The organism is Micromonospora sp. NPDC049107, assembly GCF_040648595.1.
GTDB lineage: Bacteria > Actinomycetota > Actinomycetes > Mycobacteriales > Micromonosporaceae > Micromonospora.
The window spans coordinates 57672-115342 of the sequence record NZ_JBEZEC010000014.1 but is presented as its reverse complement, the minus strand read 5'-3'; the positions used below and the strand labels follow the sequence as shown (position 1 = coordinate 115342).

The window sequence follows — 57671 nt, the reverse complement described above, 5'->3', positions numbered from 1 at the left end:
CGGCTGGCCGAGCGGTACGGGGTGGACGCCCAGGTCATGCCCTCCGACGACGGGATCGTGGTACGCCTCCCGGACACCGCCGACGAGCCACCCGGCGCCGACGTGGTCGTCTTCGAACCCGACGAGATCGCCCAGCTCGTGCAGGAGTCGGTCGGCACCTCGGCGCTCTTCGCCGCCCGCTTCCGGGAGTGCGCCGCCCGGTCGCTGCTGCTGCCCCGCCGCGACCCGCGCCGCCGCCAGCCGCTCTGGCAGCAGCGGCAACGCGCCGCGCAACTGCTCGACGTCGCCCGCGAGTACGCCGACTTCCCGGTCACCCTGGAGGCCGCCCGGGAGTGCCTACAGGACGTCTTCGACCAACCGGCGCTGGCCGAGCTGATGCGCGACCTCGCGGCTCGCAAGGTCCGCCTCGTCGAGGTGGAGACCAGCGCGCCGTCGCCGTTCGCCCGGTCGCTGCTCTTCGGCTACGTGGGCGCGTTCCTCTACGAGGGCGACGCCCCGCTCGCCGAGCGCCGGGCCGCCGCCCTGGCCCTGGACTCCACGCTCCTCGGTGAGCTGCTCGGCCGGGTCGACCTGCGCGAGCTGCTGGATCCGGAGCTGCTCGCCGAGACCGACCGGCAACTGCGCTGGCTGACCGAGCAGCGCCGCCCGCGCGACGCGGAGGACGTGGTCGAGCTGCTGCGGGTGCTGGGCGACCTCAGCGACGTCGAGTTGACCGAGCGGGGCGTGCCGGAGGGCTGGCTGAGCGAGCTGGAGGCCGCCCGCCGGGTGCTGCGGGTACGGATCGCCGGCGAGCAGCGCTGGGTCGGCATCGAGGACGCCGCCCGACTGCGCGACGCGCTCGGCGTGGCGCTGCCCGTCGGGGTGGCCGAGGCGTACCTCGCGCCGGTGGCCGACCCGCTGGGCGACCTGGTGGCCCGGTACGCCCGCACCCACGGCCCGTTCGCCGCCGCGACCTGCGCGGCTCGCTTCGGGCTCGGCGTCTTCGTGGTCGAGCAGACGCTGCGCAGCCTGGCCGCCACCGGCCGCGTCGTCTCCGGCGAGTTCACGCCCGACACGGCCGGCGCGCAGTGGTGCGACGCCGAGGTGTTGCGGATGCTGCGCCGCCGCTCGCTCGCGGCGCTGCGCCGGGAGATCGAGCCGGTGCCACCGCGGGCCCTCGCCACGTTCCTGCCCCGCTGGCAGCAGGTCGGCTCGTCCGCCCGGGGTGTGGAGGCGCTCGCCGCCACGGTGGAGCAGTTGCAGGGCGCTGCCGTGCCCGCGTCCGCGCTGGAACGGCTGGTGTTGCCCGGCCGGGTCGCCGACTACTCCCCCGCCCAGCTCGACGAGCTGTGTGCCAGCGGGGAGGTGCTCTGGGCCGGTTCCGGGGCGATCTCCGGAGGCGACGGCTGGGTCACCCTGGCGTACGCGGACGCCGCGCCGCTGCTGCTTCCGCCGCCTGATGAGGCGTTGACGCGTACCCCGCTGCACGACGCGGTGCTCGACGCCCTCGGCGACGGGCAGGCGCTGTTCTTCCGCGCGCTCGCCGACCGGGTCGGCGCCACCGACGATGCCGCGCTGACCGGTGTCATCTGGGATCTGGTCTGGGCCGGGCACCTCACCAACGACACCCTCGCCCCGCTGCGGGCGGTGCTCGGCGCGGGTGGAGCGCACCGGTCGCGCCCGTCCGCGCCGCGCACCCGCTACCGGCGGCCCGGCCGGGTGGCGCTGCCCACCCGCAGCGGCCCACCGACCGTCGCCGGCCGCTGGTCGCGGCTTCCGGATCGGGATCTCGACCCGACCAGGCGGGCCGCCGCCCTCGCCGACGTCCTGCTGGAACGGCACGGGGTCGTCACCCGGGGCGCGGTCATGGCCGAGCAGGTCGTCGGTGGGTTCTCGGCGGTCTACCCGGTGCTGTCGGCGCTGGAGGAGCGTGGCGCGGCTCGCCGGGGTTACTTCGTCGAAGGTCTCGGCGCGGCACAGTTCGCGGTTCCCGGCGCGGTGGACCGGCTACGCGCCCTGGCGGAGCCCGCCGACGGCGCCCGGGGTCGGGGCGGGCCGGCCACCGTCCTGGCGGCCACCGATCCGGCCAACCCGTACGGTGCGGCACTCCCCTGGCCGGACCGCGTCGTCGACTCCGGCGACGGGGCCACCGCCGCGACCGGGCACCGGGCGGGCCGTAAGGCCGGTGCCCTGGTGGTGCAGGTCGGCGGCGACCTCGTGCTGTACGTGGAACGCGGTGGCCGAACCCTGCTCTCCTTCACCGACGACACCGAGACGCTCGCGGCGGCCGGTAAGGCGCTGGCCGACGCCGTCCACTCCGGAGCGTTGGGCGCGATGTCGGTCGAACGGGCCGACGGCGAGGCGGTGCACTCATCGCCACTGCGTGACGCGCTGACCGCCGCCGGCTTCCGGGCCACCCCGCGCGGCCTACGCCTACGCGGCTGACCCGACCCGCGCGGCCTACGTCTGCCGGTCGCCCAACCCGTGGAAGCGTCCGCCTGCGCGCCTGGCCGACCGCGCGTCCGGCCTCCGAAGGTGTCGCGGGCTGTCCTCCGTGACGACCACTGGTGGGGCCGATCCGCCCTCGCGCGGTATCCACACGCGATCTGGTAGCTCTCCCGTGCCAGGCACCGTCGACCACCTCTGCGACGTTGATGCCTGTGAGTCATCTTGATGACTCACAGGCATCACAGCCAAAGGTTGTGCCCCGGCCGCCACCTGATGGACAACGCGGCCGCGAGGCAGCGGGAGCAGCGGGAGCAGCGGGAGCAGCCTCAGCGGAGGCCGTTGAGAACCTTCTCGTAGCGCACGCGGTCGGCTGCCGGGGTCTTCGCCTCGAGGTAGTTGAGCACCACTGCCCCACGCCGGTACGACTGGCCGCCCCACGTCCCGGCGATGTCGCCGGCGCTGGTCTCGTCGGGGAACACGAAGACGGTGACGCCGTCCGTGGTGACGATCTCGGAGCAGCCCAGCCCGAGACCGTCCGGACCACAGTCAACCGAGCGGTCCTTCGGGTGGGTGACCCGCAGACCGGCGGCCTGGAACGCGTCGATGACCTGCCGGGCGCTGGGAGCGCCCGCCGGGCGCTGGGGCAGTACCACCGGCGGCGGACTGGCCGGCCGGCGTTCGACCGGTCCCTGCGGTGGCGCCGACGGCACGGTGGACGGCGCGACGGACCGTGGTGGCGGCGGTGCAGCGCCGTCGGTGCGGGACGGGCCCGCCGAGGTGCTCGGCACGCTCGGCAGATCCGTGGCCTGGACGGTCGAGGACGTAACACCGGGGACGGCACTCGACGGCGCGGGATCGTCACCACGGCCGCAGCCGGCGACGACGGCAGCGGCGACCAGCAGGACCCCGACGGCGGGCAGGCTCCGAAGTGTCACAGGCGAAGTCTGCCCAACCACGCTGGGTGGCGGGAGGGGCCGGTCGGCCAGCACGCTGTCCGCTATCTGCCAGCAGGGTCAGCCGGGTTGCCAGTCGCCCGCACCGATACGGCCCGATCCGACCACCACCCGCGGGACGCGCGGGGGGCGTTGGGCGCGGGACGCGCGGGGGGCGGGGGCGCTAGCCTGCGGGGGTGTCCGGCACACCGTGGATCTCGTTGACCACCGACTACGGCCTCGACGACGGCTTCGTGGCCGCCTGCCACGGGGTGATCGCCCGGATCGCTCCCGCCGCCCGGGTCATCGACGTGACGCACCTGGTGCCGCCGGCGGACGTCCGGCGAGGTGCCGCCGTGCTGGCGCAGACCGTGCCGTACCTGCCGGTGGGCGTGCACGTGGCCGTGGTCGATCCGGGGGTCGGCACCGCCCGACGGGGCATCGCGCTGGCCACCCCGGGAGGGCTGCTGGTCGGCCCGGACAACGGGTTGCTGCTCGACGCGGCCACCGCGCTCGGCGGGGTCAGCGCCGCCGTGGAGCTGACCGCGCCACGATGGCTGGCGGCCCGGGTGTCCGGCACGTTCCACGGCCGGGACGTCTTCGCCCCGGTGGCGGCACGCCTGGCGCTCGGGGCGTCACTCGCCGAAGCCGGTCCAGCCGTAGACCCGGGCGAACTGGTCCGGCTGCCAGCACCGGTCATGATCCGTGACGCCGACGGCTTCACCGCCGAGGTGCTGACCGTCGACCACTTCGGCAACGTGCAGCTCGCCGCGCCCGGCGAGGTGCTCGGCGCGCTCGCGGCCACCGTCCGGGTCGGCCCGCCCGGGCCGACGCCGTCCCACGCGGCGGTACACGGACGGACGTTCGGCGACGCGCCGCAGCAGGCCCTGGTGGTGTACGTGGACTCGGCCGACCTGGTGGCGGTTGCGGTCAACGGCGGTCGGGCCGTGGACGTCCTCGGCGTACGCCCGGGTGACCTCCTGCGGGTGGCCGGGTGACATTCGACTGTGGAATGCTGCCCCGGTGGGTGAACCGGTGGGTGAACACGTAGTTCCCGTGGGCTGTCCCTGTTGTGCCTCCCGGACCGGCGGCGGGACCTGCCCGGTCTGCTTCTGGACGGACGACGGCCAGAGCGACGCCGACGCGGACGCGGTGCGGGGCGGCGCCAACGGCGACCTGAGCCTGTCGCACGCCCGGCTCAACTACGCCGTCTACGGGGCCAGCCACCCGCGTTACCAGGACATGGTGCGTCCCGCCCGCCCCGACGAGCGCCCCTGACGCGGCGCCCGCCGAAGCGAGGTCGTCTCAGCAGACCGGTACGGTACCGCCGTAGACGGTGGCGACGTACGCGTGGCTGACGTACTGCCCGGTGGCCAGGCGGTTCCACCTGGTGGTGGTGCGGTACGGGCCGGCGACCGACTGGCCGGTGACGTAGCACTGGACCGGCACGTTGGCGAACCGCGCGGCGAGGCCACGGATCGCGTACGAGGTGCCGGGCCCGCTGCGGATGTTGAGCGGGCCGTCGCCCACCACGGCGCGCGGACCGCCGCCGGTCCACAGGTACGCGACGTCCACCCAGGCGTTGGTGGTGAGTTGCAGACCGTCCCAGAAGGTGCCGTCGGCCAGGTCGATGCCGGCCGGGTTGAGCACGGTACGCCCAAACTGGTCCCGCCCACCGTTGTAGCCGGACTGGTAGGCGGCCTGCGCCTCGGGCCGACCCTGCGGCAGGTTCTTCCAGTTCTCGCGTACGGCGGACGGGTTCCAGTAGTCGTCCCGGGTGTTCCAGGGCCCGACGTCCCAGACCGGGGCGTACTCGCAGCGCGCGCCCGTCGTGGTGCAGACCCGCACGGTGTAGTCGCCGCTGTTGAGTGGCGAGAGGCCCCGGCGCGACGGTAGGGCCACGAAGTGGTCGCGCGGCTGTACGGTGCGGCCGTTGGCGGTCAGTTCGCCGACCAGTCCGATCCGGGTGGCGTACACCCGGTAGGTGAGGCCGGGTGTGGCGGCGGAGACGGCGGCGGTCGCGTCGGCGGTGAGCTGGACGGCGCGTACCGTCGCGGTGGCCCCGCCGGCCCGCGCGGTCAGCACCACCCGGGTCTGTACGCGGCTGACCGGGCGGTCGAAGGTCGCGCCGGCGGTCGCGGCCCGCCACTCGGTCCAGCCGTTGAGCCGCCATCCGCGCACCTGCGCCTCCGCGCTCGCGCCGGCGGGGACGTCCGCGTCGATCTCGGCGCGGACCCGGGTGGCCGGGCGGGCGAGGGTGCGTGGGGCGCTGAGGAGCATGCCTTCGGCGAGCGCGCTGTGCGGGCTGCGAGGGCTGCGTCCGCCCGCGCGGGCCTCGCGCAGCCGCAGTCCGGCGGCGGTACGGCGGACGTTGACATCGTCCCGGTCGACGACCGACAGGTCGGCGCTCCACCGTTCCCCGGCCGGTGCGGCGGCGGTCAGGGTGAGCGATCCGGCGGTCGCGGGGACGGTGGTCCGGGCGGCGCTGGTGACGGGCACCAAGGCTGCGATGAGCGCGAGAGCGAGGATGGCGGCGAGCGTGGAGGGTCGGATAAGACAATGAGGTCGTCTCATGGGCATTCTCCTCAGAACCCCCTGACCATCGCATGTCCGGAGATCATGAGGAACCTGGCTACAAATAGCGACACATGCGAATCATGCTCGAAAGAGGGAGGATGGCAGCGTGCCCGAAGGTGACACCGTCTGGAACACCGCCCGCGTGCTGCACCGCGCGCTGGCCGGCGCGCGGCTGTCCGGCTCCGACTTCCGGGTGCCCCGGCTGGCCACCACCGACCTCACCGGCTGGACCGTCCGCGAGTCGGCCAGCCGGGGCAAGCACCTGCTGCTCCGCCTCTCCGCCCCGGACGACGCGCCGTGGACGCTGCACTCCCACCTGCGGATGGACGGCGCCTGGCGGGCGTACGCGCCGGGCGAACGGTGGAGCGGCCGGCCCGCGCACCTGATCCGGGTGGTGCTGCGCAGCCCCGGCGCGGTGGCGGTGGGCTACCACCTGCACGAGCTGACCCTGGTGCCCACCGTCGAGGAGGACGCCCTGGTGGGCCACCTCGGGCCGGACCTGCTCGGCGTGGACTGGGACCCGGCCGAGGCGACCCAGCGCCTCGCCGCACATCCCGAGCAGACCATCGGCGAGGCCCTGCTCGACCAGCGCAACCTGGCCGGGGTGGGCAACCTCTACAAGTGCGAGGTGCTGTTCCTGCGAGGCGTGTCACCGTGGACGTCCGTGCGGGCGGTGCCCGATCTGCCGGGTATGGTCGCCCTCGCGCAGCGGCTGCTGGCCGCCAACCGTGGACGCTGGACGCAGAGCACCACCGGCTCGCTGCACCGGGGGCAGACCAGCTACGTGTACGGCCGCCGCGCCCAGCCGTGCCGCCGCTGCGGCACCGCCATCAGCAAGGAGGAGCTGGGCGAGCGCGTCACCTACTGGTGCCCGGTGTGCCAGCCCGAGCGGCCGGGAAGCCCGCCACCGGGCTGACCGGGCGTTGTGGATCGAGGTCATCCCAGATACGGACGATTGGGTAATTCCTAACCGACCCCTCGACGTCGCATGCTGCGGTTGGGTGCTCACCGCCTGTCAGCAGAGTGCCGAGGGCCGCCACGCCGGGGTGGTGTTCTTCCTCGTGCCCCGACCCCGGGGAGAGTCATGGCGATCTTCCGCAGACTCCGCTCCACCTTCTTCTACCGGACCGCCCCTGACGGCCTCGGTCGGACGGCGTCCGTTCCCACGGCGCGTACCGCCGAGGAGGCCGCGCCCACGGCGAGTCTGGATCCGTCCGCCGAGCCACGCTGCTTCGGAACGGTGCCGAACGTCGCGTACAGTCCCCGCCCGACGCGTGACCCCGATGGCCGGCCGGTGCCGGGCACGGGCCTGCGCAAGTTCGTCGACGCGCTGCCCGTACCCGGCGAGCAGGCGCTGCCGGTGGCGGTGCCCGACACGATCAGCTACCCGGGCTGCGACTACTACGAGATCGGGCTCCAGGAGTACGCGCAACGCCTGCACCGGGATCTGCCGGTCACCCGGCTGCGCGGCTACCGACAGCTCAACCTGGGCACCGACCCGTCGGGCCACAACACGGTGGCGCCACCGGAGCGGCCCTGGCACCTCGGCCCGATGATCCGCGCTCGGCGCGGCCGACCGGTCCGGGTGAAGTTCATCAACCAGCTTCCCACCGGCCGGGCCGGCGAGTTGTTCCTGCCGGTCGACGAGACGGTCGAGGGTGCTGGGCTCGGGCCGCTGGACGGCCCGGCGCCGTACCCGCAGAACCGGGCGGTGCTGCACCTGGCCGGGGCGCAGACCGGGTGGACCAGCGCGGGCAACCCGGGACACTGGATCACCCCGGCCGGGGAGATCACCCCGTACCCGACGGGGACCAGCCTCACGCCCGTGCCGGACATGCCGACGCCCGGCTCCGGCGCCACCACTCTCTACTTCCCCAACGAGCAGAGCGGCCGGCTGCTGTCGTTCCACGACAACACCCTCGGGCTGGCCCGGCTCACCGTCTACGGTGGGCAACTCGCGCCGTACCTGCTCACCGACCCGGTCGAGGACGAACTTGTCGCCGAGGGGGTGCTGCCGGCCGAGCAGGTGCCCCTGGTGATCGAGGACAAGACGTTCGTGCCGGACGACACCCAGCTGGCCGCCGAGGATCCGACCTGGGACCGGGAACGCTGGGGCGCTCGCGGCAGCCTGTGGTACCCCCACGTCTACCAGCCCCGGCAGAACCCGTACCGGTCCGGCGGACGCAACCCCACCGGTCGGTGGGACTACGGCCCCTGGTCGCGCCGTCCGGCGCCGGACGGCGGTCGGGACGACAGCGGACCCACCGTGGACGGTTGGCCGATGGCCGAACGGATCGCGGGCGAGCCGCCGCTGACCGGTCCGGGGCCGGTGCCGAACCCGCACCACGACCCCGTCGGCGGTGACGCCGAACCACCGCTGCGACCCGGGGTGCCGCACCCGTCGGCGGTGCCCGCGGCGTACGGGGATACCCCGCTGGTCAACGGTGTCGCGTACCCGTACCTGCGGGTACGCCCCACGGTGTACCGCCTGCGCATCCTCAACGCCTGCCTGGACCGCAGCCTCAACCTCCAGCTCTACCGGGCCTGCTCGGACGCGTCGATGTGGGCCGACGACGGCAGCCTGGCCGACGCGGACGCCGGCGAGGTGCCGATGGTGCCCGCCGTGCGGTCGGCGGACCGGCCGGCCGGTTGGCCGAGCGACGGGCGTGACGGCGGTGTGCCCGACCCGCGCGCCGCCGGCCCGGAGTTCGTCCAGATCGGCAACGAGGCCGGGCTGCTGCCCGCCCCGGTGGTGCTGCCGAACCGGCCGATCGGCTACCGCTACGACCGGCTCGACCCGACCGTGCTGAACGTCGACGGGCACACGCTCCTGCTCGCCCCGGGTGAGGCAGCCGACGTGCTCGTCGACTTCTCCAGCGTGGAACCGGGCAGCACGCTGATCCTCTACAACGACGCCCCGGCGCCGCTGCCCGGCTTCGATGAGCGCTACGACCAGCACACCGACGCGCCGGACCGCACGGCCGGGGGCGGTCCGCCGCCCACCGAACCGGGGTACGGCCCGAACACCCGTACCCTGCTGCAGTTCCGGGTGACCGGCACGCCCGACGGGCCGTACGACGTGGACCGGCTGCGGGAGCGGCTGCCGGCGGCGTACGCGGCCAGCCAGCGCCCGCCGATCGTGCCGCAGCCGGCGTACGACCCGGCGTTCGGCAGCCGGACCACGGCCGAGACGGTCGTCTCCGCGCACGCCGACACGGTGACGTTCACGCCGCTCGCGGGCACCGGTCCGGTGACGCTGCCGATCGAGGTCAAGGCCGCGCAGCAGGTCTTCGAGCCCGGTCACGGCCGGCTGGCCGGGCGTCTCGGGGTCGGTCATCCGCACATCGGGCCGCTCGCCCCGGCGACCCTGCCGCTCGGGTCGACCGATCCGGTGACCGAGGTGCTGTTCGCGGCCGACCCGGCCATACCGGTGGGCGCCCCGACCGACGGCACGCAGCTCTGGCGGATCAGCGGCAACGTACGGCAGACCGAGCCGCTGCGCTTCGGCGGCTGCGACGTGCAGATCGTCAACCGGGTGGGCTGGGACGGCACGCAGCGCCCCCCGCACCCGGCGGAGCTGGGCTGGAAGCAGATCGTCCGGGTCAACCCCCGCGAGGACGTGGTGGTGGCGCTGCGTCCGGTGGCCCCGGCCCTGCCGTTCAAGCTGGGCGACAGCGTGCGGCTGCTCGACCCCGGACGTCCGGCCGGCGCGCGGACCGGGTCGACGCCGGTCAGCCCGACCGACGGGCGACCGGCCGTGGTCGTCAACCAGATGGTCAACCTGGGTTGGGAGTACCGCTGGCACAGCCAGCTCGCCGGCCATCGCGACCTGGGGATGAGCCGACCGTTGGTGCTGCGGGTGACGCCGCGGGCGCCCACCGGACTCACCGCCACACCCGTGCCCGGCTCGGCCACCGCCCTACCGGCGATCGCCCTGACCTGGACCGGCAACGGCGGTCGCCCGCCCGCGACGAGTCACCTGCTGCAACGGGCCACCGACGGGTCCTTCGGCGGCGACGTCACCACGATCACCGTCGCGGCCACCGCGACCCGCTACATCGACGCGACGGTCACCCCCGGCGTCACGTACCACTACCGGATCCGGGCGGAGAACGAGGTGAGCTACTCGTCCTGGTCGAACAGCGTGCCCGCCTCGGTGCACCTCGCCGCGCCGGGCGGCCTGATCGCGGCGATCCCACCCGCCGCGCCGCTGCGGGTGGCGCTGCGCTGGACGAACCGCTCCTTCGCCACCGGCATCGACGTACAGCGGGCCACCAACCCGACCTTCACCAGCGGGCCGGGCACCACCGCGATCGGGGTCGGCGACAACCACCTGGACACCACGGCCGCGCCGGACACCACGTACTACTACCGGGTCCGCACCACGTACCTGGGCGCCGCCTCGGCGTGGTCGACGGTGGCCGCGGCGAGCACTCCGCCCGCGCCGAGCACCCCCGGCGAGGTGAACGCCACCGCGAGCGCGCCGGGCCCGGACACCGCCACGGTGGTGCTGGTCTGGACGGCGAACACCCCCGTCGGCCCGGGCTCCGGGTTCATCGTGCAGCGGGCGCTGGACCCGACGTTCGCGCACGAGGTGGCGACCTTCACGGTGACCGGTCGCGGCTTCACCAACACGGGTCTGGCCCGGGGCGTGACCTACCACTACCGGATCCGGTCGTTCAACGTGGTGGGCAGCTCGCCGTACAGCGGTCCGATCCCGGTCACGACGCCACCGTGACGGGCGGGCGCGGCGCGTGGGGTGCGGCTCAGCGGGTGGGCGCGCGCAGGCCGGCGCCGCCGGCGCGCAGCTCGGCCAGGGCCGAGGCCACGCCGTGCAGGAGGTCGGTGGCCTCGGTGAGCCGGTCGGCGGCCGGGTGGGTGGGCTCCGGGCGGGCGTCCTCGGCGAGGTAGCCGGCGGCGGCGACCACCAACCGCTCGTATGCCGCCACCCCGCTCTCCAACTGGGCGGTCAACGCGGCGTGCGCGTCGGCCAGCGGCGTCCGGGCGTCGGTCGGCGCGAGCCGCAGGGCCCGTTCGACGCTGGCCACCCGGTTGGCGAGTTCCCGCAGCGACCGGTCGGCGGCAGCGGCCTCCAGCACGGCCGGCTCGGCCAGCCCGGTGAGCCGGGGCGCCATCCCCGCCAGGGTGAGCGAGGCACGGTCCAGTCGCGCCCACTGCTGGCCGGCGGTGGTGCCACGCAGCGCGACCCGGCCGCGCACCCGGCGTACCTCGGCCAGCACGCCCGAGCCGACCGGCAGTCGCTCCACGGCGGCCACCAGCCGGGCCCGGGACCGGGCGGCGGCCTCGGCCGGGTCCAGCGCCGGGGGCGCGGGCCGGGCGGCCAGCGCCCGCAGGTCGATCCAGCGCCAGGCGGCCAACGCCAGCGCGCTGCCCGCGGCGCCGGCCCAGGCCGCATCCGGCAGACCGAGCCCGGCGTACGGCGTCAGCACCGCCGTGGCCCCGCCGAGCCCACCGGCCAGTACGCTCCACCGCCGGGCGGACCGGCGCAGCCGACCCAATTGACGGAAGTAGCGTGTCCGCTCGTCTGCCACCGAAAGACCCCCTCGGACCGGTCGTTCAGCCGGCGGCGGTCGGGTCGCCGGTGCCCCGCTCGCGGGCCATGCTCGCGCGCAGCTCGTCCAGCCGGGCGGCGGCGGCCGGGTCGCTGCCCGGGCCCGCCTGCTCGCCCTGTGGGACCGCCGGGCGCTGCGCCGTGCCGCCGAGCTGCTCCCCCGCCATGCTGGAACGGATCTGCTCCAGCCGGGCCGAGCCCGCCGAGTCGATGGTCGCCTTCTGGATCTCCAGCATCCGACCCTCGACGGAGTTGCCGGCCAGTTCGGCGCGGCCCATGGCGTTGGCGTACCGCCGCTCGATCCGGTCCCGCACCTCGTCCAGGGACGGGGTGTTGGTGGGTGCGGTGAGCGACGACATCGACTCCAACGAGCGGGCCACGGTCTCCTGCATCTTGGCCTGCTCCAGCTGGCTGAGCAGCTTGGTGCGCTCGGCGAGCTTCTGCTGGAGGATCATCGAGTTGTTCTCGACGGCGCGGCGGGCCTGCGCGGCCGCGCCGAGCGCCTGGTCGTGCAGGGTCTTCAGGTCCTCGGTGGCCTGCTCGGCGGAGACCAGCTGGGTGGCCAGGGCCTGCGCGGACTGCTCGAACCGCACCGCTTCGGCCTCGTCGCCCTTGGCGCGGGCCTGGTCGGACAGCACCAGGGCCTGCCGGGCGTTGCCCTGGAGCCGCTCGACCTCGGACATCTGCCGGGACAGCTTCATCTCCAGCTGACGCTGGTTGCCGATGACGGCGGCCGCCTGCTGGACCAGCGCCTGGTGCTGCCGCTGGGCATCCTCGATGGCCTGCTGGATCTGCACCTTCGGGTCGGCGTGCTCGTCGATCTTCGCGCCGAAGAGCGCCATCAGGTAGTTCCAGCCCTTGACGAACGGGTTCGCCATCTCCGCGGTATCCCCTCAGTAGCGTCGCTGCACCGCGGTCGGGCCGGATTGCGCCGACCGACCGCGACCCGGCCGGTCTCCATCGTCCCAGCCGAACGCCAGCGCGGCATCCGTACCGGGCGCACGACGGGCACCGTCGGCTCCTGCGGGCAACCCTACGCGGCCGGGGCCACCTCGCCCATGGGCAACGGACGCACGGTGCTCAGGCGGCGCAGACCACGTCCCGGTCGCGCTCGGTGGGCCGGACCCGGGTGCTGCGCAGCGTCGCCCGCAGCGGGGAATCCTGCCGGACCGACACCGCGACCTTGCCGTCGGAGGTGACCTGGCGGACGCCCCGGTTGGCGGCCTTGCGCACGGCGGCCGGCGCGACGGGCGCGGCCTCGGCCGGCTCGTCCTGCATGCCGACGAGCACCCCGGCGGGCATCTGCTCGGCGAGCGCCACGGTGTCGCTCACCTCGCGGAGAAGTTCGGAAAGGCGGGCGCCGAGCGCGTCACAGATCGCGGCCAGCAGCTCGCTGGACGGCTCCTTGTGCCCCCGCTCGATCTCGGAGAGGTAACCGAGGCTGACGTTGGCGGCTGTGGACACCTCACGCAGTGTGCGCTGCTGTCCCTGCCGGCGCGCCCGCAGTGCGTCACCGATCACCCGGCGTAGCAGGACCATCGCACCTCCCCCTGAGGGATACCTCACGCCCGGCGTCGGGCAGCCGGCCGCGGCGGACCGCGCCGGCTCCGAGCGTCGGAGCCTTCCCGCAACCGTACCCGCTGCGCGCCCCGGCGACATCCCACCCCGCCCGTCGGATCCTGGCGGGACGGCTCACGGACGCCCCGCGCCGGCCGCGCCCAGACCGTCCCGGACGCTTTCGGCGGCCGCTCCCGAGCCGTTCCCAGCGACCCCGGCGGCCGTCTTCTCGCCAGCGGGGGCAGCCACGTCCGTTGTCTCCAGGCCCTCGATGGCGGCCTCGTCGGCGGCGTGGATGTGTTCGGCGAGCAGCCGCAACGCCTCGATCACGGCGGCCGAGCGTACGTGGTCCCGCCCCCCGTCGAGGTCGAGTTCGCGGACCTCGACGCCGGTCGGGCCGGCGACCGCGACGTAGACCAGGCCGACGGGCTTGCCGTCCTGCGGCTCCGGGCCGGCGACCCCGGTGGTGGCGAGCCCCCAGTCCGCCCCGCAGCGCCGCCGACCGCCCTCGGCGAGCGCCGCCGCCACGTCGGGGTCGACGGGTCCGCGCTCGGCCAGCAGGTCGGACGGCACGTCGGCGAGCGTGGCCTTCAGTTCGGTGGCGTAGACGACCAGCCCGCCCCGGTAGATCCGGCTGACCCCGGCGATCTCCACGATCGACGCGGCCAGCAGCCCGCCGGTGAGCGATTCGACGGTGGCGAGGGTCTCGTGCCGCTGCGAAAGGCTGTGCACGACAGCCGCCGCCGCGCTCCCCGTCGCGTTCTCGTCCCGCTGCATGATCCCGTCCTTCCCCACCCGCCAACCCCCAACCCTCCCGGCCGGACCCCGTGGATCATGAAGTTATCGCCTCGACACGCCGGCCCGAACCGCAACAACGTCATGATCACGCGCCGGGGCGACGGGCGCGGGGCGGGTTAGGGGTGGGGGCGGCGGAGGCGGAGGGCCTGGAGGATGTAGTCGAAACCGGTTGCCACCGTGACCAGGACGGCGGCAACCATGATCCAGGGGCCGACGGCGGCGAGGGCGGCCGGCATCGGCCAGAGGTACCAGGCGATGGCCAGGATCTGCAGCGCGGTCTTGATCTTGCCGCCACGGCTGGCCGCGATCACCCCGTGCCGGATCACCCAGAACCGCAGCCCGGTGATGCCCAGCTCGCGGACCAGGATCAGCGCCGTCACCCACCAGGGCAGCCGGTCGTACCAGGAGAGCAGCACCAGAGCCGCGCCGGTGAGCGCCTTGTCGGCGATCGGGTCGGCCACCTTGCCGACCGAGGTGACCAGCCCGAACCGGCGGGCGATCCAACCGTCCACCAGGTCGGTCGCCGAGGCCACCGCGAAGATCAGGCAGGCGGCCATCCGCCAGCCGGCGTGGGTCATCCCCGACACGATCACCGAGGCGGCGAAGACCGGCACCAGCACCAGCCGCAGGGCGGTCAGCGCGTTGGCGGCGTTGAGCACGGGCACCCGCGCGACCACCCGGGCCGGCGTCGACTCCGTCGCCCCGGTCACCGTCTCGCTCCGCTCGGGCCGCCGTGGCGTTCCCGACACCGCACCACCTGGCTCCCCCGCTCCGTCCGGGCCCGCCGTCACCGTGCCGCGCCGGGCGCCGCCGAGATCATCTCATCCGGCACCGCGAGCAGATCCACCCCTTCGGTGCCGGTCACCGTGGCCCGCACCAGGTCACCCGGGCGCAGTGCGCTCAGGTCGACCCCGCCGTCGACCGGCGCGACCAGGGTGGTCGATCCGTCCACCTCCGGCGCCTGGTGCGCGGCCCGGCCCTCCACCACGCCGTCCACGATCGCGTCGACCAGCACCTCGACGGTCGAGCCGAGCCGGTCCTCGGCCCGCTGGGAGCAGAGCTCGTCGGCGAGCGCGCTCAGCCGGTCGTACCGCCGCTTGATGGTCGCGGCGGACACCTTGCCGGGCAGTCCGGCGGCCTCGGTGCCGTCCTCGTCGCTGTAGTCGAACATGCCGATCGCGTCGAGCCGGGCCTCGGTCAGGAACCGGGTCAGCTCGTCGATGTCGGCGCGGGTCTCGCCGGGGAAGCCGACGATGAAGTTGCTCCGCGCGCCCGCCTCCGGAGCCAGCGCCCGGGCGCTGGCCAGCAGCTCCAGGAACCGGTCGGTGGAGCCGAAACGCCGCATCCGGCGCAGCACGGGCTCGCTGGAGTGCTGGAACGACAGGTCGAAGTACGGGGCCACCCCGGGGGTACCGGCGATCGCCTCGACCAGCCCGGGCCGCGTCTCGGCCGGCTGGAGATAGCTCACCCGCACCCGGACGATGCCGGACACCGCGGCGAGCTGCGGCAGCAGCTTCTCCAACGCGCGCGGGTCGCCCAGGTCCTTGCCGTACGAGGTCGAGTTCTCGCTGACCAGCACCAGCTCCCGTACGCCGGTCTTGGCCAGCCACTCCGCCTCGGCGAGCAGCTCGTCCGGGGTTCGCGAGACGAACGCCCCACGGAACGCCGGGATGGCACAGAACGCGCAGCGCCGGTCACAGCCACTGGCGAGCTTCAGCGACGCGACCGGGCCGGTGTCGAGTCGACGGCGCAGCACCTGACGCAGGTGCGCCGGGGTGTGCTCGTCGGTCTCGACGGCGGCACGCGCCACGGTGCCGTGCCCCGGCAGGGACACCCCGCTGTCGCGGCGCTTCACCGGCGTCAGGGGCAGCAGCTCCCGGCGGTCCCGCGGGGTGTGCGCGGTGACCTGTTCACCGGCGACCACGGCGTTGAGCCGGGCGGCGATGTCCGGGTAGTCGTCGAAGCTCAGCACCGCCTGCGCCTCGGGCAGACTGTCGGCCAGCTCCTTGCCGTACCGCTCGGCCATGCAGCCGGCGGCCACCACCTTCGCGCCCGTCCCGGCGGCGGCGAGCAGCGTCTGGATGGAATCCTGCTTGGCCTTCTCCACGAAGCCGCAGGTGTTCACGACCACCACGTCGGCACCCTCGCCGTCGGTGCTCACCTGCCAGCCGTCGGCGTGCAGCCGGGCGGCCAACTCCTCCGAGTCGACCTCGTTACGGGCGCAGCCCAGGGTGAGCAGGGCGACGCGACGGCCCTCGGCGTTGTCGGAAGCGGAAGGAGAGGTGGCAGACACCATCCGAGGGTACCGGGCCGCTCGCGGTAGCCCACGCACGCGGGCACGGCGGCCGGCGGGATCACACCACGTGCGGGCGTCGGTCACCGGGTCACGGCGGTCGCCCGGGTCAGGGCGTCGAGCAGGAAGACCTCGGTACCGGCCAGGCCCGTGCAGCAGAAGACGGAGACCTGGTCCGCCGTGGTCCGGCCGGGAACCGCGCCCGCCAGGATGCCGCCCAGGTCCCGCAGCCGTCCGGCGTACGCGGGCAGCGCCGCGAGCATCGGCGGTTGGTAGTCCGCCGCCTGGGCCGGCGAGTCGGTGACCAGCAGGTCGGCGGCGTCCAGCAGGTCGGTGCCGAACTCGCTGCGGTCGTGCTGCTTGAAGCCGACCGTGTTGACGTGCGTGCCGGGGCTCACGTCGGCGGCGCGCAGCACCGGCGTGGGGCTCGTGGTGGCGAGCACCACGATGTCCCGGCCGGTGACGGCCGCGCCGGGGTCGGCGACCGCGCGGGCCGGCACGCCCAGTTCGGCGCGTACCCGGCTGGCGAAGGCGTCCCGGCGCGCGGTCGAACGGCTGTGCACCACCACCTCGCGCAGCGGGCGCACGGCCGCGGCGGCCCACACCTGGGTCCAGGCCTGCCGCCCGGAGCCGATCACGCCGAGGGTGGTCGCGTCCGGCCGGGCCAGCGCGTCCACCGCGACGCCGCCCAGTCCACCGGTGCGACGGGAGCCCAGCTCCTCGCCGACGGCGACCGCCCGCACCGCCCCGGTGGCGGCGTCGTGCAACACGACCAGTTGCTCGCCCTGAGGGTGGCCGAACGTGTCGTACGAGCGGTAGCCGTACCACTCGCCGACCAGGTGCCCGGCGGTGAGCACCATCCGCCCGCCACCGAGCGGGGCGGCGGCCCGGGGCGGGGCGACCAGGCGCCCCTCGTACGCGGCCACCAGGGCGGCCCGCATGGCGTCGACGGTGGTGGCGGCGTCCAGGGCGGCGGCGACCTCGGGGTCGGCATAGAGCAGGGCCATGCCCGCCATAGTGCAAGTTGAAGCGAAGTAGAGGTCAATGCGTGGTGGCGTGGGTCACCGTCCGGGGCCGCCAGCCGGTGCTAGCGTCGGCCGTGGTGGCCCCGGACGCGGTGGTCACTCCGGACGAGCGGTGGGCGTACCCGGTCAGGCCAAGACGCCCCAGCAGACTGACCCGACTCGTCCTCGTGAGGTGAACGATGGCCTGGCTCGTACTCGTGATCTCCGGGCTGCTGGAGACGGCCTGGGCCGTCGCCCTGGACCGCAGCGCCGGCTTCAGCCGGCTGCTCCCCTCGGTGGTGTTCGTGGTGGCCCTGGCGCTGAGCATGGGCGGCCTGGCGTACGCGCTGCGCGACATCCCGGTCGGCACCGGCTACGCCGTCTGGGTCGGTATCGGCGCGGTGGGCACGGCGCTGGTCGGAATGGTGGCGCTCGGCGAGTCGGTGAGCCTGCCCCGGGTCTTCTGCCTGCTGCTGGTGGTCGCCGGCGTGGTCGGCCTGAAGATCTTCCATTGACGATCACGCGTGGCGGGCGCCCACAGTGGGTAGTGATCGGTTCGTCACGACAGGCTCTCATCCGGAGGACGACATGGCCGACATCCCCACCACCGCCCGCCCGCGCAGCAACGCCGCCCGCATCCTCACCATCGTGGGTTTCGTGTTCGCGGTGCTCGCCCTGCTGCTCAACCCGATCATCTTCGGCGTGCTCGGCATCATCGCCGGCATCGTCGGCGCGGTCCTGGGTGACAAGCCGCTGGGCTGGTACGCCGCCGCGGCCAGCGGCGTGGCCGCGATCATCGGCCTGGTGGTCGTCGCGGCTCTGATCAACAACTGACCCACCCCGACGTCACGGGCCCGCCGGTATCCGGCGGGCCCGTCGGGTGTCCGGGGTCGCGAGTGGTCAGTCGACGTCGCCGCGCAGACCGACCAGGACCTCCTCCAGCTCGTCCGGCTTGACCAGCACGTCGCGCGCCTTCGACCCCTCGGACGGCCCGACGACCCCACGGGTCTCCATGAGATCCATGAGCCGGCCCGCCTTGGCGAAACCGACCCGCAGCTTGCGCTGGAGCATCGAGGTGGAGCCGAACTGCGAGGTGACCACCAGCTCCACCGCCTGCACCAGCAGGTCGAGGTCGTCGCCGATGTCCTCGTCGATCTTCTTCTGATTGTCCTTGGCGGGGGCCAGCACGTCCGGCCGGAACTCCGGCTCACGCTGGTCCTTGCAGAACTTCACCACGTCGGCGATCTCGCGCTCGGTGACCCAGGCGCCCTGGATGCGGACCGGCTTCGACGCGCCCATCGGCAGGAAGAGCCCGTCACCCCGGCCGAGCAGCTTCTCCGCGCCCGGCTGGTCGAGAATGACCCGCGAGTCCGCGAGGGACGAGGTGGCGAACGCCAGCCGGGACGGCACGTTCGCCTTGATCAGACCGGTCACCACGTCGACCGAGGGCCGCTGGGTGGCCAGCACCAGGTGGATACCGGCGGCCCGCGCCAGCTGGGTGATCCGGACGACCGAGTCCTCCACGTCACGCGGCGCGACCATCATCAGGTCGGCCAGCTCGTCCACGATCACCAGCAGGTACGGGTACGGGCGCATCTCCCGCTCGCTGCCCGGCGGCGCCTTGATCTCGCCGTTGCGCACCTTGCGGTTGAAGTCGTCGATGTGCCGGACGCCGTTGGCCGCGAGGTCGTCGTAGCGCATGTCCATCTCGCGGACGACCCAGTCCAGCGAGTCGGCCGCCTTCTTGGCGTTCGTGACGATCGGCGTGACCAGGTGCGGGATGCCCTCGTAGCCGGTCATCTCGACCCGCTTCGGGTCGATCAGCAGCAGCCGCACCTCGTCCGGGGTGGCCCGGGTGAGCACGGAGACCAGCAGGGTGTTGAGGCAGGACGACTTGCCCGCGCCGGTGGCCCCGGCGATCAGGATGTGCGGCATCTTCGCGAGGTTGGCCACCACGTAGCCGCCCTCGATGTCCTTGCCGAGCGCCACCACCATCGGATGGTGGTCGCTCGTCGCCGCCCGCGAACGCAGCACGTCGCCGAGGGCCACGTTCTCCGGGTCGGTGTTCGGGATCTCCACGCCGACCGCGCTCTTGCCCGGGATCGGGCTGAGGATCCGGACGTCCGGCGACTTCACCGCGTAGGCGATGTTGCGGGAGAGCTGGGTGATCCGCTCGACCTTGACGCCGTGCCCCAACTCCACCTCGTAGCGGGTGACCGTCGGACCCCGGGTGAAGCCGGTGACGGCGGCGTCCACGTCGAACTGGTCGAAGACGCCGGTCAGCGCGGCGATCACCTCGTCGTTGGCCTTGCTGCGGGTCTTGGGCGCGGCTCCGCCGCTGAGCATGTTCGCCGGCGGCAGGGTGTAGTCGCCGGCCAGCCCGGTCAACGCGAGCTGCTCGGCGCGGGTGGGCGCGGGCGAGTGCTCGGGCGGCTCGGCCGGCTTGCGGCTGGCCGGCACCTTCGCCGGGGCCTTGCGCGGCAGCACCATGGTCTCCTGGAGGTCCGCGCCCTCGGTGTCCTCGAAGTCGTCCGGGTCGATCGGCGGCGGCATCCGCTTCGACGGACGCCTGCGCGCGGGCCGCGCGACCGGCTCGTCGTCCTCCTCGGTGCTCTCCGGAGACGCGACCAGCCCTCCGGCGAGCAGGCCCAGCCGCTCCGGGATCTTGTTGATCGGCGTCGCCGTGACCACGAGCAGGCCGAAGAGCAGGAGCAGGACCAGCAGGGGTACGGCCACCCAGGCGGTGACCGCCCGTTCCAGCAGCCCGCCCACGCCGGCGCCGACGAGGCCACCGGCGAAGTCACGCTCCACGGTGTCCACCGGGTCCTGGCCGATCTGGAGCAGCGCCGCGGTCGACACCAGCAGCGAACCCCACCCGATCAGCCCTCGACCCCGGTGCTCCGGATCGATCGGCTGACGCATGAGCCGCCACGCCCCGATCATCAGCAGCACCGGCACCACGACGGAGATCGCGCCGAGGAACAGCCGGACCGTGTCGGCCAGGCGGGCGCCCACCGGGCCCGCGCCGGAGAACCACAGCGCCACGGCGCTGAGCAGGGCCAGCCCGAACAGCAGCAGTCCGGCCCCGTCACGGCGGTGCTCCGGGTCCAGGTCGCGGGCGGAGGCGGCCTGCCGGCCGGCAGCCCGCACCGCCCACCCCATCCCGTGCGCCAGCCCCATCCACAGTGCACCGACAGCGCGGCCCACGTAGACGGCGGGGCCCGGACGGGCGGGTGTGGTGCGTCGCCGTACCGGTGCCCGGGTCTTCTTCGCCGGTTGACGGGCACGGCTGTTGGTGCCACCGCGCGGCGACGCGCCGCGTCGCCGGCTCGCCTGAGAGGTACGGCCCGCCATAGAGTCACGGTAACGGTGGGGCCGGGCAGATCGCCGCTTTTCCGGGTCGTGTCCGCGCGTCGCAGCACGGACCCCGCCGCCGGTCGTGATATCCGCCTCAGAAGGGATGCCCGATGGCGTCGCCGGGAATCGAGGACGATCCGCTGGCCGGGCACCCCGGTGCGGTACGCCCGCTGACCGGCGAGCTGATCGCCGCGGTGCTCGCCGCGCGCGGCCGCCCGGTCGGCCGTGCCCCCGACGGTGACCTCGTGGGACGCTTCGACGACAACCTGATCTGGTTCCTGCGCCTCGGCGCCGATGGCGAGCTGCTCCAGGTCCGCACGATGGTCGCGCCGACCTTCGGGATCGAACGGGTGCCCGACCTGTACGCCTTCTGCAACGCGTGGAACCACGACCGGCTCTGGCCGAAGGCGTTCGTGCACGTCGACGACGCCGGCCGGGCCCGGATCCACGGTGAGGTGATCACCGACCTGGAACGTGGCGTCACGCCCCACCAGCTCGACCGACTGCTCGACTGCGGCATCACGACCGGCTGCCAACTCGCCGTGGCGGTCGGTCGCCTGCCCGGCGCGGTGTCGACGTGACCGGCCGGGAGGAGACCACGGGCAGCCGTACCGACCGGGCGCACGCGCCCGCCAGCGGAGACGGCGGCCGGGGTGTCGGGCAGCGTGTCCCGGCATTGGTGTCCGCGCTCGCCGACGCCCGGGACCTGCCCGACGGGTCCGGCCGGCTGGCCGCGCTGGAACGGGTCGCCGAGCGCGCCGACGCCGCCGCGGACGCCCGGTCCGCGCTGGACGCGAGGTTCGCGCTCATCGAGGCGTACCTGCTGCACGGCGAGCGGTGGCGGATCGTCGAGCCGGTACGGCGCTGCCGGGCCGCCGCCGACCGGTGGCCCACGCTGCTCGGCGACCCCGAGACCGTGCTGCTGACGCGCTACCAGCGGTACGCGGTGGAGGCGCTGCTCGGCACCCCCCGGGTGGGGCTGGACCAGACCCGACTACTCCTGACCGATTTGGCCGAGCGGGTGGGGACGGGCGGGCTCGACGGGCCGACCGTCGCCGAACTGCGCTGCCGGATCGCCGACCACCTGGGCGACGAACCCACCGCCCGGCACTTCTACCGGCAGTGGGCGGGTACGCGTGGCGGTCCGGCCGGCGGGTGCCCCGGCTGCGCCCCGGCCCGCCGCGCGGAACTGCTGGCCGGCTGGGGCGAGTGGCGGGAGGCCCGCGCCGAGCTGGAGGCGTACGACACCGACGCCCCGGCCTGCACCGACCAGCCCGAGCGGGCGCTGGTCGCCGGACTGCTGCCACGGTTACGGCTCGGCGCGGCCGAGGAGGCCGCGGCGGCGCACGTGCGGGCGTACCGGCGGCACCGGCGCGAGCGCGCCGCGTTCGGGCATCTCGCGACCCACCTGCGGTTCTGCGCGCTCGGCGGGCATCTGGAGCGCGGGCTGGCCATCCTGACCGAGCAGCTGCCCCGGCTGGACCGGCCCACCGACGACCTCGCCGCCATGGAGTTCGCCGCGGCGGGGGCGCTGGTCTGCGGGCTGGCCGACGAGACGGGGCTGGGCGAGCGACGGGTGCGCCGCCCGGCGTACGGCGAGCGTCCGGCCACCGAACTGGACGTGTCGACGCTCGGCGCGCTGCTGCTCGGCCTCGCCACCGACCTGGCCGGCAGCTTCGACGCCCGCAACGGCACCGGTCACCAGTCCGGCAGGATCGCGGCCTGGCTGGCCGAACGTCCCGCCGCGGCGGCGGTGCCGCTGCCGGGTGGCGGCGACGTCGCCGACGAGGAGGACGACGCCGGTCCCGGGCCGGACGGGGAGTCCGAGCGGGAGCTGATGGCGCTCACCGCCGACCTCATCACCGCGACCCTGGACCGGCGCGGCGACCGGTACCTGATCGACGACGACGGCACGGTGGTCGGCCGGTGGGGCGCCGCGGTGATCCAGTTCCGACGGGCTGGCGAGCGGGGCGAGGTGCTGCACACCCGGGCGATGGCCGACCGGCGGCTGCCGGCCACGCGGCGGTCCGAGGCGTACGCCTTCTGCAACGCGTGGAACCACGACCGGCTGCTGCCCAAGGCGTACGCGCACGACCTCGACAGCGAGATCGTGCTCGCCGGGGACGCGGCCACCGACCTGGCGCACGGGGTCGCGCCGGCGCAGTTGCGGGTGCTGGTGGACGCCGCCATCGCCACCGGCGTCGCGTACGCGGAGGCCGTCGCCGCCCTGCCCTGACCCGCGAGCGGGCCCGAAGGTTGCGGCCCGACGGGTGACTGTGCGACATCCGACAGCGCGCAACCGGACGTGCGCAACGGCTGTGGTACCGCCGTGGTCCGCAACAGAATCCGGGCCGGCCACCGACATCCACGGGGGACGTCGGCGACCGGCCCGGTCACGCGTGCGTCAGACCTCGACGACGGTGGGCACGATCATGGGCCGCCGTCGGTACGCGTCGTTGACCCACCGCCCCACGGTCCGCCGGACGATCTGCTGAAGCTGGTGCGGGTCGGTGATGCCGTCCGAGGCGGCACGGTTGAGCGCCTCGGTGACCAGCGGGATCACCGGGTTGAACGCCTCCGGGTCCTCGGAGAAGCCCTTCGCGGACAACGTCGGACCGGCGACCACCTTGCCGGTGACCGAGTCGACGACGACGGTCGTGGCGATGAACCCGCCGTCACCGAGGATCCGCCGTTCGGTGAGCAGCGACTCGCTGACGTCACCGACGGCGAGGCCGTCGACGTAGACGTACCGGCTCTTCACGTGCCCGACCAGGCTGGCGCGGCCCTCGACCAGGTCGACGACGTCGCCGTCCTCGCAGATCACCACCCGGTCGGGGGCGACCCCGGACTCGATGCCCAGCCGGGCGTGCGCCCGCAGGTGGCGCCACTCGCCGTGCACGGGCATCAGGTTGCTGGGCCGGACCACGTTGAGCAGGTAGAGCAGTTCGCCGGCCGGCGCGTGCCCGGAGACGTGCACCTTCGCGACGTCCTTGTGCACGACCACCGCCCCGGCGCGGGCGAGCCGGTTGATGACCCGGTAGACCGAGGTCTCGTTACCCGGCACCAGCGAGGAGGCCAGCACCACGGTGTCCCCCGGGGCGATGGTGATGTGCCGGTGGTCGCCGCTGGCCATCCGACCGAGCGCGCTCATCGGCTCGCCCTGCGACCCGGTGGACATCAGCACGATCTGGTCCGGAGGCAGCGTCGTCGCCTCCTCGATCCCGATGACCAGGCCGGCCGGGATGTTGAGCAGGCCGAGGTCGCGGGCGATACCCATGTTGCGGACCATGGACCGGCCGATCAGGGCGACCTTGCGACCGTGCTCCAGCGCGGAGTCGAAGACCTGCTGCACCCGGTGGACGTGCGAGGCGAACGAGGCCACGATGATCCGACCCTTCGCCTTCGCGAAGATCGAGTCGAGCACCGGCCCGATCTCCCGCTCCGGGGTGACGAAGCCGGGGATCTCCGCGTTGGTGGAGTCGGAGAGCAGCAGGTCGACGCCCTCGGCGCCGAGCCGCGCGAAACCGGCCAGGTCGGTGATCCGGCCGTCCAGCGGGAGCTGGTCCATCTTGAAGTCGCCGGTGTGCAGCACCAGGCCGGCCGGGGTACGGATGGCCACCGCGAGCGCGTCCGGGATGGAGTGGTTGACCGCGAAGAACTCGCACTCGAACGGCCCAAGCCGCTCGCGGCCGCCCTCGCGCACGGTCAGCGTGTAGGGCTGGATCCGCCGCTCGGCCAGCTTCGCCTCGACCAGGGCGAGGGTGAACTGCGAGCCGACCAGCGGGATGTCGGGTTTGTGGGCCAGCAGGTACGGCACCGCGCCGATGTGGTCCTCGTGGCCATGGGTCAGCACGATCGCCTGCACGTCGGCCAGCCGGTCCAGGATCGGGCCGAAATCGGGCAGGATCAGGTCCACGCCCGGTTGCTCGACGTCGGGGAAGAGCACCCCGCAGTCGACGATCAGCAACTTGCCGTCGTACTCGAAGACGGTCATGTTCCGACCGATGGCGCCGAGCCCGCCGAGCGGGATGATCCGCAGGCCACCTTCCGGCAGCGGCGGGGGTAGTTCCGCCTCGATGTGCGCCTCGGTCACGCGTCCACCTCATTCTGCGACGCCGTCACTCGGCGTCCGTCGTGTCGTTCGATCATTCGGGTAGCTCCAGGCCCGCTGCCGCGAAGTCCGCGCGCAGCTGGGCGATCTCGTCGTTGGTGGCGTGCACGAGCGGGGGTCGCACCGGACCGGCCGGCAGGCCCAGCGATGCCAGACCTGCCTTCACCAGGATGGTGCCCTGGGTGCGGAAGATGCCGGTGAACAGCGGCAGCAGCCGCCGGTGCAGGGCCAGCGCGGTGGGCATGTCCCCCGCGTCGTACGCCTGGATCATCTGTGCGGTCAGCGCCCCGGTGAAGTGCGTGGAGGTGCCGACCACGCCCACGCATCCGACGGCCAGCGCCGGCAGGGTGAGCGCGTCCTCGCCACTGTAGTAGGCGAGGCCGGTCCGGCTGGTCACCCAGCTGGTGGCGATCAGGTCGCCCTTGGCGTCCTTGACCGCGACGATGCGGCCGTGGTCGGCGAGTCGGACCAGTGTCTCGGTGTCGATCGGCACACCGGAGCGGTGCGGGATGTCGTACAGCATCACCGGCAGTCCGCTGGCGTCGGCCACGGCGGTGAAGTGCCGCAGCAACCCGCTCTGCGGCGGCTTGTTGTAGTACGGCGTGACCACCAGCAGACCGTGCGCGCCGGCCTTCTCGGCGGCGGCAGCCAGCTCGATGGTGTGCCGGGTGTCGTTGGTGCCGACACCGGCCACGACCCGGGCACGGTCACCGACGGCCTCGACCACGGCCCGGATCAGGCGTTCCTTCTCCGCGTCGGTGGTGGTCGGCGACTCGCCGGTGGTGCCGTTGACCACCAGCGCGTCGTTGCCCTGTTCGTCGACCAGGTGGCTCGCCAGCCGGGCGGCGCCGTCGAGGTCGAGTGAGCCGTCGGCGGTGAAGGGGCTCACCATGGCCGTGAGCACCCGCCCGAAGGGGCGGGACACCGGTCGGGCGGCGGCGTCGGGGTGGTCCTGCGTCATACCCTCCAACCTAGCGGACGACCAGCCGGAGCCCGCCGGGGAAGGGCTCAGGACGCCTCGTGCGGGCTGGCCGCCACCTCGGTGCCGTCCGGCAGCGTGGTGATCACGAAGTCGGCGAAGACGTTCGGGGCGACCCCCTGGAGCTGACGCAGACACTCCACGGCCAGCTCGCGGATCTCCACGTCGGCGTGCTCGGTGGCCCGCATCGCGACGAAGTGCCGCCAGGCCCGGTAGTTGCCGGAGACCACGATCCGGGTCTCGGTGGCGTTCGGCAGCACCGCGCGGGCGGCCTGCCGGGCCTGCTTGCGGCGCAGCGTCGGGTTCGGCTCGTCGGAGAAGCGCTGCTCCAGACCCTCCAACAGCTCCGTGTACGCCCGCACGCTCGCCTCGGCGGCCTCGACGAACTTCTTGTGCAGCTCCGGGTCGTCGGCGATGACCGCCGGCTCGACCATGGCCGCGTCCCGCTCGGGGACGTACCGCTGCGAGAGCTGGGAGTACGAGAAGTGCCGGTGCCGGATCAGCTCGTGCGTGAAGGAGCGGGACACCCCGGTGAAGTAGAAGGTGACCGAGCCGTGCTCCAGCACGCTCAGGTGGCCCACCTCGAGAATGTGCGCCAGGTAGCCGGCGTTGGTGGCCGTGGCCGGGTTCGGCTTCTTCCAGGACTGGTAGCAGGCCCGCCCGGCGAACTCAGCCAGCGCCTGGCCGCCCTCGGCGTCGGTCGACCACGGCACGTCGTCCGGGGCCGCGAACTGGGTCCACGCGATCAACTTGACCTGGGGCTGCACCATCTCCGGCATGCCTGGGACTGTAGTGGCCGGCGGCCCCTTCCCGAATCACCGGGTACCGTTGGTGTCCAAGATCTCGACAGCCGTGCCAGGGCTCCGCGGAACCGTGGGTCTCCCTCGTAGCCTGTCGAGCTGCCCCAAATCTGGGGCAGGAGCCGCACGGCCAAGGGCTCTCTCCCGCCGACGGAACCGGCACCCACAGCGCACCGGCCCCACCCCACCGACCCCGGAGCAGCCCCACCCCACAGCGCCCGCCCGCAGCACGCACGCAGCGCACACCCCGCAGCGCCCACGCCCTCGCTTGGGGTGCCGCCGCTACCGTCCTCTGGCGCCCCACATCTGGGGCAGCTCGACAGGGACACGCCACCACGTCCTGCCTCCCGCTGGCGAACGGGTCGGGGCAGGGCCGCGTCAGGCAGCAGCGGCGCCAGACGTGAGAGCAGCCCGGTCACACGAAGAGCAGGCCGGTCAGACGAAGAGCAGCCCGGTCAGACGAAGAGCCCTGCGGTCAGACGCAAGAGCCCTGCGGTCAGACGTAGAGCGAGGTGAACGGCGCCCAGGGCAGGTTGCGCACCACCGTGAACGCCAGCCACGCGGCCATGAAGCCGCCGATGACCTTGGGGCTGATCCGCAGCTCGGGCAGCCGCCAGCCGAACGCCTGGTTGCCCGCCCAGGCCACGAAGAGGTACGCCAGGAAGGGCAGCGAGAAGACGAACAGGAAGTGGTGTCGGGCGGCGGCCGGCAGGTCGGCGTGCAGCACGTACCAGAGCGCGCGGGTGCCGCCGCAGCCCGGGCAGTCGAACCCGGTGGTCAGCTTGAGAATGCAGGTGGGCGCGGCGTCCGGGTCGGCGTGGGTCGGGTTGCTCACCAGCGCGTAGGCCATGCCGAGCCCGACGCAGCCGACCGCGGCCAGTGGCACGGCCCAGCGCGGCGAACGTTCGTGGATCCGCAGGACGAGCCGGGTGAGCCGGTCGGGTTCGGGCGTCGGGTAGTGGTAACCGACGGGCGGCTCCGCCGACCATCCGTTCTGCGCAGCATCGGGGGCGGGCACCGTGTGGACGGCGCCGACGGTGGGCGGTGACTGGTCGACCGGTCCGGGAACGCTCGTCACGCGTTCACGGTACACCCGACACGCTCGCCAGGGCGGCCGTGAGCGGACCGGCCAGGTCACCGGCGGCGGGTGGGGCGACCGCGTCCAGCCCGAGCCAGCCGGCCAGCCGGTACAGCTCGGCGGCGAGCGCCACGGCGGTGTCCCCCGCGTCGGCGCCGGGCTCGAGCCAGGCGGCCGGCACCAGCAGCACCCCGGCCCTGCGGTCGGCCTTCAGGTCGACCCGGGCGGTGAACCGGTCGCCCTGCAGGAACGGCAGCACGTAGTAGCCGTAGACCCGCTGCGGCGCCGGCACGTAGATCTCGATCCGGTAGCTGAAGCCGAACAGCCGCTCGGTGCGGGCACGTTCCCAGATCAGCGGGTCGAACGGGCTGACCAGCGTGTTGCCCCGGACCCAGCGGGGCAGCCGTGCCGACGCGTGCAGCCAGGCCGGCTGCCGCCAGCCCGCCACGGTGACCGGCACCAGCTCGCCGGCCTCAGCCAGCTCGGCGACCGCCTGGCGGGCGCCGGCGACCGGCAGCCGGAAGTAGTCGCGCAGCTCCGGCTCGGCGGCCACCCCGAGCGACCGCGCGGCCAGGGCCACCAGACCGCGGTACGCCTCGGCGGCGGTCGGTGTGGGCGCGGCCAGCGCGGACGCCGGCAGCACCCGCTCGGGCAGGTCGTAGCGGCGGGCGAAGGACGTGCTGCGCTCGGCGGCGGTCACCTCACCCGCCCAGAACAGGAACTCCAGCGCCTGCTTGACGGCCGACCAGTTCCACCCCCAGTTGCCGGTCTGCCGGGGCGCGTCGTGCTCGATCTCGGCGGCGGTCAGCGGACCCCGGGCGGCCACCTCGTCGCGCACCCAGGCGACCAGGTCCGGCTGTTCCTGGGCGATGCGCCGCATGCCACCCCAGGCCTCGCTGCGAGCCCGGGCCATCCGCCAGCGCAGCAGCGGGTGCAGCCCGACCGGCACGAGGGACGCCTCGTGGCCCCAGTACTCGAACAGGTCGCGCGGGCGGCGGTAGGCGGCCTGGTCGAGCAGGGTCGTCGGGTAGGGACCGAGTCGGCTGTAGAGCGGCAGGTAGTGCGCCCGTTGCAGCACGTTGACCGAGTCCATCTGGATCAGGGCGACCCGGTCGAGGACCCGGCGCAGGTGCCGGCGGGTGGGCACGCCGGTCGGCGGCGGGTCGGCGAAGCCCTGGGCGGCGAGCGCCACCCGCCGGGCCTGCGCGAGCGAGAGTGAATCCGGTGCGGCCATCGTCGGCGACGATAAATCATCGGTACGACGTCGGTGCGGGAAGCTGGACTCCGACCGTCACGGGGGCATAGAACGGTGCAATGCTGACCATCCGCCGGGAGGAGCCGGACGACGCCGAGGCGATCGCCCGGGTGCACGTGCACGGCTGGCAGTCGGGTTACGCCGGTTTCATGCCGGACGAGGTGCTCGGCCGGCTCAACGTGGCGGCCTGGGCGCAGCGCCGCCGTGAGGTGGGCACCGCCGACCCGGAGCACCCGTTCACCACGCTCCTCGGCGAGGTGGACGGGCTGGCCATCGGCTTCACCACTTTCGGGCCGTACCGCCGCAACCAGGACCGGGACGACCTGGACCCGAGCGTCGGCGAGGTGCTGGCGCTCTACGTCGAGCCGGCGTTCTGGGGTGACGGGACAGCCACCGCGCTGCTCGCGGCCGCCCGCGCCGGTCTCGTCGAGCGCGGCTGGACCGGCTACCGGCTGTGGGTGCTGGCCGACAACGGGCGGGCCCGCCGGTTCTACGAACGGGCCGGGCTGTCACCGGACGGTGAGCGGTCGACCTACCAGGTGCCGCTCGCCGGCGGGCGCGGGCCGGTCGGGCTCGTCGAGCTGCGGTACGCCGGACGCCTCGACGACTGACCCGCCCGGCGTCAGCCACCGGCGGATCGGCAGGAAGGCCAGCAGAGCCAGGCTGATCCAGACGTACGCGTTGCTGCCGAGGAAGCCGTCCGCGCCGGTGAAGTCCTTCTCCCAGAACCAGACGGTCCGGCTGATCAGCAGGACGTACCCGATGGTCGCGGCGATCAGCAGGACGCGCCGGCGGCGGCCGGCCGGCGCGGCCATCGCGTTGTCGACCAGCAGGATCAGCGCGGGCAGCAGCCAGACCAGGTGGTGTACCCAGGTGACCGGGCTGACCAGGCACATCACCGCGCCGGTCAGGGCCAGGCCGGTCGCCTCGTCGCCGGCCGCGACGGCCGCGCGGGAACGCCAGGCCCACAGCGCCAGGGTGCCGAGCACCAGCAGCAGCCAGAGCAGGGTGCTCGGGTGCCGCGGGTCGAGGCGGGCGACCACGCCGCGCAGCGACTGGTTGGAGACGAAGGCCAACTCACCGACCCGAGCGGTGTTCCACAGCGCCTCGGTCCAGAACTCCCGGGACGCGTCCGGGAAGAGCGCGCCGGCCAGCACGGTCACCGCGGCGGCGGCGCCGCTGGCGGTGAGCGCCGCCCGCCACCGCCCGGTGACCAGCAGGTAGACGATGAAGATGCCCGGGGTCAGCTTGATCGCGGTGGCGAGCCCGATGCCCACGCCCGCCCACCGGTTGCCGGCGGGCAGCAGCCGGAGCAGGTCCACCGCGACCAGGAAGAGCAGCAGCGTGTTGACCTGCCCGAAGTTGATCGTCTCGCGCATCGGTTCGAAGGCGGCGGCCAGGCAGAGCGCCACGGCGAGGGCGAACCAGCGGGTCCACCCGGCCCGCCGGGCGATCGGGTCGACGAACCACCAGATCAGCACGGTGGTGGTGGCCACGCTGGCGAGCACGCTCACCACGATCGCGGCCGTCCACGGCAGGTACGCCATCGGCAGCATGACCAGCGCGGCGAACGGCGGGTAGGTGAAGCCGTACTGGGTGCTGGGCTTGAGGTAGTCGTAGATCTCGCCACCGTCGTGCACCCACCACGTCAACGCGCCGTAGTAGACCTTCAGGTCGAAGAAGCCGTGCCGTACGGCCGCGACGGAGAGGAACGCGGTGACCGCCACGGCGAGCACCACCACCCCGACGACCTGCACGGCCGTCCTGTTGGCACCCTGCGCCACCGCCGCCTCCCCCGCCCTGCGTAGGCTTCCGTCCCATGGCTCTCGGGTACGTCCGCCCGGCGCGTCCCGAGGACGCCGGCGAAATCGCACGCATCCAGCTCGCGACCTGGCGGGTCGCGTACCGCCGGATCCTGCCTCGGCATGTGCTCGACAACCTGGACGAGGCGTTCCTCGCCCGGCGGTGGAGCGCCGCGGTGCTGGAGCCGCCCTCGGGCGCGCACCGGGTGCTGGTCGCCGTCGAACAGGCCGAGCAATCGTATCTGGTGGGGTTCGCCGCCTCCGGCCCGGCCGACGGCGAGGCGTTGGCCCCGGGTGAGCCGGCCGACGCCCTGGGCCCGGACGTGGCAGCGGTGACCGACCTGCTGGTCGAACCGCGCTGGGGTCGGCGTGGGCACGGCAGCCGGCTGCTCGCCGCCACCGTCGACCTGTGGCGCGAAGACGGGATGGCTCGGGCGGTGGCCTGGGCGTTCGACGGCGACGAGGCGACCCGCAAGTTCCTCACCAGCACCGGCTGGGAACCCGACGGCGCCGCGCGGGCGCTGGACGTCGACGACATGCTGGTGCCTCAGGTGCGCCTGCACGTGGCCGTACCGGCCGAGCCACTTGCCGAGGACAGCCCCGGCGAGTGACCCGGCCGGGTCAGCCCTTGTCCGAACCGTCGTTGGCGTCGCGGACGAAGTAGCGCTGGAACACCACGAAGATGATCGCCACGGGAATGGTGGCGAGCAGCGCCGCGCCCAGCTTCAGCGGGTACTGGTTGCCGCTGCCCAGCGAGCCGCTGACCAGGTCGGCGAGGCCACGCGGCAGGGTGAACAGGTCCGGGTCCTGCACCGACACGAGGCTGTGCGGGAACTCGTTCCAGGAGCCCTGGAACGACAGGATGGTCAGGGTGATCAGCGCCGGTTTCGCCATCGGCAGCACCACCGACCAGAAGGTGCGGAAGATGCTCGCCCCGTCGATGCGGGCGGCCTCCTCCACACTCACCGGGATCGACTCGAAGAACTGCTTCATGATGAACACGCCCGCCGCGTCGGCCAGCAGCGGCACCACGAGCCCGGCGTAGCTGTTGTAGATGCCGAGCTGGTTGAGCACCAGGAACTTCGGGATCAGCAGGACCACACCGGGGACCGCCATCACCGCGATGACGGCCGCGAACAACCCGCCGCGCCCGGCGAACCGCAGCCGGGCCAGGGCGTACCCGGCGAGCGAGTCGAAGAACACCCGCCCGACGGTGACCAGCACGGTCACCAGCAGCGAGTTGCCCAGCCAGAGCGGGAAGTTGGTGCCCGCGAAGATCCGCTCGAAGCCGGCCAGGGTGAGCGGGTCCGGGAACGGCGAGAGCGGGTTGGCCGCCGCGTCCGGCTCGGTCTTGAGCGAGCTGGCGATCTGGATGACGAACGGGTAGAGGAACACCAACCCGAAGAAGACCAGCGTCGCGTACCCCAGGAAGCGGGTGGCCAGCGTGCGGGCCCCGCGCTGGTCACCGCGCGCGGGCCCCGCCGGGCGGTCGGTGAGCACGGCCATCTCAGGACCTCTCCGGTACGCGCCGACGCCACCGGCCGCGACGCGGCCGGTCGGTGTCCCGCTCGGCCAGCACGCGGCGCTGGACCAGCGTGAGCACGATGATGATCAGGAACAACACGAACGAGATCGCCGCGCCGGAGCCGTAGTCGAAGTCCCGGAAGGCGGTCCGGTACGACAGGTACGCCGGGGTGAGGGTGGTCTTGGCCGGGTCGCCCTGGCTCATGACGTACACCTGGTCGAAGACCTGCCAGGAGCCGATCAGGCCGAGGGTGAGCACCAGGAAGGTGGTCGGCCTGATCATCGGCAGCGTCACGTGACGGAAGCGCTGCCAGCGGGACGCGCCGTCGAGGGTGCTCGCCTCGTCGAGGGTCACCGGGACGTTCTGCAGTCCGGCCAGGAACATCAACATGAACGTGCCGGAGGTGGACCAGACGACCAGCGTGATGATCGAGGTCATCGCGACGCTCGGGCCGGCCAGCCAGTCCCACCAGCTCAGCCCGAACGGGCCGCCGCCGGTCAGCGCCGTCGGGGGCGTGTCGACGCCGACCGCGCCGAACAGCAGGTGCAGGACGCCCCGGGAGTCGGCGAACCACTCCGGTCCGTCGATCCCGACGAAGCCGAGCAGCGCGTTAACCGCGCCCGAGTTGGCGAACAGGAACAGGAACACCACGCTGATCGCGACCGAGCTGGTGACCGAGGGAAAGTAGAAGGCGCTGCGGAAGAAGCTCTTGCCCCGGAGCATCCGGTTGTTGACGATCAGCGCCAACCCGAGCGCGAGCACGGTCTGCGCCGGCACCACGATCGCCACGTAGTAGATGGTGTTGCGGATGCTGGTCATGAAGTCGCGGCGAGCCAGCCCGTCCTCGGTGAACAACCGGGTGTAGTTGTGCCCCCCGACGAACGGGACGTCGCCGGTGAACGGGCTGCCCTGGCCGTTCCAGTCGGTCAGGCTGACCCAGAACGCCATCAGGATCGGCAGCAGCAGGAACAGCCCCAGGATGACGATCACCGGCGCGACGAACAGCCAGCCGGCGAGGTTCTCGTTGCCGCGAACGCCACGACGGCGTCGGCGGCGGCCCGCGCCGGGCGCGGTGACCGCGGCGGTCAGTGTCTCGGTTGCCATCGTCCTCACCCCCTTTCCTCAAGGAAGGGCCCCTTGTTATCGCCTAGTGCATAGGAAGGGGCCCTTCCTAACGAGTCAGCTGCCGCCGAGCGCGGCCTTGGCGTTCTTGTCGAAGTTCTGCAGCACGGTCTTCGGGTCACCGTTGGCGAGGCCCTGCAGGCCGGTGTCGAGGTCCTTGAGGACGCTGTCCATCTTCGGCGCGTTCACCGGGCCCTGGGCGTACGCGGCGCCGTCGATGAAGACCTTGTCGGCCGGGAAGGCAGCCGTGTACTGGTCGCGCACCGACTGCCGGGACGGCATGACGCCGACCGCCTTGGCGAACGTCAGCTGCTGCTCGCCGCTGGTCATCGCCTCGACGAACTTGATCGCCTGGTCCTTGTACTTGCTCTTCGCGGCGATGCCCCAGCACTGCGTGAAGGAGAGGGTGCCCTGACCACCCGGCCCGGCCGGCAGCGCCACCACCTTGTACTTCACGTTCGGGAAGTCGTTCTGCATGGCGCCCTTGATCCAGTTGCCCTCGATCGTCATCACGGCCTTGCCCTTGCCGAACGCCTCGCCGGACCAGCCGGAGTCGAGCTGCTTCGGGTACTTGGCCAGACCCGAGGTGAGCAGGGTCTTGACGTACTCAAGGGCGGCCAGGTTCTTCGCGCTGTCGGCGGTGGGCTGCTTGCCGTCCTCGCTCATCAGCCAGCCACCGTTCTGCACCAGGAAGGCACCGATCCGGTCCCGGGTGTCGCCGAGCGCCAGGGCCACCTGCCCCTTCGCCTTGATCTTCTGGGCGGTCACGGTGAGCTGGTCCCAGGTGGTCGGCACGTCGGCGTCGGTCAGCCCGGCCTTGGCCCACAGGTCGGTGTTGATCTGCAGGGCGAGGGTGGAGAAGTCCTTCGGAGCGCAGTAGAGCTTGCCGTCGTACGTGAAGGTGGTGCGCAGGCTCTCGTAGAAGTCGCCCTTGTCCGCGAGCTTGTCGCCGTACGGCTCGAGCGCGCCCACGCTCGCGTAGTCGGCGAAGCGGGCCGCGTCGACGTAGAAGACGTCCGGCGGGGTGCCGCCGGCGAGGGACTGGCCGAGCTGTTGGGTGAGGTCCTGCGCCGGGGTGACCGTCGCGCTGTTGCCGGAGCTGCTGGCCCACTTCGCGGCGGCGTCCTGCACGGCCTTGGTCTCGGCGTCGCCGGAGGAGCCGATGAGGATCTGCAGGTTGGCCGGGCCGCTGGACTGGGCGGCGTCGCCGGAGTCGTCGAAGCCGCTGCCGCAGGCCGCGGAGCCGAGCAGCGCGACGGCGGCGAGGCCGGCGACCGCTGCCCGGGTGAGGGTTCTGGGTGCCATGGGTTTCTCCTGGTGGGGGGGTGGGTTACGCGGTGTGCCGCAGGGCCAGCGAGGGCGCGAGCAGCACAGGGGTGGGTGTCTGGTTGCCGTCGAGGACGCCGGTGAGCAGGTCCACGCAGCGGGCGGCGGCTTCGCCGAGTGGTTGGCTGACGCTGGACAGGCCGATGGCGGCGGCCACCGGCGTGTCGTCGAAGCCGATCACCGACACCGGCGGGTCGAGGTCGCGGATCGCCTGCAGGGCACCGAGCGCGAGCGAGTCGCTGGCACAGACCACGGCGGTCGGCGTCTCGGCGGCGAGCAGGTCGCGCATGAGGCGTTCCCCCTCGGCGACACCGTCCTCGGTCTCCCGGTGCAGTCCGGTGTGGTCGACGCCGTCGGCGTGCAGCGTGTCGCGCCAGCCGGCACGCCGGTCGTCGCCGACGCCGGAACCGGTCGGCCAGCCGATGAAGGCGATCCGCCGGTGCCCGGCGTCCAGCAGGTGCCGGGTGGCCGCGGCGGTGCCGGCCGCGCCGTCCACGTCGACCCAGGGATGCACGTCGAGCGCGTCCCATGGCCGACCGAACGTCACGAAGGGCACCTCCCGCTCGGCGAGCCAGGCGGTACGCGGGTCGCCGTACTTGGTGCCGACCAGCACGAACGCGTCCAGCTCGTACGTGCCGAGCAGGTCGTCGTAGGTGGCGATCTCCCGCTCGTCGTCGGTGGCGGTGTAGAGCAGCACCCGGTAGCCGGCGGCGTCGGCGGTCTCGGTGAGGCCGTGCAGGAAGCGGTCGAGCACGGAGCCGTTGATGCCGTCGCGGGTGGGTTCGATGCGGGCGGCGATGAGTCGGGACCGGCCGGTGCGCATCTGCCGGGCGGCCTGGTTGGCCCGGTAGCCGAGCGCGGCGATCGCGTCCTCGACCCGTTGCCGGGTCTCCTGGCGCACGATGTGCGGGGTGTTGAGCACGTTGGAGACCGTCTGGCGGCTCACTCGGGCGTGCCGGGCCACCGTCGCGATGGTTACCTTTTCAGGCACTTAATCCCTCTCGCCGTCTTGAACGATCCAATTCGGATAGTGCAGGATTAGATCGTTCAAGTTTCTGGAATGTTTCGCACTTTGCACCGCCCGGGGCGCGTTGTCAAGACATCCGCCCCGCACCCCGATGATCTGGAGCCGCACCGTGACCGACCGCCAGCTGCAACCCCTTCTGCACGAGTTGGTGGGGGTGGTGCTCGCCCCCACCAGCGCGCTGGGGGACGCGACCGGACAGATCCGCCCGACCGGCGTCCAGGGGGTCTTCCACGCCGACGCCCGCGTGCTCTCCCGGGCCGAGCTGCGCGTGGACGACCAGGAGTTGGAGGGGCTCACCCACGGCGAGGACGGCCCACACGGCGCCCGCTTCGTGGCTCTGGCCCGCTGGCTCGGCGATCCCACTCCCGACCCCACCGTCCGCGTCGACCGCTCCCGCCGGGCCACCCACAACGGCCTCACCGAGGAGCTGCGGATCGTCTCGACCGCCACGGTCGGCGTACGGGCCACCGTCAGCGTCGACCTCGCCTGCGACCTGGCGCCCATCGAGGTGGTCAAGTCCGGTGGCGCCGCCGCGCCACTGGAGGCCAAGACCGGCCAGCCGGGCCTGCTCACCTGGGCCGCCGACGGGATCACCGTCACCGTCACCGCGCCGGACGCCGACGTGCTCGCCACCGACGAGCGGGCCACCGCGCCCCGGCTGACCTGGCCGATCGACCTGCCTCCGCGCGGCGAGACGGTGCTGCGCTGGCGGCTGGCCGTCGCGGACCCCCGCGCCGTGGTGGTCGGCCCGACCGGCGAGCCGGAGTGGGCCCGACCGGAGGTGACCGCCGACGACCGACGGCTGGTCCGTCTCCTCGACCGCGGCCTCGACGACCTGCGCGGGCTACGACTGGCCGAGACCGGCGCTCCCGGGGACGTCTTCCTCGGCGCTGGCGTCCCCTGGTTCCTCACCCTGTTCGGCCGGGACAGCCTCTGGGCCGCCCGGATGATGCTGCCGCTCGGCACCGACCTGGCCGCCGGCACCCTGCGCGTCCTGGCCCGCCGCCAGGGCACCCGCGTCGACCCGAGCACCGGGGAGGCGCCCGGCAAGATCCTGCACGAGCTGCGCCGCCACGAGTTCACGCTGCCCGACGACGGGCTCCGGCTGCCGCCGGCCTACTACGGCACCGTCGACGCCACCATGCTCTGGATCAACCTGCTGCACGACGCGTGGCGCTGGGGCCTGCCCGCCGAGCAGGTCACACCGCTGCTGCCGCACCTTGAGGCGGCCCTGCGCTGGCTCGGCGACCACGCCGACCCGGACGGCGACGGCCTGGTCGAGTACATCGACACCACCGGGCACGGACTGTCCAACCAGGGCTGGAAGGACTCGGGCGACGCCGTACGCTTCCACGACGGCAGCCTGGCCACCGCGCCGATCGTGCTCGCCGAGGTGCAGGCGTACGCGCACGAGGCGGCGGTGAACGGCGCGGCACTGTTGGACGCCTTCGGCCGCCCCGGCGCGGACCGCTGGCGCGAACACGCCGCCGCCCTGGCCCGCCGGTTCCGGGAGAGCTTCTGGGTCGACGGCCGGTACGGCCCGCAGCCCGCCCTGGCCCTCGACCGGGACAAGCGCCCCGTCGACTCGCTGACCAGCAACATCGGTCACCTGCTCGGCACCGGCCTGCTCGACGCCGACGAGGAGGCGCAGATCGCCCGCCTGCTCACCACGGACACGCTGGCCGGCGGTTTCGGGCTACGGACGATGTCCACCGACGACGCCGGCTTCAGCCCGCTGTCGTACCACTGCGGTTCGATCTGGACCCACGACACCGCGATCGTGCTCGCCGGGCTGGCTCGCGGCGGGCATCGGGACGCCGCGCTCGGCCTGGCCGAAGGGCTGCTCTCGGCGGCCGAGGCGTTCGACTACCGGATGCCCGAACTGTACGGCGGCGACGACCGGACGCTGCTGCGCCGCCCGGTGCCGTACCCGGCGGCCTGCCGTCCACAGGCGTGGTCCGCGGCCGGCGCGGTCCTGCTCCTTCAGGCCGCGACGGGCCTCTACCCGGACGTGCCGGGCGGCACGGTCCGCGTAGCCCCCCTGGCCGGCCCCGACTTCGGCGCGGTGCGCGCCACCAACCTCCGGGTAGCCGGCACCCCGGTGAGTGTCACCGTCAACCACGTCGGCGAAGCCGAGGTAACCGGCCTCCCCACCCCCCTAACCGCCCCAATCCTCCCCACCCAACGCACCCCCCGATCCCCCCTCCCGAGCTAACCCCGCCCCTCCCAGCCCGTCGATCATGGAGTCGTGGTGGGCGAAAGCTCCACACCTGCCCCAAATACGGGGCACCACAACTCCATGATCGACGCCGACGGGGCGGCGAGGGCCGCCCCCAGTCCTGCGCGATCTTGCGGTTTGTGTTGCCGAGATGGGCGGGGATGCCGCCTTTGTCGCGACCGGAACTGCAAGATCGCGGAGGAGCGTCGGCGCTGGGGGGTTAGGCGAGGAGGGGGTCCAGGCCGATGGTCAGGCCGGGGCGGGTGCGGACGGCGCGGACGGCCAGGAGCACGCCGGGCATGAAGGACACCCGGTCGTACGAGTCGTGCCGGATCGTCAGCGTCTCGCCGGTGCCGCCGAACAGCACCTCCTGGTGGGCGACCAGACCGGTGGCGCGTACCGCGTGCACGCGTACCCCGTCGATGTCGGCACCCCGCGCGCCCGGCACCTCGTCCTTCGTCGCGTCCGGAACCGGGCCGAGGCCAGCCTCGGCGCGGGCCTGAGCGATCTGCCGGGCGGTGTGCGTGGCGGTGCCGCTCGGGGCGTCCAGCTTGCCGGGGTGGTGCAGCTCGATGATCTCAACGGACTCGAAGTGCCGGGCGGCCCGCGCGGCGAACTGCATCATCAGCACCGCGCCGATACCGAAGTTCGGGGCGATGACCACGCCCACCTCGGGTTTGTCGGCCAGCCAGCCACGCACCTGCGCCAGCCGCTGCTCGGTGAAGCCGGTGGTGCCCACGACCGCGTGGATGCCCTGCGCGATGCACCACCGGAGGTTGTCCATGACGACGTCCGGCGTGGTGAAGTCGACGACCACCCGAGCGGCGGACGCGGCGTCGAGACCGTCGCCCTGGTCGACCGCGGCGGTCAGTTCGAGATCGTCAGCGGCGTCCACGGCCTTGCAGACCTCGACGCCCATCCGACCACGGGCACCGAACACGCCGACCCGGGTCTTCTCCTGCTCGTCAGTCACGGGGCACAACCTATCCCAATCGGGACGTGTCCTTCCGGCCGGGACAGATCCCGACCGGCCTCAGCCGGAGAAGTCGCCCTCGCCGAACGGACCGACGACGGCCAGCGACATCGGCCGGCTCAGCAACTCGGCGGCGAGGGTGTTCACGTCCTCGACGGTGACCTCGTCGACCCGGCGGAGCAGCTCGTCCACCGGCATCAGGTCGCCGTAGAGCAGCTCCCCCTTGGCCAGTCGACTCATCCGCGAGCCGGTGTCCTCCAGGCCGAGCACGAACGACCCCTTGCTCATCCCCTTGCCCCGGGCCACCTCGGCCTCGGTCAACCCGTCGGCGGCCACCCGGGCCAGCTCGGCGCGGGTCAGGGCCAGCACCTCGTCCACCTTGCCCGGGGCGCAACCGGCGTAGACGGCGAACAGGCCGCTGTCGGCGTACTGGCTGGCGTAGGAGTAGACGGAGTACGCGAGGCCGCGCTGCTCGCGGATCTCCTGGAAGAGGCGGCTGGACATGCCGCCGCCGAGCACGTTGTTGAGCACCCCGAGGGCGAAACGTCGATCGTCGAGCCGGTCGATGCCGGGGCAGCCGAGGATGACGTGCGCCTGCTCGGTCTCCTTCGGCTCGACCACGGTGGTGGCCGGCTTGGTGCGTACCGCCGGGGTCGCCGCGCGGTGTGCGGCCGGCGCGGCCGGGTCGCTGTCCAGTGGGGTGCCCCGCACTGCCTGCCGGACCAGCTTGACCACGGCGGCGTGGTCGAGGTTGCCGGCGGCGGCGATGACGATCTGCGGCGCCGTGTAGCGACCCCGGTAGAAGGTCTGGATCTGCCGGCGGGTCATCGGCGTGACGGTCTCCTCGGTACCGGAGATCAGCCGACCCAGCGGGTGGTCACCGTAGACGGCCTGGGCGAAGAGGTCGTGCACCTCGTCACCGGGCTCGTCGTCGTGCATGGCGATCTCCTCGAGGATCACGCCACGCTCGGTCTCCACGTCGGCCGGCTCCAGCAGGGAGTCGGCGACCAGGTCGCACATCACGTCGATCGCCAGCGGCAGGTCCTCGTCCAGCACGCGGGCGTAGTAGCAGGTGTATTCCTTCGTGGTGAAGGCGTTCGTCTCACCACCGACCGCCTCGATCTGCGAGGAGATCTCCAGCGCGGTCCGCTTGTGGGTGCCCTTGAAGAGCAGGTGCTCCAGGAAGTGCGCGGCGCCGGCCTGCGGACGGGTCTCGTCCCGCGAGCCCACCGCCACCCAGATGCCGAACGAGACGCTGCGCATCGCCGGGATCGCCTCGGTGAGCACGCGCAGGCCGCTGGGCAGCACGGTACGTCGTATCGTGCCGCCCAGCGGGTCGTCGCTGAGCGTCCGCGTGACTGCGCGGGCGGTGCCGCCGGAGCGGCCCGCCACGGTGTCCCGAGACGGTGCCACCCCCCGTCGATCCGGTGGAAACGGCGCACTGAAGGCCCGACTCACGTGGTGCTCCCGGTTCGACGAGGGGTGGGTGTTACAGGTGCTGGTGGTCAGCTGTGCCGGGTCCGGCGACGCGGACGCTCGCCGCCGTCGCCACCACCCTCGCCGCCGCCGTTGCCGCCCTCGCCGCCACGCTCCGGGCCACGCCCGCCCCGGTCGCCGCCACGCTCGCGGTCACCCCGGTCACGCGGACCCCGGTCGCCCCGGTCCCGGCCGGACGGGCGGTCGCCACCCGCGGCCTCACCAGCGGCCGGCGCCTCGGCGCCCTCCGGGCGGACCTTGTCCAGGTAGATCTTGCCGCGGGCGTCGATGTCCGCGATCTCGACCTCGACCCGGTCGCCGACGTTGAGGAAGTCCTCAACCCGCTCGACCCGCTTGCCGTCGCCCACCTTGGAGATGTGCAGCAGGCCGTCGCGGCCCGGCAGCAGCGAGATGAACGCGCCGAACGCGGCGGTCTTGACCACCGTGCCGAGGAAGCGCTCGCCCTGCTTCGGCAGCGTCGGGTTGGCGATCCCGTTGATCCGGTCGACGGCCGCCTGGGCCGACGGGCCGTTGGTGGCGCCGACGTAGATCGTGCCGTCGTCCTCGATGGAGATCTCGGCGCCGGTCTCGTCCTGGATCGCGTTGATGGTCTGACCCTTCGGGCCGATCACCATGCCGATCTTGTCGACCGGGATCTTGACGGTGGTGACCCGCGGCGCGTAGTCGGACATCTCGGCCGGAGCCTCGATCGCCGCCTTCATGACACCGAGGATGACCTGCCGGGCCTCGTTGGCCTGCTGCAAGGCGGCGGCCAACACGTCCGACGGGATGCCGTTGAGCTTGGTGTCGAGCTGCAGCGCGGTGACGAACTCCGGGGTGCCGGCGACCTTGAAGTCCATGTCACCGAACGCGTCCTCGGCACCGAGGATGTCGGTCAGCGTCACGTACTGGGTCTTGCCGTCCACCTCGTCGGAGATGAGCCCCATCGCGATGCCGGCGACCGGCGCCTTCAGCGGGACACCCGCGGAGAGCAGGCCCAGCGTCGACGCGCAGACCGAGCCCATCGAGGTGGAGCCGTTGGAGCCGAGCGCCTCGGAGACCTGCCGGATGGCGTACGGGAACTCCTCGCGCGACGGCAGCACCGGAATCAGCGCCCGCTCGGCGAGCGCCCCGTGGCCGATCTCGCGCCGCTTCGGCGAGCCGACCCGGCCGGTCTCACCGGTCGAGTACGGCGGGAAGTTGTAGTTGTGCATGTAGCGCTTGCGGTTCTCCGGGGACAGCGTGTCCACCATCTGCTCCATGCGGAGCATGTTCAGCGTGGTGACGCCCAGGATCTGGGTCTCGCCGCGCTCGAACAGCGCCGAACCGTGCACCCGGGGCAGCACGCCGACCTCGGCGGTCAGCGCCCGGATGTCGCGCGGGCCACGCCCGTCCATGCGGACCTGCTCGCGCAGCACGCGGTTGCGCACCTCGGACTTGGTGAGCGACCGGAAGGCAGCGGACAGCTCCTTCTCCCGACCCTCGAACCGAGCGCCCAGCTCCTCGGCGACCCGAGCCTTGACCCGGTCCAGGGCCTCCTCGCGGTCGGCCTTGCCGGCGATGGTGATCGCCTCGGCGACCTCGGCGCGGGCCACGTCGGCGACCGCGTCGAACACGTCGTCCTGGTAGTCCAGGAAGACCGGGAACTCGGCGACCGGCTTGGCGGCGACCTCGGCCAGCTCGGCCTGCGCCCGGCACAGCTCGCGGATGGCCGGCTTGGCGGCCTCCAGGCCGCTGGCGACGACCTCCTCGGTCGGCGCGGTGGCGCCGCCCGCGATCAGGGTCACGGCGTTCGGGGTGGCCTCGGCCTCGACCATCATGATCGCGACGTCGCCGTCCTCCAGGGTGCGGCCGGCCACGACCATGTCGAAGGTGGCGCGAGCCAGCTCCTCCAGGGTCGGGAAGGCGACCCACTGGCCGTCGATGTGCGCGACGCGGGTCGCGCCGATCGGGCCCGAGAACGGCAGACCGGAGAGCTTGGTCGACATCGAGGCGGCGTTGATCGCCACGACGTCGTACGGGTGCGCCGGGTCGAGCGCGAGGATGGTCTCGACGACCTGGACCTCGTTGCGCAGGCCCTTGACGAACGACGGGCGCAGCGGCCGGTCGATCAGGCGGCAGGTGAGGATGGCGTCCTCGCTGGGCCGGCCCTCGCGGCGGAAGAACGAGCCGGGAATGCGGCCCGCGGCGTACATCCGCTCCTCGACGTCGACGGTCAGCGGGAAGAAGTCGAACTGCTCCTTCGGCTGCTTGCCGGCGGTGGTGGCGGAGAGGACGACCGTCTCGCCCAGTTGGGCGATGACGGAACCGGCGGCCTGGCGAGCCAGTCGACCGGTGGAGAAGGTGATCTCGCGGGTGCCGAAGGCCCCGTTGTCGATCACGGCGGTGCGGGATTCGGTGCCGAGTTTGGTCTCGGTCATGTGCTGTCGTGCTCCTTCGCGTCGTGGGCCCACGACGTCGGGGAGCTGCTCAGCCGGCCGGTCTTCGATCGAAGCGCCCGGGTGGCCGGCGTGCTGCCGGGTTCCCGGGGGCCACTACCGGAGACCGGTACGCTGACCGGCTCCCTCTCGGGTGGTCGCGCGGCCCGTTTTCTTTCAGGTGGGACGCGGGTCGGGGGAGCGGCCGTACGGCCGCTCCCCCGTCACGTCACCGGCGCAGACCGAGCCGCTCGATGAGCGTCCGGTAGCGGGCGATGTCCTTCTTCTGGACGTAGTTGAGCAGCCGACGGCGACGGCCGACCAGCAGCAGCAGCCCTCGGCGGCTGTGGTGGTCGTGCTTGTGCACCTTCAGGTGCTCGGTCAGCTCGGCGATCCGCTTGGTGAGGACCGCGACCTGGACCTCCGGCGAACCGGTGTCGCCCTCGGCGGTCGCGTACTCCGCGCGGATGCTGGCCTTGGCTTCCTGGTCGAGCGCCATGTTCTCCCTGTTTCGGTGGGTTGATCAAGTAGGTGTCCGTCGTCCCGATGAGACCGGGAACGGACCGGTTCCTCGCACCCGCGGCGTCGAGCAGGCACGCGAGGCCCCACGCCGGTCACCCGACGTCTCCGCAAGACTACCAGCACCCGCCGGTAACACCCGGCCAAGGCCCCGCGTGGCCCCCCGGATGGTCAGCCCAGCGCGCGTCGGGTGCGCTCGACGTCCTCTTCGATCTGGGCGATCAGCGGCTCGATCGAGTCGTACCGGACCTGACCGCGCAGGTGCGTCACGAAGTCCAGCGCCAGTCGCTCGCCGTAGAGATCACCGGAGAAGTCCAGCGCGTACGCCTCGACCCGCCGCTCCCGGCCGGAGAAGGTCGGGTTGGTGCCGACCGACACCGCGGCCATCAGCGGCTCGGGCTGGCCCCGGCGGATCATGCGGGCCGCGTACACCCCGTCGGCGGGCACCGCCGCGTACCGGTGGCAGAGCAGGTTCGCGGTGGGGAAGCCCAGCACCCGGCCGCGCTGGTCACCACGGACCACCACGCCCTCCACCCGGTGCGCGCGCCCCAGCGCGTCCGCCGCCGTGCCCACGTCGCCCGCGTCGACGCAGGAGCGGATGTACGTGGAGGAGAAGACCGTGCCGGCCGCGGCGATCAGCGGACTGCCCTCCACACCGAAGCCGAAGGTCTGGCCCAGCCGCTCCAGCAGTGCCACGTCGCCGGCCGCGCGGTGCCCGAAGCGGAAGTTGTCACCGACCACCACCAACGCCGCGTGCAGGTGTTCGACCAGGATGTCGTGCACGAACTGCTCGGGCGGCAGCCGCGAGAACTCGGGAGTGAACGGCACCACACACAGCACGTCCACGCCGAGGGCCTCGATCAACTCGGCCTTGCGGCCCGGCTCGGTGAGGATCGCGGGATGTGAGCCGGGGCGGACCACCTCGGCCGGGTGCGGATCGAACGTGACCACCACGGACTGCACGCCCAGCTCCCGGGCACGGGCCACGGCGTGTCCGATGGTCGCCTGGTGCCCCTTGTGCACGCCGTCGAAGACGCCGATGGTGACGACCGAGCGCCCCCATCCTCCGGGCGCCGCGTCGTACCCCCGCCACCGCTGCATGCCGTTCCTCTCCGTAAGGAAGGGCCCCCTCCTAACGCCTGGTGCATAGGAAGGGCACCTTGTTAACGCTGATCGACGCGCGCCGTGCGCAGAGCGATGCGCCAGCGCCGGCTGTCAGGCCGGGGCGAGCACGATTTCCGCGCGGGCTCGGCCGTCCCGCTCGCTGACGATAGCGATCAGACCTCCGGTGGGGCCGAACACGGCGTACGGCCCGGCGATGCCGGCCGGGTCCAGCGGCCCGCCGTGGCCGAGCACCTTCGCCTCGTCGGGGGTCGCGTCACGGCGGGGAAAGAACCGGTCGGCCGCCGCGTCGAGCGGCAGGTTCACCACCTCCGGGGCGCGCTCCTCGAGCTGTTCGAGGGTGGCCGCCTCGGCGAGGGCGAAGCCACCCACCGCGGTCCGGCGCAGCGCGGTGAGGTGCCCGCCGACACCGAGGGCCAGGCCCGCGTCCCGGGCGATGGCCCGGATGTACGTGCCCGAGGAGCAGGTCACGTCGATGTCCACGTCCACCACGTCCGGCTCGCCGCGGCGGATCGCCAGCACCTCCAGCCGGGAGATGGTCACCCGACGCGCGGGCAGGTCGACGCTCTCACCGTCGCGGACCCGCTTGTACGCCCGCTGTCCGTCGATCTTGATGGCGCTGACGGCGCTCGGCACCTGGTCGACCTCGCCGCTCAGCGCGGTCAGCGCGGCGTGGACGGCCTCGTCGGTGACGTGACCGGCCGGGGTCGTGGCGATCACGTCGCCCTCGGCGTCGTCGGTGACGGTGGCCTGCCCCAGCCGGATGGTGCCGGTATAGCTCTTGCCCGCACCGATCACGTAGGTCAGCAGCCGGGTGGCACGGCCGACGCCGATCACCAGTACGCCGGTGGCCATCGGGTCGAGGGTGCCGCCGTGTCCCACCCGCCGGGTCTTCGCCAGTCGGCGGATCCGCGCCACCACGTCGTGCGACGTCATGCCGCCGGGCTTGTCGACGACGATCAGACCATCGGTGCTCACGTCGGCCAAGCCTGCCAGACGACCCGGACCGCGCGCTGCGTGGGCACGCCCGCCGTGACCGGAGCCTCCGCTTGCGCAGGTCCGGCCGATTCGCTGGTTCGGTCGGTTTGTCCCACGGGTCGGCCAACGTCCTCTCGAAGATGCGAAGATCATCCGCCCGCACCCGTAGACGAGGACCAGGACTCCGATGACCCCCGACCGCCGTCCGGCCCACGAGCACCGCGCTCGGGTCGATCTGCCGCAGTGGATGCGGCAGCCGACACCGAAGCGGCGAACCCCGGCACGCTACGTCGACGATCTGATCGAACGGTCGCCGCCGCTGCGCACGGCCCGCCGCGCGATGTGGCACCGGCGCGACCGGGCTCGGTGGAGCGAGACGCATCCACACCTCGTCGCCGTGCTGTCCTTCATCGCGGCTGGTGTCCTCGGCACCGCTCTGGTGACGGGCGCCTACTATCTGCTCGCGCTGGCCGCCAGCGGCGATTACTGACGGGAAGAGCCATGACGCAGACTGCGCCGAACGAGCCCACACCCCCGGGCCCGACCGATCCGCCCTCGCCGCCGGCCGCCGTCGCGGAGGTCAACCCGGTGGCGCTCCCGGAGTGGATGAACTCGGCGCGGACCGAGCACCAGCCCGCCGGCTGGGATCGGGTCCGCTTCTTCTCCGCCCGGCACAACGGCGCGCTGATGCTGGGACTTGGACTCCTGCTGGCTGTGGCGATGGTCGGCGGAGGCCTGGTGATCGTCGACCGGCTGGCCGACAACGTCCGCACGTCCACCTCGGCGACTCCCACCCCGAGCGGCACCGCAGCGGTGAGCAGAGTGGGCGAACCGCGGGACCTGTTCGCCGGCTCACCGGCAGCCTCCTTCGCCCCCGGTGAACAGGCCGTGCGGATGCCGACGGCGAAGGCCACCGGGCCCTTCACCGAGGCCCAGGTAGGGGCGGCGTTGGAGACGGTGCGTAAAGGGTTGATCGAGAGCCGACTGGACACGTCCATGCTCTCGGGCGACCCGGAACCGTTCCTCCGGCTGCTCGCCCCGGACATTCGTGAGCAGCTCACGTCGGACTTCACCGGCAACGCCTTCCTGCGGTACGCGACCCGGATGGCGTCGCCCTCGGACTGGGAGCTCGGTATCCGGGCCGACGGACGGGTCAGTTACCGGGCCACCACGGAGAACGGCACCCGGATGCTGGAGGTCTCCACGGAGTTCGTGTGGGCGTACCCCTTCGACGTGGACCTGCGAGCGCCGGCCGGCGCCAGTGTGGTGGCGCTGCGTGACCGTGTGGTGTGGCAGGTGCCGCACCCGGAGGACGTGCCGGCTTCCACTCAAGGCCTGCGGATCGTCTCAGCGAAGCTGGTGACCTGGAACGCGGACTGCGGCAAGCTCCGTGAGGGCTGGGTGCAGGAGCAGTTCTGGGTGGCCGACACGCACGGGGATCGGATACCCGCGGGCGACCCGCGCACGATCTTCGACCTCGACGCGCCCCCGCCGACCACCGTCCGCTGTTGACCGGCGAGCGGGTCAGCGAACCGCCCCGACGACCGCCCAGCCGCCGGAGCGGACCCGCAGCAACAGGGCGACGAGTCGGATCACCACGAACAGGGTTAGTCCCGCCCAGATGCCACCGAGTCCCAGGTTGAGCACGTACGCCAGCCAGATGGCCGGCAGGAAGCCGCCGAGCGCCGCCACGATGGTGAGATTGCGCAGGTGACGGACGTCACCGGCGCCGATCAACACGCCGTCGAGCGCGAACACGACACCGGCCAGCGGCAGCATGGCGACGAACCAGGGCCAGGCGACCATTGCCTGCTCCCGTACCTGCCCGTCGGAGCTGAACCAGGACGGCACGACGCCCGCGCCGGCGGCGATGACCACGGCGAAGGCGACGCCGCAGACGCCGCCGAGCAGTCCGATCCGGCGGGCCAGCGCCCGCGCGCCCGCCGCGTCGCCCGACCCGAGCGCGGCGCCGATGAGGGACTGCGCGGCGATGGCGAGCGCGTCGAGCACCAGCGCGGTGAAGAACCACAGTTGCAGGGCGATCTGGTGGGCGCCGACGGCGGCGGCGCCGAAGCGGGCGGCGACCGCCGTCGCGGAGAGGAAGCTCGCCTGGAACGCCAGACCCCGGATCAGCAGGTCCCGGCTGAGCACCAACTGGTCGCGGATCAGGCGCGGCCGGGGCCGCAGCGACACCCGCTCGGCGACCAGCGCCCCGGCGAAGAGCACGCCGGAGAGGGTCTGCGCGACCGCGTTGGCGACCGCCGAGCCGGTCAGCCCCAGGCCGGCGGGGTAGACCAGCAGCGGGCAGAGCAGGGCGGAGACCAGATTGGGGCCGAGCACGAAGTACAGCGGGCGACGGGTGTCCTGCACGCCGCGCAGCCAGCCGTTGCCGGCCGCGGCGAGCAGCAGGCCAGGGGCGCCGAGCGCCGCGACGCGCAGCCACGCGGCGGCGGCGCCGGCCACGTCGCCACCACCTCCGGCGAGGGTACGCGCCAACGCGCCCCCGCCGATCTGCATGCCGATCGCCACCAGCAGTCCGACGCCGAGCGCCAGCCAGGACGACTGGACTCCCTCGGCGACCGCCGCCGCTCGGTCGCCGGCGCCGAAGCGACGGGCCGAACGCCCCGTGGTGCCGTACGCGACGACCGTTCCGAGCCAGGCGGTGAGCGTCATCACCGTGCCGCCGACGGCGAGCGCGGCGAGCGGTACGCGACCGAGGTGCCCGACGACGGCCGTGTCGACGAGCACGTAGAGCGGCTCGGCGGCGAGCACCACGAGCGCCGGCAGGGCGAGGCTCGCGATCCGACGTGGCGAGGCGGATCGGTCGACGGTGGCGGTCTGGCTCATCGCCGACGATCCTGACACGAGCGCGGTAAGGAGCACAAGCGCGTCAGAGGCTTACCCCCGCACCGAGCCAGCAGCGGTGCCCAACCTCGTCGATCTTGCACTTTGTGCTGGCGAAATGCGCCTGTCGACCAGCTTTGTCACCACCGCAAGTGCAAGATCGGCAGACCGGGTGGGTGTTTGAGTGCGCTGGTCTACCAGGGGGTCACTGACGGGTGTCCATCGACGTCTGCAGCGCGCGGCGGGCCTGCTCGCGGGCGTCGTCGGTGGTCTCGGGCTTGGGCTTGTTCGGCATGGTGGCGCTCCTTCCAGGGTGCGAGCCACCGGCACGCGGCGGCCCTCACGGGCGGTCGTGCTGAGCGCCCCACGGCGGTCCGGGGTTACCGGAGCAGCCGACTGGGCAGCGAGAGCCCGGGTCGGTCCGACCCTGGAGGGAGGCGGCGCGAGGTGTGGCACCACCACCCACGACCTGCACCACACCGTGATGCCGGCCACTTCCCAAGTTATCGTTCAGGTCCATATGCTGCCCACGGTTCCCGCCATTTGGACTCTCGGCAGCCCGCCTCACCGGGCCAGGAAGTGCCAGCCCAGCCACCACCAGAAGCCGAACAGACCGATCCTGCCCACCGGCACCGGGCCGACCTCGTAGCGCATCACGTACGCGCACACGTCGCTCATCGTGGGGATCCGGGAGCCCTCCCGGCGGGCCAGCACCTCGATGACGGCGAAGAGCACGAGCGCGGCCAGGAAACCGCCGATCGCGAGGGCCCGCATCATCGCCGCACCAATCCCCAGAACGCGGCCAACCAGGCGAACCACGCCACCGACCGAGTCAGATGATCTTCCAGCAGGGGGTCGGCGAGCCGGGAGAAGGTGGGAAAGTCGTCGCCCACGGCGAGCACGAAGGTGGCGCCCTCGAAGACACCGAAGATCACGACGGGCAGGGCCCACCAGGCCGCCCCCGCGCGCAGCCGGGGCGGCGCCGGACGCCGGGGCACCCGGTTGCTCAGACCGAGCCAGATCAACACCCCGCCGGTGCCGAGCGTGTAGAGATTCGCCTCCGTGGAGAACGACGCGAACCGCCCCCCGACGAGGGACAGGCAGAGGAGAACCGGAACGGAGACGGCGGGCCGGTCCCAGGCTCGGGGGGCCTCCACGGTGAGATCGTGCGGCTGCTCCATCCCGCAATTCTTCCCGGTCTCACCCAGCGCGGGAAGGCCAACACTCCCCGGAGCTGACCCTGAACTTGCCGTGCGGACCATCAGCGCCACCGCAGCGGGCGGGCCGCCGGGGATCAGCCGACGCCGGAGACCAGCGCCGCGCCCAACTCGCCGCGGATCGCCTCGACGACCTGCTCGGCGCTCCCCCGGCCGGTGAACCCGGCCGCGAACCGGTGGCCGCCCCCGCCCATCGCGACCGCCACGCGGCTGACGTCCACCGCGCCCTTGCTGCGCATCGACACGGCCCACTCGTCGGGTGCGGTCTGCTTCAGCACGCAGCTCACGTCCGCCTCGGCGGTGCACCGCACCGAGTCGATGAGCGCCTCCAGCACGTACGGCGGCTGGTCGTGGCGGGCCAAGTCATCGAGGGTGGCGGTAGTCCACACCAGGCCCCGACCCTCGGCGGCGGCCGGCTCCAGACGGGCACGGCCGAGCACCTCGCCGAAGAGCCGAACCGCTCCGAAGGGTCGGGTGTCGAAGACGCGCCGGGAGATGTCACCGGGCGAGATGCCGGTGGCGAGCAACCGGGCGGCCATCTGGTGTACGGCCGGAGTGGTCGCCTCGAAGCGGAACGAGCCGGTGTCCGTGGTCAGCGCCACGTACAGGCACTCGGCGATGGCCCGGTCCGTCGTCACGCCCAGCCGTGCCAGGAGCCGATCGGCGACCACCGACGTGGCGGCGGCACCCGGGTCGATCAGATTGACCGTACCGAAGCCCGGATTCGAGGCGTGGTGGTCGAGCACCAGCGCCGCACCGGCCGTCGACAGCCGGTCGGCCAGCGCGCCGAGGCGCGACTCACTGGCCGCGTCGAAGCAGATCACCAGGTCCGGCGCGGGGTCGGCGTCGCCCGCCGGGACCAGGAGCTCCATCCCGGGCAGACCCCGCAACGGCTCGGGCACCTCCGGCGGCCCGGGAAAGGTCGCCTGCACCCGGTGTACGCCGAACTGACGCAGGCCCAGACCGAAGCCGAGCATGCTGCCCAGCGCGTCACCGTCCGGGTTGACGTGGCAGATCAGCAACACCCGGCCGGTCGACGGGAGAGCACGGATCAGCGCCTCGGCCGCCGCCCAGTCCGCCTCGGACGGGCCGCCGTCGACCGTCGCGGCGAGTTGGGCACCGGCGGCGCCCGTCACCGCGCCGCCCCACCCCGGGGGGTCTCCGTGGCGTCGGCGGCCGCGTCGGCCTCCTCGTCCGTCTCGTCCTCGTCCTCGTCCTCGACGCGGTACGGCTGCGCGTCGCCCGCGTACTCGGCGCGCGCGGCGAGCCGCTGCACCTCCGCGTCGGCGTTGCGCGCGGCGGCGAGCAGGTCGTCGATGTGCTTGACCTGGTCCTGCACGTCGTCGAGAACGAACGTCAGCGTGGGCGAGTGCCGCAGCCCGAGCGCCTTACCGACCGTGCTGCGCAGCAACCCCTTGGCGCTCTCCAGAGCCGCCGCGGTGTCCGCCTGGGCCACCGCGTCACCCAGCACCGTGTAGAAGACCGTCGCGTCGCGCAGGTCGGCGGTGATCCGGGCATCGGTGATGGTGATCATGCCCAGGCGCGGATCCTTGATCTGGCTCCGCACCACCGAAGCGACCAGCTCACGCACTCGTTCCGCGTGCCGGCGTACCTTGGCCGGATCAGACATCTCGCCACCTCCACGGCGTCCCGCTCCCGGCCGGCCCGGCGGCCCTGGAGGCCGCCGGCCGACCGGCCAACATCTCGAACACTACCTTCGCGGCGGCGCCGGTCGCCGGGCACCGCCGGCCCCGTGGGTCAGTCGTCGTCCACGCCGTACAGCCGGCGTCGAACCGACAGCAGTTCGACCTCGGGACGGGCGGCCATCAGGCGCTCGCAGGAGTCGAGCACCTCGCGGACGTGCGCCGCCTCGGCGGCGACCACGGCCACCGCAATCTGGGCTCGACCGTGTAGGTCGAGCGCTCCCACCTCGGCGGCCGACACCTCGAAGCGGCGCAGGGCCGCCACGATCGGCCGTACATATGATCTCTTGGCTTTGAGCGACCGGGAGTCGCCCGGCAGCAGCAGGTCGAAGACCGCGGTTCCGGTGAACATCGCCCCGGACGATACCGCCACCCCACCCCGCATGATCAAGGGGTTTACGCCGGCCGGCGTAAACCCCTTGATCAGCGTGTCACTGCCGGATCAGGCGCGAACCTTCTCCCGCATCTCGAAGGTCTCGATGACGTCGCCGACCTGGACGTTGTTGTAACCACCCAGGGTCAGACCACACTCGAAGCCCTCGCGGACCTCGGTGGCGTCGTCCTTGAACCGCTTGAGCGAGGTGATCGTGAGGTTGTCCGCCACGACCGTCCCGTCCCGAAGCAGCCGAGCCTTCGCGTTGCGCCGGATGATGCCCGACCGGACGATGCAACCGGAGATGTTGCCGATCTTGGACGAGCGGAACACGTCGCGGATCTCCGCGGTGCCCAGCTCGGCCTCCTCGTACTCCGGCTTGAGCAGGCCCTTGAGCGCCGCCTCGATCTCCTCGATGGCCTGGTAGATGACGGTGTAGTACCGGATCTCCACGCCCTCGCGGTCGGCCATCTCGCGGACCTTGTTCGAGGCCCGCACGTTGAAGCCGATGATCGTGACCGGCTCGGACGACGCGCTGGCGAGCATGACGTTGCTCTCCGTGATCGCGCCGACGCCCCGGTCGAGGACCTTGAGCTGGACCTCCTCGGGGATGTCGAGGTTGAACAGCGCGTCCTCGAGGGCCTCCACCGAACCGGAGACATCGCCCTTGAGGATGAGGTTGAGCGAGGTCTTCTCGCCCTCCTTGAGCTGCTCCATGAGCGTCTCAAGAGTGGCCCGGCCACGGGAGTTGGCGAAGGACGCCGCCCGCCGCCGTGCCTGGCGCTGCTCGGCGATCTGCCGCACCGTACGGTCGTCCGCCGCGGCGAGGAACGTGTCACCCGCGCCGGGCGGCGCGGTCAGACCCAGCACCATGACCGGACGCGCCGGACCAGCCTCGGAGAGCTGGTTGCCGTTCTCGTCGAGCATGGCCCGGACCCGGCCGTGCGCCCCACCGGCGACGATCGAGTCGCCCGCCCGCAGGGTGCCCTTCTGCACCAGCACCGTCGCCACCGCACCGCGGCCCTTGTCCAGGTGCGCCTCGATGGCCACACCCTGCGCCGGCCCGTCGATCGGAGCGGTCAGCTCCAGCGACGCGTCGGCGGTGAGCAGGACGGCCTCGAGGAGTTCCTCGATGCCGATGCCCGGCTTCGCGGCCACGTTGACGAACATGGTGTCGCCGCCGTACTCCTCGGCGACCAGGCCGTACTCGGTCAGCTGCTGGCGGACCTTGTCCGGGTTGGCGTCCGGCTTGTCGACCTTGTTGACCGCGACCACGATCGGCACGTCGGCCGCCTTGGCGTGGTTCAACGCCTCGATGGTCTGCGGCATCACGCCGTCGTCGGCCGCGACGACCAGGATCACGATGTCCGTGACCTGGGCACCACGGGCACGCATGGCGGTGAACGCCTCGTGACCCGGGGTGTCGATGAACGTGACCGCCCGGTCCTCGCCCTCGTGCGGGACGTGGACCTGGTACGCACCGATGTGCTGGGTGATGCCACCCGCCTCACCGGCCACCACGTTCGCCTTACGGATGGCGTCGAGCAGCTTGGTCTTACCGTGGTCGACGTGACCCATGACGGTCACCACCGGCGCACGGCTGACCAGACGCTCCTCGGCCACCTCCGCGTCGAGGTCGATGTTGAACTGCGCGAGCAGCTCGCGGTCCTCGTCCTCCGGGCTGACGATCTGGATGTCGAAGCCCAGGTGCTCACCCAGCAGGTGCAGGGTGTCGTCAGAACAGGACTGGGTCGCGGTGACCATCTCGCCCAGGTTGAACATCTCCTGGACCAGCGAACCCGGGTTGGCGTTGATCTTGTCGGCGAAGTCCGACAGCGAGGCGCCACGGGAGAGCCGGACGACCTGACCCTGACCCCGGGGAGCACCCGAGCTCATGGTCGGAGCCGACAGGTTGTCGAACTCCTGTCTGCGCTGCTTCTTGGACTTGCGACCGCGCGTCGGCCGACCACCCGGACGCCCGAAGGCACCCGCGGCGCCGCCGCCACGGCCACGACCGCCCGCACCCGGACGACCGCCGCCACCGGCCGGACCACCCGGACGGAAACCGCCACCGGGAGCACCGCCACCGCCGCCGGGACCGCCACGGTAGCCACCGCCACCGCCGGCACCCGCACCGCCACCGGGGCCGCCGCGGTAACCACCGCCGCCACCACCGCCACCGCCGGGACCGCCACGGAACCCGCCGCCACCGCCACCGGGACGGCCCGCGCCGCCACCGGGGCGACCCGCGCCACCGGGGCCGGGACGACCGGCGGCCGGACGCTGACTCGGCATGGACGCCGGGCTGGGCCGCGGCGGCATGGAGTTCGGGCTCGGCCGCGGCGGCATACCCGCCGGGCTGTTCGGCCGGGGGCCACCCGCGCCGGCGGCCGGGGGCCGCTGCTGCTGCTGCTGGCCACCCTGGATGCCGAACGGGTTGTTACCGGCGCCACGCGCCGGCGGACGACCGCCGGGGCGGGCACCCGGACCCGGAGCCGGCGTGTTCGGACGAGCTGCCGGTGAACCGGGACGGGGCGGCATCGCCGCAGGACCCGGCCGAGGACCGGGCCGGTTGCCGTCGGCCGGGGGCTCCCGGCGGACGGGGTTGTCACGCTGCTGCTGGCGGGCGGCCTGCGCGGCCTTGACCGCGGCCTCCTGCTCAGCCTTCAGCGCGGCGGCGCGCGCCTCCGCGGCCGCCACCTCGATGTCGTGGGCACTCGCCGGCTTGGCGACCGGGGCCGCCGACTGCGGCGCACCGGGCACCGGACCCTTGGGCTTCGGACCGGGTACCGGCGCAGCCGGCCGCCGCGGCGGCATCGGCTTGGCCGAGACCCGGGGCGCGCCCGGGGTCGGTGACGGCGTCGGGGTCGGGTTGGAAGCCGGCGTCGACACGGGCGCCGACGGGGCGGCCGGAGCCGGGGACCCGGCGGACGCGACGAACGCGTTACGCAGTCGCCGGGCGACGGGCGCCTCGACGGTGCTGGACGCGGACTTCACGAACTCGCCCATTTCCTTCAACTTGGCGAGAACGGTCTTACTCTCGACCCCGAGCTCTTTTGCAAGCTCGTGTACGCGGGCCTTGCCTGCCACTGCACTCCTCACTCCGAGGTCGTGCGGGCAGCACCCGCAGCGACCTCACTCGTGCACTTGAAGCCTGGTCATTTCAGGGACTTCATCGTGTGCTCATGTCGGTCGTCCTACCCTGCTAGCGACCCTCGCCCGGTCGGGCTGACCGGACGTAGTGGTTGGCGCATCGACGTGCTCTGCCAGCACACCGTGGTCGAGGACCTCGGTGATGCGCAGCGCTCGCCCGAAGGCGCGGCGCCGCACCGCCAGCGCGAAGCAGGCCGGATCCGGGTGCATGTTCGCTCCCCGACCCGGCAGCCTGCGGCGCGGATCAGGCCGGAGGCTGTGACCAGCCTCGTCTCTGATCGCGACGACCCGCAGCAATTCGCTGGCCGGCGCACGTTGTCGGCAGCCCACACAGGTGCGCTCCGGCTGAGTGCGTCGTACCACTGGAAGAAGTCTACCCCTAGCTGCCCGAGATCGCGCCGCCCGGCTCCCGCACCTGATCCACGGCCCCGCGCGCGGCCGGAGCCGGCTGCTCCGCATCGGACCGAATATCGATCCGCCAACCGGTCAAGCGGGCAGCAAGGCGGGCATTCTGCCCCTCGCGACCGATGGCGAGCGAAAGCTGGAAGTCAGGAACGGTCACCCGGGCGGCCCGGCCAGCCAGGTCCACGACCTCAACCCGTAGCGCCTTGGCCGGCGACAACGCGTTTCCGACGAAGGTGGCCGGGTCATCCGACCAGTCGATGATGTCGATCTTTTCGCCGTGCAGCTCGCTCATCACGGCGCGCACCCGCTGACCCATCGGACCGATGCAGGCGCCCTTGGCGTTCACGCCGGGGGTGGTGGAGCGGACAGCGATCTTCGTACGGTGACCTGCCTCACGCGCGATCGCGCCGATCTCGACGGTGCCGTCGGCGATCTCCGGCACCTCCAGCGCGAACAGCTTCTTGACCAACGCCGGGTGGGAGCGGGACAGGGTGATCTGCGGCCCGCGCATGCCCTTGGCCACGTGCACCACCACGCACCGGACGCGCTCACCGTGCGCGTACCGCTCGCCGGGCACCTGCTCGGACTGCGGCAGGACGCCCTCCAGCTTGCCCAGGTCGACGCTGACGATGCCCTTCTCGGTACGCGTCTCGTGCGCCTGCACCACGCCGGTGACCAGGTCACCCTCGCGACCCACGTACTCGCCGAAGTGCACCTCGTCGGTGGCCTCCCGCAGGCGCTGAAGGATCACCTGCTTGGCGGTCATGGCGGCGATCCGGCCGAAGTCGTGCGGGGTGTCGTCCCACTCCCGCACCAGCGAGCCGTCCTCGTCCATCTCCTGCGCGTACACCAGGGCCGCGCCGGACTTACGGTCGATCTCCACCCGGGCGTGCGGCTCAGCGCCGTCAGTGTGCCGGTAGGCGGTCAGCAACGCGGTCTCGATCGCCGCGAGAATCGTGTCGAACGGGATCTCCCGCTCGCGCTCGAGTGCGCGCAGCGCCGCGAGGTCGATGTTCACCTCTCCTCGTCCTCCACATCATCATCGTCGTCGTCGATGTCTTCTGCATCGTCGTACTCGTCGGTCTCGTCCGCGTCGTCGAACTCGTCCGGCTCACCCAGCTCGGCGAGGCGGGTGAACTCGACCTGCACCCGGCCCGGGCCCAGCTGGGCGTATGCCCACCGGACCTCGCCGCCGTCGGTCTCCAGCCGTACGCCCTCGTCGTCGGCCCCGAGCACCCGGCCGGTCACCTGACGGTCCCCCGAGGGCTGCTCGCCGCGTTGGCCGGGCAGCGCCGCGGCGCCCCGGACGGTGACCTTGACCAGTCGGCTTACGTTGCGTCGCCAGTGCCGGGGCAGGGTGAGCGGCCGGTCCACGCCGGGCGAGCTGACCTCGAGCTGGTACTCCCCGGCGACGATGTCGCCGTCGGCCTCCTCGGCCGCGTCCAGCGCCTTCGAGACCGCGCGGGAGACGTCCGCGACGGCGTCCAGGTCGATCCCGCCGTCCGCGTCCACGATCACCCGCACCACGTGCCGGCGTCCGGCTCGGGAGACCGACAGGTCCTCCAGGTCGTAGCCCACGCCGTTGACCACCGGCTCGATCACGGTCCGCAACCGGGTACGGCGGGCCGCGAGATCACCGCCGCCGCGTGGAGCGCGGGGGCCCGCGCCGTCGCGGGGTCGACCCGTCGACCTGGTGGTACGGCCACGCTGCGTCATGTACGCACCCTTTCCCTGGTCGATCGGGACGTCGTCCCGCCATGCCGGCACGCCACCGGAGCGGACGCGCCGGTGGCTGCGCAGAGCGTAACGCGCCTGCCGGGCGACGGGCCGGGCGGCGCACCGACGCCGGTGACGCCCGGACCCGACCCGATGGTGTTGACTTGCCCGGTGGGGATCGGCAGAACGACTCAGCGCGACGAAGTATTCGGGCAATCTCGGCGAAAGCTCCTCCGGGCCGGCGCTCTCCTGGCACTCGGCGGCGCGGTGGCGCCGCTGACAGGCTGTGATCTTTTCGACCGTGACGACGAGCCGACGCCACCGCCGGACCCGCTGCGGTCGATGGTGGACGAGTCACTGAGCCTCGCCACGGCGTACCGGGCGAGCGCCGCCGCCCACCCGGACCTGGCCGACCGCCTCAATCCCATCGCCGAGACGCACACCGCGCACGCCACCGAACTCGCCCGGGTCGTCGGCATCACCCTGCCGTCCGCGCCCGCCGTCGACCCGAGCGCCACCGCGGCCACCGAGCCGGCGGGCGCGCTCGCCGACCTTCGCGCGCGGGAGAAGGCCGCCCAGCAGTCCGCCACCGCCGCCTGCGCCGCCGCGCCCGCCGCACGGGCCGCGCTGCTCGGATCGATCGCCGCGGCGCGGGCCACCCACCAGGAGGCACTGAAGTGAAGCAGCCCACCGCCGAGGAGGCCCTCGCCGCCGCGCTCACCGCCGAGTACGCGGCCATCTACGCGTACGGGCGGATCGGGGTCCGACTCACCGGCGCGGTCCGCGACGCCGCCCACCAGGCGGAGGCCGCGCACCGACGCCGACGCGACGCGGTGGTGGTGCAGTTGAGCGCCGCCGGGGGCACCGTTCCACCAGGCCGGGCCGGCTACGCGCTGCCGTTCCCGGTCACCAACCGGGCGAGCGCCCTCCGGCTGGCCATCGAGGTGGAGGAGCGCACCGCGGCGCACTGGCGTGCCGCGTTGGCGTCCACCACCGGCGCCGACCGGGACCAGGC

General features: G+C 72.9%; 52 protein-coding genes and 1 riboswitch (2 of these 53 cut by a window edge). Of the genes, 16 read left to right on the top strand and 36 right to left on the bottom strand.

The features are described from left to right. Positions 1-2424, top strand: partial view of a DEAD/DEAH box helicase gene (locus AB0B55_RS29245; RefSeq protein ID WP_357175193.1) — the 3' portion only. The gene continues 2259 nt to the left of window position 1, outside the view; 2424 of the gene's 4683 nt are visible here — the last part of the coding sequence; its start codon lies off the left edge, out of view; its stop codon occupies positions 2422-2424. 329 nt (positions 2425-2753) lie between these two features. On the opposite strand, the gene AB0B55_RS29240 is transcribed toward AB0B55_RS29245, so the two are convergent. Next, positions 2754-3362, bottom strand: coding sequence for a hypothetical protein (locus tag AB0B55_RS29240; protein WP_357175189.1), 609 nt, complete (start codon positions 3360-3362; stop codon positions 2754-2756). A gap of 194 nt (positions 3363-3556) precedes the next feature. Between AB0B55_RS29240 and AB0B55_RS29235 the strand changes: the two genes are divergently transcribed. Together AB0B55_RS29235 and AB0B55_RS29230 are read left to right on the top strand one after the other, a co-directional pair. Further along, a complete protein-coding gene (locus AB0B55_RS29235; RefSeq protein ID WP_357175186.1) occupies positions 3557-4357 on the top strand; it encodes an SAM-dependent chlorinase/fluorinase in 801 nt (266 codons plus the stop codon). Between the two features lie 37 nt (positions 4358-4394). Continuing rightward, complete coding sequence (locus AB0B55_RS29230; protein WP_039905669.1) at positions 4395-4637, top strand: CPCC family cysteine-rich protein; 243 nt, start codon at positions 4395-4397, stop codon at positions 4635-4637. A gap of 27 nt (positions 4638-4664) precedes the next feature. On the opposite strand, the gene AB0B55_RS29225 is transcribed toward AB0B55_RS29230, so the two are convergent. After that, a complete protein-coding gene (locus AB0B55_RS29225) occupies positions 4665-5858 on the bottom strand; it encodes a hypothetical protein (RefSeq protein ID WP_357175183.1) in 1194 nt (397 codons plus the stop codon). A gap of 184 nt (positions 5859-6042) precedes the next feature. Here AB0B55_RS29225 and AB0B55_RS29220 point away from each other — a divergent pair, with 184 nt between their 5' ends. After that, positions 6043-6852, top strand: coding sequence for a DNA-formamidopyrimidine glycosylase family protein (locus AB0B55_RS29220; protein ID WP_357122523.1), 810 nt, complete (start codon positions 6043-6045; stop codon positions 6850-6852). A gap of 168 nt (positions 6853-7020) precedes the next feature. Then, positions 7021-10674 (top strand): hypothetical protein, encoded by a 3654-nt coding sequence (locus AB0B55_RS29215; RefSeq protein WP_357175180.1) that lies wholly within the window; start codon positions 7021-7023, stop codon positions 10672-10674. Positions 10675-10702: 28 nt separating this feature from the next. On the opposite strand, the gene AB0B55_RS29210 is transcribed toward AB0B55_RS29215, so the two are convergent. From AB0B55_RS29210 to AB0B55_RS29180, 7 genes are all read right to left on the bottom strand, one after another. Beyond that, on the bottom strand, positions 10703-11488 hold the full coding sequence (locus tag AB0B55_RS29210) for a hypothetical protein (RefSeq protein ID WP_357175178.1): 786 nt from the start codon (positions 11486-11488) through the stop codon (positions 10703-10705). 25 nt (positions 11489-11513) lie between these two features. After that, positions 11514-12386, bottom strand: coding sequence for a PspA/IM30 family protein (locus tag AB0B55_RS29205; RefSeq protein WP_357175175.1), 873 nt, complete (start codon positions 12384-12386; stop codon positions 11514-11516). A gap of 202 nt (positions 12387-12588) precedes the next feature. Next, positions 12589-13047 (bottom strand): helix-turn-helix transcriptional regulator, encoded by a 459-nt coding sequence (locus AB0B55_RS29200; RefSeq protein ID WP_357122511.1) that lies wholly within the window; start codon positions 13045-13047, stop codon positions 12589-12591. A gap of 153 nt (positions 13048-13200) precedes the next feature. Then, positions 13201-13842 (bottom strand): CinA family protein, encoded by a 642-nt coding sequence (locus AB0B55_RS29195; protein WP_357175173.1) that lies wholly within the window; start codon positions 13840-13842, stop codon positions 13201-13203. 137 nt (positions 13843-13979) lie between these two features. Further along, positions 13980-14573 (bottom strand): CDP-diacylglycerol--glycerol-3-phosphate 3-phosphatidyltransferase, encoded by a 594-nt coding sequence (gene pgsA / locus AB0B55_RS29190; protein WP_357175170.1) that lies wholly within the window; start codon positions 14571-14573, stop codon positions 13980-13982. 77 nt (positions 14574-14650) lie between these two features. Next, complete coding sequence (gene rimO, locus AB0B55_RS29185; protein ID WP_357122502.1) at positions 14651-16159, bottom strand: 30S ribosomal protein S12 methylthiotransferase RimO; 1509 nt, start codon at positions 16157-16159, stop codon at positions 14651-14653. Between the two features lie 80 nt (positions 16160-16239). Beyond that, positions 16240-17163, bottom strand: coding sequence for an ornithine cyclodeaminase family protein (locus AB0B55_RS29180; protein ID WP_357175167.1), 924 nt, complete (start codon positions 17161-17163; stop codon positions 16240-16242). Between the two features lie 92 nt (positions 17164-17255). Then, positions 17256-17327: riboswitch (guanidine-III (ykkC-III) riboswitch) on the top strand. Between the two features lie 33 nt (positions 17328-17360). Here AB0B55_RS29180 and AB0B55_RS29175 point away from each other — a divergent pair. Together AB0B55_RS29175 and AB0B55_RS29170 are read left to right on the top strand one after the other, a co-directional pair. Then, entirely contained in the window at positions 17361-17675 is a 315-nt protein-coding gene (locus AB0B55_RS29175) for an SMR family transporter (protein ID WP_357122496.1), read from the top strand. Between the two features lie 73 nt (positions 17676-17748). Next, positions 17749-17994 (top strand): hypothetical protein, encoded by a 246-nt coding sequence (locus tag AB0B55_RS29170; protein WP_357122493.1) that lies wholly within the window; start codon positions 17749-17751, stop codon positions 17992-17994. 66 nt (positions 17995-18060) lie between these two features. Here the strand turns inward: AB0B55_RS29170 and AB0B55_RS29165 are convergent, their stop codons facing one another. Then, positions 18061-20514, bottom strand: coding sequence for a DNA translocase FtsK 4TM domain-containing protein (locus AB0B55_RS29165; RefSeq protein WP_357122490.1), 2454 nt, complete (start codon positions 20512-20514; stop codon positions 18061-18063). Positions 20515-20627: 113 nt separating this feature from the next. Between AB0B55_RS29165 and AB0B55_RS29160 the strand changes: the two genes are divergently transcribed. Both AB0B55_RS29160 and AB0B55_RS29155 read left to right on the top strand, forming a co-directional pair. Continuing rightward, positions 20628-21098, top strand: a complete 471-nt coding sequence (locus tag AB0B55_RS29160) for a YbjN domain-containing protein (RefSeq protein WP_355051666.1) — start codon at positions 20628-20630, stop codon at positions 21096-21098. Positions 21099-21196: 98 nt separating this feature from the next. Continuing rightward, positions 21197-22753, top strand: coding sequence for a YbjN domain-containing protein (locus AB0B55_RS29155; protein WP_357175263.1), 1557 nt, complete (start codon positions 21197-21199; stop codon positions 22751-22753). Between the two features lie 168 nt (positions 22754-22921). On the opposite strand, the gene AB0B55_RS29150 is transcribed toward AB0B55_RS29155, so the two are convergent. The 5 genes from AB0B55_RS29150 to AB0B55_RS29130 form a co-directional block, all read right to left on the bottom strand. Beyond that, a complete protein-coding gene (locus AB0B55_RS29150; protein WP_357122486.1) occupies positions 22922-24610 on the bottom strand; it encodes a ribonuclease J in 1689 nt (562 codons plus the stop codon). A gap of 52 nt (positions 24611-24662) precedes the next feature. Further along, the gene (dapA, locus tag AB0B55_RS29145; protein WP_357122483.1) at positions 24663-25589 is read right to left on the bottom strand and encodes a 4-hydroxy-tetrahydrodipicolinate synthase; all 927 of its coding nucleotides are present in this window, start codon (positions 25587-25589) and stop codon (positions 24663-24665) included. A gap of 47 nt (positions 25590-25636) precedes the next feature. Beyond that, positions 25637-26377 carry an FAD-dependent thymidylate synthase gene (thyX, locus tag AB0B55_RS29140; protein WP_210786506.1) on the bottom strand — a complete coding sequence of 247 codons (741 nt, stop codon included), beginning with the start codon at positions 26375-26377 and terminating at the stop codon, positions 25637-25639. A 526-nt stretch (positions 26378-26903) separates the two neighbouring features. Beyond that, positions 26904-27425: a DUF2752 domain-containing protein gene (locus AB0B55_RS29135; protein ID WP_357175261.1), complete on the bottom strand. Its 522-nt coding sequence runs from the start codon at positions 27423-27425 to the stop codon at positions 26904-26906. A gap of 64 nt (positions 27426-27489) precedes the next feature. Then, on the bottom strand, positions 27490-28719 hold the full coding sequence (locus AB0B55_RS29130) for a crosslink repair DNA glycosylase YcaQ family protein (RefSeq protein WP_357122480.1): 1230 nt from the start codon (positions 28717-28719) through the stop codon (positions 27490-27492). A gap of 80 nt (positions 28720-28799) precedes the next feature. Between AB0B55_RS29130 and AB0B55_RS29125 the strand changes: the two genes are divergently transcribed. After that, positions 28800-29351 (top strand): GNAT family N-acetyltransferase, encoded by a 552-nt coding sequence (locus AB0B55_RS29125; RefSeq protein ID WP_357175164.1) that lies wholly within the window; start codon positions 28800-28802, stop codon positions 29349-29351. Here AB0B55_RS29125 and AB0B55_RS29120 read toward each other — a convergent pair. Continuing rightward, on the bottom strand, positions 29250-30524 hold the full coding sequence (locus tag AB0B55_RS29120) for a glycosyltransferase 87 family protein (RefSeq protein WP_357122474.1): 1275 nt from the start codon (positions 30522-30524) through the stop codon (positions 29250-29252). The two genes, AB0B55_RS29125 and AB0B55_RS29120, sit on opposite strands and share 102 nt — an antisense overlap. 35 nt (positions 30525-30559) lie before the next feature. On the opposite strand from AB0B55_RS29120, the gene AB0B55_RS29115 reads away from it, so the two are divergent. After that, the gene (locus AB0B55_RS29115; RefSeq protein WP_357122471.1) at positions 30560-31153 is read left to right on the top strand and encodes a GNAT family N-acetyltransferase; all 594 of its coding nucleotides are present in this window, start codon (positions 30560-30562) and stop codon (positions 31151-31153) included. Positions 31154-31163: 10 nt separating this feature from the next. Here the strand turns inward: AB0B55_RS29115 and AB0B55_RS29110 are convergent, their stop codons facing one another. The 4 genes from AB0B55_RS29110 to AB0B55_RS29095 all read right to left on the bottom strand — a co-directional run bounded on the left by AB0B55_RS29110 (position 31164) and on the right by AB0B55_RS29095 (position 35506). Continuing rightward, entirely contained in the window at positions 31164-32048 is an 885-nt protein-coding gene (locus AB0B55_RS29110; RefSeq protein WP_357122468.1) for a carbohydrate ABC transporter permease, read from the bottom strand. Between the two features lies 1 nt (position 32049). Then, positions 32050-33171 carry a sugar ABC transporter permease gene (locus AB0B55_RS29105; RefSeq protein WP_357122465.1) on the bottom strand — a complete coding sequence of 374 codons (1122 nt, stop codon included), beginning with the start codon at positions 33169-33171 and terminating at the stop codon, positions 32050-32052. Positions 33172-33246: 75 nt separating this feature from the next. Next, entirely contained in the window at positions 33247-34494 is a 1248-nt protein-coding gene (locus tag AB0B55_RS29100) for an extracellular solute-binding protein (RefSeq protein ID WP_357175161.1), read from the bottom strand. Positions 34495-34519: 25 nt separating this feature from the next. Then, complete coding sequence (locus AB0B55_RS29095; protein WP_357122459.1) at positions 34520-35506, bottom strand: substrate-binding domain-containing protein; 987 nt, start codon at positions 35504-35506, stop codon at positions 34520-34522. 145 nt (positions 35507-35651) lie between these two features. Here AB0B55_RS29095 and AB0B55_RS29090 point away from each other — a divergent pair, with 145 nt between their 5' ends. Beyond that, a complete protein-coding gene (locus tag AB0B55_RS29090) occupies positions 35652-37757 on the top strand; it encodes a glycogen debranching N-terminal domain-containing protein (protein WP_357175159.1) in 2106 nt (701 codons plus the stop codon). Positions 37758-37980: 223 nt separating this feature from the next. Here AB0B55_RS29090 and dapB read toward each other — a convergent pair whose 3' ends face one another. The 6 genes from dapB to truB all read right to left on the bottom strand — a co-directional run bounded on the left by dapB (position 37981) and on the right by truB (position 45245). After that, the gene (dapB, locus tag AB0B55_RS29085) at positions 37981-38733 is read right to left on the bottom strand and encodes a 4-hydroxy-tetrahydrodipicolinate reductase (RefSeq protein ID WP_357122453.1); all 753 of its coding nucleotides are present in this window, start codon (positions 38731-38733) and stop codon (positions 37981-37983) included. Between the two features lie 60 nt (positions 38734-38793). Beyond that, complete coding sequence (locus tag AB0B55_RS29080) at positions 38794-40191, bottom strand: pitrilysin family protein (protein ID WP_357175156.1); 1398 nt, start codon at positions 40189-40191, stop codon at positions 38794-38796. A 47-nt stretch (positions 40192-40238) separates the two neighbouring features. After that, positions 40239-42629: a polyribonucleotide nucleotidyltransferase gene (locus tag AB0B55_RS29075; RefSeq protein WP_357122447.1), complete on the bottom strand. Its 2391-nt coding sequence runs from the start codon at positions 42627-42629 to the stop codon at positions 40239-40241. A gap of 226 nt (positions 42630-42855) precedes the next feature. Then, the gene (rpsO, locus tag AB0B55_RS29070; RefSeq protein WP_007456699.1) at positions 42856-43125 is read right to left on the bottom strand and encodes a 30S ribosomal protein S15; all 270 of its coding nucleotides are present in this window, start codon (positions 43123-43125) and stop codon (positions 42856-42858) included. Between the two features lie 191 nt (positions 43126-43316). Further along, positions 43317-44246 carry a bifunctional riboflavin kinase/FAD synthetase gene (locus AB0B55_RS29065; protein ID WP_357122443.1) on the bottom strand — a complete coding sequence of 310 codons (930 nt, stop codon included), beginning with the start codon at positions 44244-44246 and terminating at the stop codon, positions 43317-43319. A gap of 114 nt (positions 44247-44360) precedes the next feature. Continuing rightward, positions 44361-45245: a tRNA pseudouridine(55) synthase TruB gene (gene truB, locus AB0B55_RS29060; protein WP_357122440.1), complete on the bottom strand. Its 885-nt coding sequence runs from the start codon at positions 45243-45245 to the stop codon at positions 44361-44363. A 187-nt stretch (positions 45246-45432) separates the two neighbouring features. Between truB and AB0B55_RS29055 the strand changes: the two genes are divergently transcribed. Both AB0B55_RS29055 and AB0B55_RS29050 read left to right on the top strand, forming a co-directional pair. Continuing rightward, a complete protein-coding gene (locus tag AB0B55_RS29055) occupies positions 45433-45735 on the top strand; it encodes a hypothetical protein (protein WP_357122437.1) in 303 nt (100 codons plus the stop codon). An 11-nt stretch (positions 45736-45746) separates the two neighbouring features. After that, a complete protein-coding gene (locus AB0B55_RS29050; RefSeq protein WP_357175153.1) occupies positions 45747-46757 on the top strand; it encodes a hypothetical protein in 1011 nt (336 codons plus the stop codon). Between the two features lie 12 nt (positions 46758-46769). Here AB0B55_RS29050 and AB0B55_RS29045 read toward each other — a convergent pair whose 3' ends face one another. From AB0B55_RS29045 to rimP, 10 genes are all read right to left on the bottom strand, one after another. Continuing rightward, positions 46770-48092 carry an MATE family efflux transporter gene (locus AB0B55_RS29045; RefSeq protein ID WP_357175150.1) on the bottom strand — a complete coding sequence of 441 codons (1323 nt, stop codon included), beginning with the start codon at positions 48090-48092 and terminating at the stop codon, positions 46770-46772. Between the two features lie 561 nt (positions 48093-48653). After that, positions 48654-48863 carry a DUF6186 family protein gene (locus AB0B55_RS29040; protein ID WP_357123344.1) on the bottom strand — a complete coding sequence of 70 codons (210 nt, stop codon included), beginning with the start codon at positions 48861-48863 and terminating at the stop codon, positions 48654-48656. Next, a complete protein-coding gene (locus AB0B55_RS29035; RefSeq protein ID WP_357122428.1) occupies positions 48863-49270 on the bottom strand; it encodes a hypothetical protein in 408 nt (135 codons plus the stop codon). Before AB0B55_RS29035 ends, AB0B55_RS29040 begins: the two co-directional genes overlap by 1 nt. A 113-nt stretch (positions 49271-49383) precedes the next feature. Next, entirely contained in the window at positions 49384-50442 is a 1059-nt protein-coding gene (locus AB0B55_RS29030) for a bifunctional oligoribonuclease/PAP phosphatase NrnA (RefSeq protein WP_357175147.1), read from the bottom strand. Beyond that, complete coding sequence (rbfA, locus tag AB0B55_RS29025; RefSeq protein ID WP_357122422.1) at positions 50439-50936, bottom strand: 30S ribosome-binding factor RbfA; 498 nt, start codon at positions 50934-50936, stop codon at positions 50439-50441. The genes AB0B55_RS29030 and rbfA overlap by 4 nt, the downstream gene beginning before the upstream one ends. Before the next feature lie 128 nt (positions 50937-51064). Further along, complete coding sequence (locus AB0B55_RS29020; RefSeq protein ID WP_357175144.1) at positions 51065-51361, bottom strand: DUF503 domain-containing protein; 297 nt, start codon at positions 51359-51361, stop codon at positions 51065-51067. 90 nt (positions 51362-51451) lie between these two features. After that, on the bottom strand, positions 51452-54472 hold the full coding sequence (gene infB / locus AB0B55_RS29015; RefSeq protein ID WP_357175141.1) for a translation initiation factor IF-2: 3021 nt from the start codon (positions 54470-54472) through the stop codon (positions 51452-51454). A 93-nt stretch (positions 54473-54565) separates the two neighbouring features. Beyond that, positions 54566-54898: a YlxR family protein gene (locus AB0B55_RS29010; protein WP_357122413.1), complete on the bottom strand. Its 333-nt coding sequence runs from the start codon at positions 54896-54898 to the stop codon at positions 54566-54568. A 16-nt stretch (positions 54899-54914) separates the two neighbouring features. After that, positions 54915-55958: a transcription termination factor NusA gene (nusA, locus tag AB0B55_RS29005; protein ID WP_357122410.1), complete on the bottom strand. Its 1044-nt coding sequence runs from the start codon at positions 55956-55958 to the stop codon at positions 54915-54917. After that, a complete protein-coding gene (gene rimP / locus AB0B55_RS29000; RefSeq protein ID WP_357122407.1) occupies positions 55955-56656 on the bottom strand; it encodes a ribosome maturation factor RimP in 702 nt (233 codons plus the stop codon). The genes nusA and rimP overlap by 4 nt, the downstream gene beginning before the upstream one ends. 153 nt (positions 56657-56809) lie before the next feature. On the opposite strand from rimP, the gene AB0B55_RS28995 reads away from it, so the two are divergent. Then, positions 56810-57337 carry a hypothetical protein gene (locus AB0B55_RS28995; protein WP_357123341.1) on the top strand — a complete coding sequence of 176 codons (528 nt, stop codon included), beginning with the start codon at positions 56810-56812 and terminating at the stop codon, positions 57335-57337. Continuing rightward, positions 57334-57671: the 5' portion of a ferritin-like domain-containing protein gene (locus tag AB0B55_RS28990; RefSeq protein ID WP_355051637.1), read on the top strand. The gene runs 100 nt beyond the window's last position; only the first 338 of its 438 coding nucleotides appear in the window; its start codon is at positions 57334-57336; its stop codon lies beyond the right edge, outside the window. The genes AB0B55_RS28995 and AB0B55_RS28990 overlap by 4 nt, the downstream gene beginning before the upstream one ends.

Excerpts from the sequence above, each read along its gene's own strand:
- AB0B55_RS29205 (WP_357175175.1), bottom strand. The coding sequence starts at position 12,386 with ATGGCGAACCCGTTCGTCAAGGGCTGGAACTACCTGATGGCGCTCTTC.
- AB0B55_RS29100 (WP_357175161.1), bottom strand. The coding sequence starts at position 34,494 with ATGGCACCCAGAACCCTCACCCGGGCAGCGGTCGCCGGCCTCGCCGCC.
- AB0B55_RS29165 (WP_357122490.1), bottom strand. The coding sequence starts at position 20,514 with ATGGCGGGCCGTACCTCTCAGGCGAGCCGGCGACGCGGCGCGTCGCCG.
- rbfA (WP_357122422.1), bottom strand. The coding sequence starts at position 50,936 with ATGTCTGATCCGGCCAAGGTACGCCGGCACGCGGAACGAGTGCGTGAG.
- AB0B55_RS29050 (WP_357175153.1), top strand. The coding sequence starts at position 45,747 with ATGACGCAGACTGCGCCGAACGAGCCCACACCCCCGGGCCCGACCGAT.
- rimO (WP_357122502.1), bottom strand. The coding sequence starts at position 16,159 with ATGGTGTCTGCCACCTCTCCTTCCGCTTCCGACAACGCCGAGGGCCGT.
- AB0B55_RS29035 (WP_357122428.1), bottom strand. The coding sequence starts at position 49,270 with ATGGAGCAGCCGCACGATCTCACCGTGGAGGCCCCCCGAGCCTGGGAC.
- AB0B55_RS29175 (WP_357122496.1), top strand. The coding sequence starts at position 17,361 with ATGGCCTGGCTCGTACTCGTGATCTCCGGGCTGCTGGAGACGGCCTGG.
- AB0B55_RS29055 (WP_357122437.1), top strand. The coding sequence starts at position 45,433 with ATGACCCCCGACCGCCGTCCGGCCCACGAGCACCGCGCTCGGGTCGAT.
- AB0B55_RS29040 (WP_357123344.1), bottom strand. The coding sequence starts at position 48,863 with ATGCGGGCCCTCGCGATCGGCGGTTTCCTGGCCGCGCTCGTGCTCTTC.
- AB0B55_RS29195 (WP_357175173.1), bottom strand. The coding sequence starts at position 13,842 with ATGCAGCGGGACGAGAACGCGACGGGGAGCGCGGCGGCGGCTGTCGTG.
- thyX (WP_210786506.1), bottom strand. The coding sequence starts at position 26,377 with ATGGTGCAGCCCCAGGTCAAGTTGATCGCGTGGACCCAGTTCGCGGCC.
- AB0B55_RS29215 (WP_357175180.1), top strand. The coding sequence starts at position 7,021 with ATGGCGATCTTCCGCAGACTCCGCTCCACCTTCTTCTACCGGACCGCC.
- AB0B55_RS29130 (WP_357122480.1), bottom strand. The coding sequence starts at position 28,719 with ATGGCCGCACCGGATTCACTCTCGCTCGCGCAGGCCCGGCGGGTGGCG.
- rpsO (WP_007456699.1), bottom strand. The coding sequence starts at position 43,125 with ATGGCGCTCGACCAGGAAGCCAAGGCCAGCATCCGCGCGGAGTACGCG.
- AB0B55_RS29065 (WP_357122443.1), bottom strand. The coding sequence starts at position 44,246 with ATGCAGCGGTGGCGGGGGTACGACGCGGCGCCCGGAGGATGGGGGCGC.
- AB0B55_RS29200 (WP_357122511.1), bottom strand. The coding sequence starts at position 13,047 with ATGGTCCTGCTACGCCGGGTGATCGGTGACGCACTGCGGGCGCGCCGG.
- AB0B55_RS29020 (WP_357175144.1), bottom strand. The coding sequence starts at position 51,361 with ATGTTCACCGGAACCGCGGTCTTCGACCTGCTGCTGCCGGGCGACTCC.
- AB0B55_RS29160 (WP_355051666.1), top strand. The coding sequence starts at position 20,628 with ATGGCGTCGCCGGGAATCGAGGACGATCCGCTGGCCGGGCACCCCGGT.
- AB0B55_RS28995 (WP_357123341.1), top strand. The coding sequence starts at position 56,810 with ATGGTGTTGACTTGCCCGGTGGGGATCGGCAGAACGACTCAGCGCGAC.
- AB0B55_RS29075 (WP_357122447.1), bottom strand. The coding sequence starts at position 42,629 with ATGACCGAGACCAAACTCGGCACCGAATCCCGCACCGCCGTGATCGAC.
- AB0B55_RS29105 (WP_357122465.1), bottom strand. The coding sequence starts at position 33,171 with ATGGCAACCGAGACACTGACCGCCGCGGTCACCGCGCCCGGCGCGGGC.
- rimP (WP_357122407.1), bottom strand. The coding sequence starts at position 56,656 with ATGACGCAGCGTGGCCGTACCACCAGGTCGACGGGTCGACCCCGCGAC.
- AB0B55_RS29180 (WP_357175167.1), bottom strand. The coding sequence starts at position 17,163 with ATGGCCCTGCTCTATGCCGACCCCGAGGTCGCCGCCGCCCTGGACGCC.
- AB0B55_RS29045 (WP_357175150.1), bottom strand. The coding sequence starts at position 48,092 with ATGAGCCAGACCGCCACCGTCGACCGATCCGCCTCGCCACGTCGGATC.
- AB0B55_RS29115 (WP_357122471.1), top strand. The coding sequence starts at position 30,560 with ATGGCTCTCGGGTACGTCCGCCCGGCGCGTCCCGAGGACGCCGGCGAA.
- dapA (WP_357122483.1), bottom strand. The coding sequence starts at position 25,589 with ATGACGCAGGACCACCCCGACGCCGCCGCCCGACCGGTGTCCCGCCCC.
- AB0B55_RS29170 (WP_357122493.1), top strand. The coding sequence starts at position 17,749 with ATGGCCGACATCCCCACCACCGCCCGCCCGCGCAGCAACGCCGCCCGC.
- AB0B55_RS29110 (WP_357122468.1), bottom strand. The coding sequence starts at position 32,048 with ATGGCCGTGCTCACCGACCGCCCGGCGGGGCCCGCGCGCGGTGACCAG.
- AB0B55_RS29125 (WP_357175164.1), top strand. The coding sequence starts at position 28,800 with ATGCTGACCATCCGCCGGGAGGAGCCGGACGACGCCGAGGCGATCGCC.